Source organism: Deltaproteobacteria bacterium, assembly GCA_029860075.1.
Lineage (GTDB): Bacteria > Desulfobacterota > JADFVX01 > JADFVX01 > JADFVX01 > JAOUBX01.
In genome coordinates this window covers 1-47299 of sequence record JAOUBX010000030.1, presented here as the reverse complement: position 1 = coordinate 47299, position 47299 = coordinate 1, and the positions used below count along the sequence as shown (strand labels likewise).

Here is a 47299-nt window from a genome sequence, read left to right as displayed (position 1 = left end):
AACCGTCAATCTCAGATAGCGCCTCACTTACCTGATCATCCTGGGCCTTTGTTTCCTGGAGGCAGAGCACATCGGTATTCATACTGTCCAGCGATAATTTAAAATCCTTTTTCATGACGGCACGGATACCGTTAACATTCCATGAGACAATACGCACTTTTTAGCTCCTTGGTTATGATGGATATTTGACACTGATCAAAGATGATGCTTTATGATTCATACTGATACATGCAGGATTCAATAATCATAAAGTTAATGACTGCTTTTTTTATCAATCCTGTATGTCCTTGTAAAAAATGCTGTTTTTTTATATTCCATATTCTCTCTCAACCTTCGCTATGCGAATCTTAAAATCTGTATACCACTTTTCACGGCCCAGCCTTTGGGCTTCTTTATGATCAATATTTTCTTTCCATACTTTGATTGATTCAAGGTCAGACCAGTAGGAGACGGTAATTCCCAGTTCCTGACGGGTTGACTCGACGCCAAGAAATCCCCCTTGTTTCGCTGCCAATGCCAGCATTTTCTCTGCCATTTGTGTATAATTATGGTCTTCTTCCGAAAGGATTGACGTAAAGATAACGGCATAATAAGGAGGCAGTGGTGTTTTTGCAATCAGAGACATCAGTGTTTTTTTATTGTAAGAAGCTTTTTTATGGAGAAAAGCTGTTTTATTAAACTCTCAAATGACTTCACCCCTTCCGGTTTTTATGCAGAAACTCCGGGGGAAAAGCAGACCGGCTTATTTGCCGCTGATAAAAGAAAAGACGACCCTGAATTTCGTCATCCAGAAGGTATCGAAAACATCGTTCTCAAAACCGTGGCGGGTATGCCTTTCCCATGAGATCATGCTTGGCACGATCTCCCCGCCTATGTGAAGATTCTTTGTCTGGGCAAGGTTGAATCCCAGACCTGCGAAGAGTTCAAGCCCGCTTATACTGTCAGATGTAATTGTTTCACCGTCAGCCGCAGTAATGGCATTTTTGTAGGTCCAGTACATATCATTCATTGCCATGCCGAAAAGAAAATACTGACCCAGAAAAGTATGTCTCGGTGTCATGTAACGTTTATAGGAGAAACCATAGGTAAGCAAATTGATATTCCCGTCTAAAGAATCTGCCAGATAACTATCCAAGCTGGCAGCGGTTTGTCCGTAACCGACAAGAAACTCCAGTCTGTTAAATTCATCCAGGTAGCCTCCTACAGAGAGGTTGATATTATTGAGATCATTAAATTTTTTGCCGTTTATTGCTGCGCTGTCACCTGAAATGGAAAAAACGGCCCCCTCGCCATTTCCTGATGAATCAGCAGAAGAGTTACCTCCGGAATATGCATTTCTCTCCTTATCCTCCGGACTATCTGACAGAACAGCGCCAAGCAACAGCTCTGTTGCCAGCGCCAGAGGGGAATCGGAAGAAGAATCTTCCCTTTCCGGGGAAGCGGAATGATTCCTTTCGATTCCTTGATAATAGGTATTGGGTCTGTTGGTAACGGTGCGGCTTCCGGAATAATGATCGGAAGATTTATTCATGGCGTCACTTAATTTGGGCCTATGTTTCCTTGGCGATGAAAGGCAGCCGTTGAGAATACAAAGAAGAACTAAAATTAAAATCAAATTTACTGCATTTTTATTGGACATTATGGTTTTATTCTCCTTCTCTCAAACACTCAATAAAATTAAAAATAATAGCAGAAAACCTTTTGAAGGATTTTCAATGATAAGTTAAGATTTTTTTAGCCGCCCACATCACCTGTAATCTCGTCGGGGAGAAAATAAATAATTGTGTATCATCCAATACCATAAGCAAAAAAAAATTTCAACAAGTAAGTTGCAAAACTTTGCAACATGAGGGCGTCTTGTTGTGGCAGGTTTTTCCTGAACTTTCAGCGGGTCTGCGGCCTTTGGTTTTACGCATTACAGATAACCCTGAGTTCTCATTTCAAAAAAGCCCCCTTTTTTACAAATACTTTTTTAAGAGACCATAGAATTATGGTATGATTTGTTTTGAAATAAACAGGGACAACATGGAGGGACAGGAGTTATGAATAAGATTATTCTCATATTCAACGGCCGTATTGTCGATGAACTTACCTTCAAAGGCAAAGAGATGACTATAGGGAGAGGCGTCGGCAACGACCTGAGGATTGATAATCCGGCCGTCTCCAGCAAGCATGCCAGAATCGTCCGCGAAAAGGACTGTTTTGTTCTGGAGGACCTGGGGAGCAGCAACGGCACCCTTTTGAACGGAAAAAAGATAACACGTTCCATCGTAAACAGCACCGACAATATTATTGTCGGCAAACACCAGTTAAAGGTGGGCTGGGAGCATGGAACGGGTGGTTTTGATGAACCGGTGGATACCGGGTCCAGGGCTGTTATTGACTCTCTCGACAAGACCATGATGATCGATCAGAGTACGGCAAAAAAAGGCGGAGGGAGCACAAAGGGGGCAACAGGCGGTTTTGCGCTGATGGAAGGCGGTGTTGTAAAAGAGCAGATTGATATGAGGGAGAGAGTAACTACCATTGGAAAGTCGAGCGATGCCGGGATCAAAATTAAAGGCCTCCTTGCACCCAAAGTGGCAGCCCTCGTCAACAGGAGCGACAAGGGCTATGTCATTACATCGCCCGATTCAAAAAAACCTCCCCTCATCAACGGGAAGCCACTTGGTAAACCCTATATTTTGAAGAAGGGCGATCAGGTGGAGGTAGGCGGCCTGACGCTTCGCTTTTATCTCAGGAAGTGATGCAAGCGGCTGAGGCTGAAATAAGGAAAAAAGAAGATCATCCTGTAAAAGTCTGGTCAGGTAGCATTTTTCCACATTGCTATTCTGACTGAATTTCCTCAATAAGAGATTCCCCTTTTGAAAAATCGCCGCAGGTCCATTGCCACTGTTCTTTCAACCGGAGGCGGCCATGGGGGAGAACTTCCGGCACAGAGCGGCATTTTCCTGTCATAAGCTCACCGGATTGGTTCATGTGCTGATAGCGCATATGGAGCTCCCCTTTGTCATCTATCCGGGCAATGAGAGTCCCAAAGCGAATTGAGCCTCCTCTGTATGTTCCGCTCACCATGTCCCCCTCCTGGGTATAGTGAAAGACCGTTTCACCGTCCACTTCACCCTTTTCGCTGTTGCTTACGGCGCGGAACCTTTTATTGTGGTAATTTATTCTGTTCATATTTTCAATAATCAGTAAGCGGGGTATGCCGGCTTGGGCAGGCTCCCGGCGCCGATGAAGCAGAGGGAATGCGGAATCAGCTTATCCCCCCTGCCTTTATCAGAGCTGCGATTTCAACAGCTTACTCAATATTTGCCTCTTTAGCTCTTACCAACAGCCACAGCGGCGCCGAAATCATTATTATCCAGCCCATAAATTTTACAATCCCTGCAATAGCCTTCTCTTTATGCAGCAGGCCCAAATCGGCAAGGATATAGTTCCAGTCATGAACTCCACCCCCTGCAAGGGGAAGTGAAAGGTCCCTTGCGTCCGCCATGTATCGTGCAATATTGATAAAGTTTTCGCCCAGCCAGAAAAGGCAGAAGGCGAAGCCGGCCGTCTCCCTTTTCTTCCAAAAGCTCACCATCAATGCAACAGGAACAAGAAGCTGAAAGATGGTCCCTCCCCAGAAATGCATTGTCTGACCCAATGGCGTAAAGAAGATATGTCCCGCTTCATGAAAAGGGAGGTTCACATGATCGAGCAGCAAAAATCCGTCTCTATCTGTTATGGCATGGGCCATGAAGAGACCATAGGCGACGAGCCATGCTATCAATGTAATACCGCTAATTTCTTTCCAATTTTCTTCCATCAATTGATCCTTTATGAATATTGGGGCCCTTATGTGCTTAAATTTTATACTATCCTGTCCCTTTTTTTCGCATAACCTCGCTGAAAATAAGCTGATAGCAAAACAAGCCGTATTGTGAATAGCCAATTGTGCCACGGCCTGAGGGTATTGCATTTTTTCGGATTACATAAGTGCCTGCCAGTTTATCCCGCAAGGACTGCCTGTTATCATCGCCGCCAAGCCAGAAAATATCAAAGAGAAGGTGGAATGGACCGAAGGCGAGGAGAACAAAACGCCATGTCATTTTTAATAAAGACGGTTGTTCTCCTTTAAGATCAATTATTTTCAGTCCCGTTAATCGGTATCCGATTGTTCTGATGGGGCGTGGCTTTAATATGGCAAGGTAAATATAAGCTAATATGAGGCATAAGCTAAAAAATTCAGGTTCGAAATATATGAATACCTTTATTCCATAGTAATAGGCCAGGTCAAGGTCAGGAGGAATGAATAAGAGGGACCAAAGAGCGCCGGCAAGGATGAAGAGCAGGAGAAGAAAAGCCATGTCGATCGTAATCGCGCTAAAACGCCTTACAAGAGATCCATAATCCTTAATGTCGAAATATATGCCTTCTTCCCGACCCATAAAAAACCTGTTTTTGCAGCAATGTTTTTTCTCTGAAACTGATATTGCTTCCAGTTAAGCTTAATAATTTATTTGCTGATGAGCATCTCCTGGGCTTCCCTTTTTCTTTAGTGATTCAATGTTTTGCCCGTTATCTTTTAGCGCTTTTTTCTTGTCTGATTGTAGTGACTTATCCTGGAAGTTGCAATGTATTATGCATTCTTTCCCTATATTTGTTGTTGCATTATACAACCTGGTGTGCTTTATTTATGTAAAATAATTGTTAGGGAGGTTATGGAATGATTCTTTTTCGATACGCTACTGCCGTTTTGTTCGCCTTGTTATTTGCCGGATGTGTTGCAGACGGACCACAGGTGGCTGCCGATGTGCCGCCCAAAACAATTTATGTCAAGAAATTCGAATGTGAACAGCCTGCCATAGGCGAAGCGGCCAGAAATAAGTTTATTCAGCTCATATCGGATAAGACGAACGGAAAAGTAATCATGAAGGAAAAAGGGGCAGAACTGGTTATCGAAGGGGCCGTTACGATGAATAAGATGTATACCATAGGCATATCTTCCAGGGCAGTTTCCAATAACCGCTTTGTCGCTCTCGGCAGTTATTCGGAAGGCTACAACCCGAGGCGAAAGCGATTTTATTCGACGGACAATATTGCCAGACTTGCCGCCAACGACCTGATCAGCAATCTCTGGGAAAAGCGTATCCTTGGCAGATAGATTTGCCGGGGTTTTTTCAGGAAAGTTATTGAGCTCTTTCCTGCGGGGAAGCCTGAAGGATGGGTAAAATGAAAGATAATCCATCCTTTTATCCCCCCTACCACTCAATCCACCCCTTCTGCATGGGATAATAAAGCCCTTTTTTTATGGGGCGTTTTTCCCCGCCGGCGGTAAGAATTTTTTCGTAGGCTTCGAGTTGGGGCCGGTATCGCTCTTTTTCGTTTTTAAGGAATTTGTCTACGTCGCTGCCTTTGTGGTGGCTGATTTTGTAATCGATGATCCAGCGGACGCCTTTGTCGACGAAAGTTCTGTCAATGATGCGGTGGATGATGCGGTTGTCCATAAGGGCAGTCAGGGGGACTTCGGACCCTTCCCCGTTGTGAGAAGAGAGTATCCACCGGCCACGTTCATGGGAGAGCATTTTTTTCAGCGCCTTTATCCCTTCATCAGCCATTTTCCCTGCCTCTTTACGGTTGAGGCCCAGTTCCCGAAGGAGGGAAACCATCCTTTCCTTTTCACCTGCCGGCCTTTTTTCTCCCCATTGTTCAAGCCCGTCTTTTGTGATACGGCAGAGGTAACGGTGCATGACTGTGCCGAGGTGCTTGATGGCTTCACCGGCCCATTCGAATTCAGGCATTTCTTCTGCCTTAAATTGGGGTGTTTCCTCTATGAGCACATCGAGAGGGGGCGCCGCTTCGGGGAGCTTCCAGTCCGGGGGGAGCCTTCTTAGCATCATGGGAGGCGGACCCTGCTCCATGTCTTCCATAGGCCTTTCCGCTTTCGTAATGACCTTTTCCGGATCAATGATCTTTTCTACGGCAGAGAGAAAAGAGCGTTTTTCAGGCCGCAGACTATCACCATCAGCCCTGACGTGGCCCAGGAGGTATAGCCGCTTTTTTGCGCGCGTAACGGCTACGTAAAGAAGCCTCCTTTGTTCCAGCTCTTCCTTTTCCGACTGGATTTTTCCGAGATAGGCGTAAATGGTGCGGCTTTCCCCTTTTTCAATACCGTCAATGGGGGCAAGGAGGAGATCTTTTCCCCGCTCCATGCTTCTTAGAAGAATCTTTTCCTGGCTGCGGGGCGCTTTGCCGAAACCGGGGATGATGACATGATCGTATTCGAGGCCCTTGGCTTTGTGAATGGTCAGCATTTCCACGGGATTATCGCCCTTGCCGCTGTAGTTGGCATAAAGTGCTTTTATTCGTGACTCCAGTTTTTTGAGTGATTCTATCCTCCCCGCTTGCGCCATGCCGTCTACCATATCGAAAAAGGCCTCACTGTCGGCAATGCCGTTTTTATCGACGCAGGCCGGTCCACCGATAGCAATCCAGAGGCCTTCCAGAAGTTGTCGCGGGGGAATCCTTCCCCATAGGGGGAGAGCCGAATCGAGGGTCGATCTGAGTTTGAGCAGGCGCTCCCTGCCGTCATCAGTGAGGCCTGATAGCCTCCCTTCGTCATGCATGAGTTGCCATGTGCTGCTTCCACTGTCTCCCACACAGAGTGAATGCAGGTCCATAAGGGTGAGACCGCACCAGGGGGCGCGGAGGATGGCCAGCCAGGCAATACGGTCCATGGGATGCATGAGAGCCCGAAGCAGGGCAAAGAGGTCCTGGATGACGGGCCTGTCATAGAGCGGATCGATCTCCCGCGTCCTGAAATCGATCTTTTCCGCTTTAAAATTTTCCACAATTTTTGCCAGGTGGGAACGGGACCTTGCCAGTACGGCTATGGTTTCATGGCCGTTATTTTCCCTGATGCTTTTGATGATCTTCGAAACATGGACCGCTTCGAGGGCATCATCTCTTTCTTCAAAGATAGAGGCGCTAACGGCGTTGCCTGCTTTCGCTTCGACGACGGGATGAAAGGACTCGTAACAGATGGAGCCGAGAAAGTCATCTTCACTGCCCGGAAAGGCCGTGGAAAGGGTGCTGTTGACCCAATTGACGATATTTGCCTGGGAGCGGAAGTTACTTCTTAGTGTAAGCGCTTCCAGTTTTACTGTGCCCATGCCTTCGTTTTTGGCTTTCAAAAAAAGCCCCACTTCGGCCTCTCTGAAGAGGTAAATAGACTGCATGGGATCGCCCACGATAAACAGGGTCCTGCCGTCGCCCTGTTCCCAGCCACCTGTGAGCGCTTCCAACAGGGCAAGCTGAGTGCGGGACGTGTCCTGGTATTCATCGACGAGAATGTGCTGGATCTTTACGTCGAGAGCAAGCATGAGGTCTGTGGGATCTTCATCGGGGCCGAGTGATTGAAGGGCGGCGCTGGAAATGGTCTGGAAATCGACGGTTCCCTCTTCGGCAAATACCTTCATCAGTTCCCTATCAGCCAGCGGGAGAAGGTGCATGAGGTCATTGAGAATCGCCCATTCACTTTCGCTGTAGCGGCCCTTGGGCAGATCTGAAAGGGAGGCGAGCAATGCTCCGAGTTCTTCTTTGGTTTCAAGACGGGCCAAGAGGTCCTTAAAACCGTCCTTCATGGCAAGGTTCTCTTCCGATTTATGGGAAGGAAAGCCGATACGCAGGTTAACGCCACCCGGCTTTCGCCATTTGTTGTCTGCTGTTAGCAGCAATCCCCTTATGCCCCGCCAGAAGGCAAGTTCCTTTTCGAGGTCTTCCTCTGCCGCTTCAGCCATGGCAAGGCTTGTAATGTCATTTTCCTTGCCATTGGCAAGCAGGTTGTCAGCAGCAAAACTGCCGTAATGAATGGCTTCTTTCAGGATGTCTCCGGGAAAGGCTGATTTTACCCGGCAAAGATTGGTTTTAATGAGATTGGCGATGGATTGTTCAAGGTATTTTTTGAGGACATCCTCATCGATCATTGACTTTAGGCTCACATGACGCAGCCACTGGTCGCGCCTTGCCAGCATGGCAATGATTCTCTGTTCAAGGTTGGCAAAGGAGTTGTCCAGGTGTCTCAATGCCTCTGTGACGGCTTCACCGTCTTTCCCCTCCTTTTCAACCTTTACAATGGTTCGCCTTGCTGCTTCGCGGTAGAGTTCTTCCGCATTTTCCGTCATGGCCGGGTTTTTACCGAGGCCTGAAAGTATGGGCATCTGCCTCGTCAGTGAAGCGCAAAGGGAGTCAGTGGTCTGCACTTTGAGTCTGGCCGGTGTTTCGAGGAGATTCCAGCCCCTCTCTGCATCTCTTTTTAGGGCTGCCCCGGCAAGACGCCACGTTTCAAGTTCGTAAGGAGACGCAGGGGGCGGCTCTTTTTTAGCTTTATTTAGGGCATTCATGATGCGGCAGTGCATTTCGCCTGCCGCCTTGCGTGTAAAGGTAATGGCAATGATCTGCTCAGGGTAGTTTACGGCTGCAAGAAGTGTAAGAAAACGCCTGATGAGCAGCTCCGTCTTGCCTGAACCGGCCGGAGCCTGAACGATAAAGGAGCGCTTTGGATCGAGGGCCGCTTCCCTTTCTTTAAGGTCTGATAAGTTTTTCTTCATAGAACGCTAAAGATTAAAAATGTTGGCTTCTATATTAATGGAGTGCAGGCGGCGATACAAGTTTTGAATAGCCTTGTTTGGCAGATTTTGTTAAGGGGGAGGGCAGTGGGTTTATTTATTTGACTGACTTGGGGGCTTTTTCTGAAGGGTCCTGCCCCATTGAATGCTTTGACTTTCCTGATATTTTCCTTAATTGAGGTACCTCTATTTTCCCGATACGCATTTTTGTTGATATTAGCCTTTCTTTTACGTAGAGGAGAAAATTATGAAGAGAAAATTGGTCTTTCTGCTCTTTTCTGAGAAGGCGGTAAAACTCACAATTGGTACAAAATCTTAACTGATTTATATCTGAAGAAGGCTTGCAATAATTTTTTTGTGTTCCTTGAAGCGTTTGTGAGCAAAAGGTGCCTGTAATGTATGCACAGGCCCTGCCGCCGTTTTTCCCTCCCATGAAGTTGTGGGCTGCTTCAAAGGTGGAAGCAGGGCAGGGCCCTTCTCTGCCGACATTTTTTCCGCCTTTTTCTCTTCCACAGTTGTGAAATTCCCAGCAATTCAGCTTTGCCATCTTCGCCTCACCTTATTTGCCGGAATCCGGCTCCCTGTCCACTTAGTATATGATAAAAAAAAGCTAATTACTTGACCGATTTTACTAAAAATGAGGCATATATTGCTTTTTGATTGAGGGAACTTTCAAACCTTAAATTCAATCAGGCGGGTTGTCCCTTTGGTAAAAGCGGAGCCCCCCCCCCGCCCTTTTTGCAGTATATATTTCTCTTTACTAGAGGCAATAATATTTATTAAACTAAAAACTGCGCTCTTAAACCTTGGTATTTACAGGCTCTCATAATGAAAAAGAAACATTCCAAAGAGCAGGATTTTATATCAGCGCCGATCCATAAAGATTTTTATTTCAATAACTACCTTGAAATTCCTACAGTCATCAAAGAGTATCCTGAAGTAGAAGATATTCTTACCCGCTCCAGGTTTATTGCCTGTATTACCGTTCAGGTAGCCCAGCTTCATGCCATCGAATACCAGTATGGAAGCATGGTTTACAATGACCTGCTCGTCAGGGTGACGAATATCCTCAAAAAAATAAAGAAAAAGGAATTCCGTGGCAGGGACATATTTCTTGTTGATCTGCGGGATGTAGACACCTTTATTATTTTTCTTTCCCCTCCCCGTAAGGATGAAACCCGCCTTCTCGATCACCTGGAAGTGATTGCCGAAAAGACAAGAGTCAATATTGAAAATGAGATGTTTAATCTCTTTTTTCCCTACTGTAAAGAGTATACCCGGCCTGCCATCGGCTATGCCTTGGTTATCAATAATCCCATGATAAACAATATGCGCCTCATTATGCAGGTGCTCAATAACTCCATAAAGATGGGCGAGTTCATGTCCCTCAAACTCGATTACAGCAGCAACTACCATCTACAAAAGATTATTATCGAGGAGAGCATTAGAACGGTTTTTCAGCCCATCGTCGATATGCAGACCCTTGATGTTATTGGTTATGAGACCCTTTCCCGCGGCCCTGAAGGCAGTGAATTTGTAAGTCCCCTCATACTCTTTACCCTGGCTTCCAAATTCGGTCTCTCCTTTGAACTCGATTCCATCTGCCGTAAGCAGGCTTTTGAGGCCGTAAGGCACCTCAATACGGACAAAAAGATATTTGTCAATACGCTTACCATGACCATTCATGATCCTGAATTCCGCGGCGCCTACCTGGAGGAACTTTTCGAGGACATCAAGATCAAGCCGGAAAATGTTGTTTTTGAAATTAATGAAAAGCTGGCTATTGATAATTACGATTTGTTTAGAAATGCCTTGAAGGACTACCGCGATATCGGGATTGTTCATGCGAGCGACGACATTGGCAGCGGCTACGCTGATCTCGAGCGAATCCTGGAACTCAATCCCGGTTATATGAAGGTCGATATCTCCATGGTTCGAGACATTGACAAGAGTTTTATCAGGCAGCAGATGGTAAAGGCCATGGTTACCCTGGCTAAAAGTTTGGGTTCATTGATCATTGCCGAAGGGATAGAGACGAAGGCTGAGTATGAAAAGCTGAAAGAGCTTGAAGTCACCTACGGTCAGGGATATCTTTTCGGTAAACCTTCCCATAAACTGGAGCCGGTTAATAAGGATTTTCTCGATTAGCCCGCATTTCTCCTCAATTTTCTGCTGCGGCAGCCGGAAGTCACGCCCTGTCCGGCATTCACTCATTCGGCTTGCCCCGCAGCCTGTCGACCAAGCCTGCGCTGCTTTTGGCCGTGAAAACCGGGCATGACGTGTCTTTTGTCAGCTTTGCTGAGAATCCCGGCGAGAAATGCCGTTAGAAGGATTGAGATAATTGGCAGGACTTTGCTTTTTTCACCTTTTTTTCTGCCGAATGCCCTGCCGTTGATGTTAACAGGAATATGGATGTTATCATAATTGCCAGAGCCACTTTTTTCGAGATCTTCATTGCTACAACTCCCTTTAGAAATTAATTACAAAATAAAAAGCCGCCCGATTTACCAAGTATTAATTAACTGGGTAACTCTGGCGGCCCGGCTGACGTGAAAATTTACGGTTTTCTTAGTCCCGATGCTCTGCGTCCCAGGATTTCCCCTGGTTTGCTCTGAGCAGAGTTAATGCTCTTCTCATGTTTTTTAAAAGCAATATCTGTGCCTTGCAGGCTTTTCTCTTTAACGCTTTTGTAAGTACTCTCTTTTTCTGCTAATAATTTTACATATAAGTTTAGTTTTTTTTTCGTGAAAAGTAAAGACTTGAAAAAATGTATGAAAAAAATGCACTGTTTTGGCATTTTTTGCAGGGGCTCATATCCCTTTTAGCATTTATGGGCAGATGGTTTTACTTTTCTTTCTTGCCTGCTTTATATGCTTCTGCCAGGTACTCAACGGTATGCCGTACAGGGATGACATGGCCAAAGTGGTTGAGGGCATCTTCCATGTGCATGATACAGGCGGGACAACCCGTAACCAGTTCCTCTGCGCCGGAATCTTTTACCGACAGAACCTTGTCCCCGGCTATGGTCATGCTCATTTTGTAATCGTTAAGTGATACTTCTCCACCAAAACCGCAGCATTGGCATGGTTTTGACATTTCGGTGAATTTAAGGCCCGGAATTGAACGAAGGATTTCTCTCGGCTCATCCATTACGTCCTGTCCCCTGCCGAGATGGCAGGGGTCGTGCCAGGTAATGCTCTCATCTATTTTACCCAGGCCCTTTTTGTAATCGCTGTGATGGGCCAGGTAGTAGTGAATATCCATGACCTTTGCTGACAGGGCCTTTGCCTTTTCGTCATCGATCCATTTGGGGTAATCTTTCAGTGTGGCGCTGCAGGTGGCACAGCAGCTTAAAAGGGCATCGACTTTAAGAGAGGCAAAGGCTTCAATGTTTGCCTTTGCCAGTTGTTCCGCCGTTTCCCTGTCTCCTTTCGAGAGGAAGGGAATGCCGCAGCACTGTTCGTTATTTACAAGCGTTACCTCTATGTTGTTATGTTCAAGGACCTTGATCATGGCCTCACCAATATGCTGGTGAACCATATTGGTGGCGCATCCCACATAAAAAGCGACCCTTCCCGAAGGGTTTGTTAACTTTTTTGTCAGCTTTCTCCTCTTTCTTAGCGGTGTAGAGCCTATGGCAGGGAGTTTCCTCTTTTTTCCCAGCGATTTGAGAGGGGAAGGGAGGGGCAGAAAGTCGGGTAGAGGATCGTAGAACAGTTTTTTGACAAGTCCCGCCAGTCTGACTAATAATGGATGCCTTTGACTTTTTATAAAGACATTTTTTGAAAGCAGTTTTTCAAGAGGATTGCAGCCATTGGCTGCCGCAATCTCGGCCTTGGCAGCATAGATGATTTCATCGACTTTCACATCGCTGGCGCAAGATTTCGTACAGGCCTTGCAATCGAGACAGCTGTCGATGCTTTTTTCAAAGCCACCGGTAAAGCCGAGCCTTCCTTCGATGACAGCCTGCACAAGGGCCATTCTGCCTCTTGCCACCATCGATTCATCGCCGGAATAGGCATAAGTAGGGCACGATGCCTGGCAGCCACCGCACCTGACACAACGGTCCACTTCATCTTTGTATTTATCGAGGTATTTAAGGTCCATCATTATTACTGCTTTGAAAAACGATCAATGCCGGCCCATACACAGTCATGGCAATAAAAATATTGATTAATATGGGCCGGAGGTTTATTATATTTACTGTGTTCTTACAGAAAAACAGCCTGCCCTTTTGGCGAAACAACTAATTTAGACCCATATTATCACAGAAAATTCCATACAAATAAACTCAATAATCAGGGGCAGAATGGTTCTGCCCTGCTTAAGTTATGATATGAGTCATTTTGATTTTGAGGCAGGCAATGGCAAAGATTAACAAGGAGATGACAATTAATGACGTGATCAAGGCATTTCCTGCAACCCTTCCCGTTTTTAATGATTTTGGCATCGATTCCTGTTGCGGCGGGGCAAGAACGTTAGAGCAGGCGGCCAATGAAGGCGGCATCGATGTTGAGGTTTTTTTAAGTGCACTCAATGAAGCGGCAAATTGATTTTTTTTATTTCCTTAATTTAAAAGAAAGGGGCCCTCTCTGAAAACTTTACAGGACAGTCACGGCAGGGTAATAAGCTATATGCGCATATCTGTGACGGACAGATGTAATATGCGCTGTACTTACTGTGTGCCTGCCGGCGGTTTTGAATCCGTCCCTCATGAAGACATTCTTACCTACGAGGAGATCCTGAGAATTGTCCGCATTTCAAGTTCTCTTGGTGTGAACAAGTTCAGGATTACCGGCGGTGAGCCCCTGGTGAGAAGAGGGATTATAGGGCTTATCAAAGAGATTAACTCTATTGAAGGGGTGGAGACGACCTTTACGACCAATGGTCTTCTCCTGGGAGAAAAGGCGCAGGAACTTAAAGAGGCAGGTGTAAAGCGTTTGAATGTAAGTGTTGATTCGCTTAAAGCCGATCGTTTTGCCTATATTACAAAGACATCGGCCCTTGATGACGTTCTTGCGGGCATTGAGGTGGCTCATGAAATTGGTTTTCAGCCGATCAAGCTTAATTTTGTCGTCATTAAGGGCATAAATGATGATGAGCTTGTCGATTTTGTCGAACTGGCAAGATCAAGGCCCTATCATGTAAGGTTTATTGAATTTATGCCTGTCGGAAATAATGGCTGGGGCAGGGAGCGATATATTCCTTCAAAGAGAATTGAAGCGATGGTGGGAAAGGCCTTCAATCTTACCCCTGACAGCGCCGATGAAAAGGGCTCGCCTTCCCGTAATTACACCATAGACGGTTTTGAGGGAAAGGTCGGTTTCATCTCTCCCGTTTCGAGGCATTTTTGCGATTCCTGCAACAGGATTCGTCTTACCTCCGACGGGCATATCAAGTCCTGTCTTTTGAGGAAAGGTGAAGTCAATGTCATGTCTGCCATAAGAGAGGGTGTGTCCGATGATGAACTGGCAGAGCTTATTTCCACTTCTGTTGTGATGAAGCCATCGGGCCACCTGCTGAATGACGGTGGTTTTCCCGAGAAAGATTCCCACCTCCCCATGACCCGCATAGGCGGTTAACCCACTTCTTCCCACGGGCAGTTCCGCTGACCCACTTTCAAGCGCTTTATTGCATCGCTCTTCCTCCCGGTTGGCTAAGTCACTGTATGTAATGGTAAATTTTTTTACTGTTTACTCCACTTAAGCCGGCACCGACGCTGCAATTCGTCTCTTTTGGCCTTTTTAACCCTTCTTTAGTTCTTTCAGGACAGCCCCAAAGTTTTCTCCTGTTCCCTACAAACCCTTTCCCGGAAAGAAAAAAAGAGAAAAATTAACTTGACAACGCCCTTGCCCGCTAGTATATTTTGGCATAAGGTGGTGTAATGTGGGTTAAAGTGGGTTGATATGTTTAGAGGGCGTTTTGAAATAACCATAGATGATAAGGGCAGAATCAATATTCCTTCCCGTTTTCGTGATACTTTCAGGGAGAGGTATGATGATCGTCTTATTATCACAAATTTTGATAATTGCCTTGTTGCTTATCCTTACACTGAATGGGTGGAGCTGGAAAATAAGGCGAGCCGGCTTTCTATGGTTAAGAGGGAGGCCAAGGCCTTTTTGCGTTTTTTTATTTCGGGTGCCACCGAATGCGCCATGGACAAACAGGGGAGGATCCTTATACCCCCTGTTTTAAGAGAATATGCAGCCCTTGAAAAAGAAATTATTGTGGCCGGTATGCTTAACAAGATCGAGATCTGGAGCAGGGTGAGATGGGAGGAGGAATTAAAGATATCGCAAGATAACTTTGATGATATGGCTGAAGTGCTGTCTGAACTTGGTATTTAAAAGGAGGGGATATGATTAAGGTAAGCAATCTGGATAATATTTTTACACTCCATATCAGTGGTGATATCGATCATTTGGAAATGGTCAATATCAGGAATACTATTGCTGATCTGATCAAGGATGGTCACCTGAATGTTATTGTCAGTATGAATGAAGTTGAGCATATTAATTATCTGAGCATCGGTGTTCTCGTTGAAAGGCTCAAGCGCCTTCGAATCTGTGGCGGAGATCTCAAACTTGTCGGTATGAGCCGGTACATAAGAAATATTTTTACCGTTGTCGGCGCCGATGAATTTTTTGAAAGCTTTGAGTCTATGGAAGATGCCCTGTCCAGTTTTGCAGGAAGCGGGGAGTGCCATTCGGGCCTTCTGAGAGGGCGCTGATAGTTGTCCACCTATCACAAGGCGATCATGGTGGAAGAGGTGGTCGGGCTGCTTGCCTGCAAAGACGGAGGGACTTATGTCGATTGCACGACAGGCGGCGGAGGGCATATAAGAGCTATGCTGGCGGCCTCTTCCCCGGGCGGCAAAGTGATAGGCATTGACAGGGATAAGGAAGCCCTTGCTGAAGCTGAAAAGGTTCTTTCTAGTTATAAGGGAAGGTTCAAGCTCGTTCATAGTGATTTCAAGAGAATTGATGAGATCCTTGATGAGTCGGGTATTGACTCTGTCGACGGTGTGCTTGCCGACCTTGGTGTTTCTTCCCATCAGCTTGACAGTGCCGGTCGGGGTTTCTCTTTTTTAAGAGACGGCCCCCTCGATATGAGGATGGATCAGCATTCGGGAGAGAGCGCTTCCGAACTTTTAGAGAGGCTTTCTGCTGAAGAGCTTGAACATATTTTTAAGGTTTACGGTGAAGAAAGGTTTGCAAGGAAGATCGCAAGAGCGGTCAAGGCGGCTGGTGAGATCAGGACGACCCTTGCCCTGGCAGGGCTCGTTGAAGGGACTGTGCCGAGAAAGTTTCATCCCCGGAAAATCCATGTGGCGACAAAAACTTTCCAGGCCCTGAGGATTGCAGTTAATGAGGAACTTGCCGGGCTCGATGAGTTTATCTCTCTCGTCGTGAAGCGGCTGAAAAAAGGAGGGCGTATTGCAATCATATCTTTTCATTCTCTTGAAGACCGGATCGTCAAACAGGCATTTAAAAAGCTCTCAAAGGGCTGTATCTGTCCGCCTGACCTTCCCTATTGCCGTTGCGGCAAAAAAGAGGTGGCAAGGATTATTACCCGCAAGCCTGTTCTTCCCTCCGGGGAAGAATGTGACCTTAATCCGAGAGCAAGGTCAGCCAGGTTGAGAATTGCTGAAAAAGTATAGGTTTTGCTTTGGAAATACTTTGAAATGACATATAATTGAAAGGTTTTACTTTGTATCATGTTGCTGTAAAAAATGAGAACCTGGTAAGGCAACGAGCGTCAGTCAGGCATGTTGCCAATCATTCCGGGAAAAAGTATATGCTCTTCATTTTTGTCCTTCTCTTTTTTGTGTTTGCCATTCTCAGTGTGTGGTCCAGGGCCAGGGTTGTGAGCCTTGGTTATGAAATATCGAAAGAGAGCCGGTATCTTCAGGAAGTCATGGATCTTAATGAAAAGCTGAAGGCTGAAGTCGCTATGCTCAAATCGCCGGGAAGGCTCGAGCCCATTGCCCAGAAGAAGTTTGATCTCCTGCCTCCCAGAAACCACCAGATCGTGTTTTTAAAATGAGGCATGATGGCGCCAAACGGTTAAAAGCAAGAATTATTCTGGTCGCTCTCTTTTACTTGTCTCTCTTCGCAATGATGGTGCTGAGAGGTTACCAGCTCCAGATCTTCAGGGGTGAAGAGCTTGGCAGACGGGCCGAGAGGCAGCTTACGAGAAAAATTGAACTCCCTCCGGTTAGAGGAAAGATCTTTGACAGAAACGGAGAGGAACTTGCAACAAACAGGGAGGTTAACTCCGTCTATGCCCAGCCCCTCAAGATTACCGATGGTGATGCTCTTGCAGAGGCCCTGTCCGGTATATTGGGGGAAGAGAAAAAGTGGATTAAGGAAAAGATTAGCGCCAAGTCTCCTTTTGTCTGGATAAAGAGAAGCCTTCCCGTCGAAAGGGGGCGGCTTGTTGCTGACCTCCATATTGCCGGTGTAGGCATCGTCAGGGAAAAAAGGCGTTACTACCCTAATATGGAGCTGGCGGGGCACCTGATCGGTTTTGCCGGTATTGATTCGCAGGGACTGGAAGGGGTAGAACTCGAGTATAACGATTATATAAAGGGGACGGGCGGTTACTTTCTTGCTGAAAGAGATGCCCTTGGCAGGAATATTTTTCCTGCCGGCATGAATGTTAAAAAATCATCGAGCGGAAATAACGTCGTTCTTACCATAGACAGGACGATTCAACATATTACCGAGAGGGAGCTTGGTGATGCGGTAAAGGGATTTAATGCAAAGGCGGGAATGGCCCTCGTCATGGATCCTGCAACGGGAGAAGTGCTGGCTATGGCAGTTGAGCCGGCATTTAATCCCAACGATTTTGAAAAGTACGGACCCCGATTCTGGAGAAACAGAATTATAACGGATACCTTCGAGCCGGGGTCGACATTCAAGATATTTCTTGCCGCGGCGGCTATCGATAGCGGCAGGGCAATGTCAAAGGATATTTTCTATTGTGAGAACGGCAGGTTCCGCGTCTATGACAGGTATATCCATGACGGGAAAAGCTATGGCTGGCTGTCGCTGGAAAATATACTCAAGGTCTCCAGTAATATAGGGGCCTTCAAGATAGCTGAAAAGACAGGCAAGGAGGCTTTTTACCGTTATATTTCCGATTTTGGTTTCGGGGCGAAAACGGGGATCGGTCTTCCCGGTGAGGCATCGGGATATCTTAGATCGTCAGACAAGATATCACCCATCGGTTATGCGAATCTTGCTTTCGGACAGGGTATATCGGTAACAGCCCTTCAGCTTGTAAACGCTATTTCAGCAATAGCCAATGGCGGGCATCTGATGAAACCCTATGTGGTGAAGAGGGTCATTGACGGAAGCGGAAGAACGCTTTTTTCCAATTATCCCGTCATGACGAAAAGAGTTATTTCAAAGCCGGCTTCAAAAGAGGTTTCCGCCATGCTCAAACGTGTTACCTCCGGAGAAGGAACCGGTGTCAGGGCAGCGCTGCAGGGCTACCTGGTGGCGGGAAAGACGGGGACTTCCCAGAAGTATGATTTTAAGAATAAAAAATATTCAAGGGAGCGGCATATCAGTTCCTTTGTCGGCTTTATTCCTGCCGACGATCCGAAACTTTCTATCGTGGTTATCCTCGATGAACCGAAAAACGCCTACTATGGCGGCAGGGTGGCGGCCCCTGTATTCAGACGCATTGCGTCCCAGTCGCTTGCCTATCTGAATGTAAGCCCTTTAAGGGAAAAGGAAATGCCCGGTTCTTTTCTCTGGGTTAACAAGAAGGTAAGAAGGGATTCGGACAGGAAGGATGTTCCTTTTTTTACGGCCCATGGAGAAATGGAAAAAATGCCTGATCTTAAGGGAATGACGCTCAGGGAAATACTTGTTAATGTGGGGCGCCCTCCATCTGTGGTAGAGGGCAATGGTGTTGTCGTCGATCAGTTCCCCAGGGCCGGGCAGGCCTTTAATAAAAAAGAGGGGTACCGCGTAAAACTTGCAGATAAACCACTTTCGGGCAAGGCCTTGTTGCTATGAATCTGGGAGAGCTTATAAGCCGTTGTCAGGTTAAGGAAGTAAGAGGTGACACCTCTGTTGAGATCCGTGGTATCAGCGCTGATTCAAGGGAGATCGCCGAGGGCTATCTTTATGTGGCCCTTTGCGGAACTGCTGCTGATGGGCACCATTTTATAAAGAGCGCCGTTGAAAATGGTGCTAAAGGGATTGTTGTTGAAGACCTTTCATCTGTTCCTCAATACCTGGAAGACCGCATTGCTGTCGTTCACGTTGCTGACAGCAGAAAGGCGCTTGGTTTTATTTCTTCCTTCTTTTTCGGTGAGCCCTCGAAAAAGTTTAAGCTTGCAGGGATTACGGGGACAAACGGGAAAACGACAACCACTTACCTTCTCGAAGCTTTTGTAAGGGCCGAAGGCTTATCACCGGCTGTGATCGGCACGGTAAATTACAGGTATGCAGGAAAGGTGCTGGAGGCCCCCAATACAACGCCCGGCGCCGTTCAACTCCAGAAGATGATGGCTGAAATGGCGGAAGGGGGGACGACGCACTGCATTATGGAGGTTTCTTCTCATGCCCTTGACCAGGACCGTGTGGCAGCGTGTTGTTTTGATACGGTTGTTTTTACAAATCTGACCCTTGATCACCTTGATTATCACCATTCCATGGAGGAGTACGGGAAAAGCAAGGAGCGCCTTTTTCTTGAAGGGAATGAAGATAAAGTTGCCGTCATAAATATTGATGACGCCAGCGGCGCGCGATTATATGAAAAGATAAAGCGAACGGTCTCTTACGGATTTAGTGATGGAGACATAACGCCTGTTGAAATGTTGGAAAATGAAAATGGGATGAAAGGAACCGTTACCTCTCCCTTGGGGGAAATCAAGGTAGAGTCCCCTCTCATCGGCAGATACAATCTCTATAATATTATGGCCGCCGCAGGTGCAGCCATTACCCTCGGTATTTCTAAAGAAGCCATAGAAAAAGGGATAAGAGCATTTGAGAAAACACCGGGGCGGCTCGAAAGGGTTGAACTGCCTCACGGCTGTGAGGGGCTTAGGGTTTTTGTCGATTATGCCCACACACCGGATGCCCTGGACCGCGTTATCAAGGCCCTTAAAGGTACGACAAAGGGGCGCCTTATTACGCTTTTCGGTTGTGGAGGAGACAGGGACAGGGACAAAAGGCCTCTCATGGGAAAAATCTCTGCTGCCGAAAGTGATTATACTATCGTTACTTCAGATAATCCGAGAAGTGAAGATCCCTTTCGGATTATTGAGGATATTGAAAGGGGACTCAAGGAAGCAGGGATGATGGCAGGGGAAAAGTACGCCATTTTTGCAGACAGACGGGCGGCTATCAGAAAAGGGGCGCTTATGATGACAAAAGGGGATACCCTTCTTATTGCAGGTAAGGGACATGAAGATTACCAGATTCTGGGTGACGGAAAAATACATTTTGATGACAGGGAAGAGGCCCAAATGGCTTTTAAAGGTTTGGCAGAGACAAAAAGTGATGAGGACCCTGTAGAGAGGATTGCCTGATGACACCGTCATTTACAGCGAGCGAAATTGTTGAATCAACGGGTGGTGAACTGGTTCATGGCCAGAGAGATAGCCTTTTTTCAGGTGTTTCCATTGATTCGAGGAATATTGGAGAAGGTGAGCTTTTCTGGGCAATCAAGGGGGAGCATCATAACGGAAACGATTATGTCTATGATGCACTGGAGAAAGGCGCTGCCGGTGTCGTTTCCGATAAGGCCATCTTTGCCCCCGGCCTTCCGGGAGGCGTGGTCGGCATCAAGGTAGCTGCTTCCCTTGCTGCGCTTCAGCGCCTGGCTTCCCATAACAGGCAGAAAAACCCTGTGCCTCTCGTGGCTATAACGGGAAGTAACGGCAAGACGACGACCAAGGAGATTACCGCCTCCATCCTTAAAAAAAGGTTTGAAGTTCTGAAAAATGAAGGGAACCTCAATAATCTTATCGGTGTTCCCCTTACGCTTTTAAAGCTCCATTCAGACCACGAAGTTGCCGTCGTAGAAATGGGGATGAACAGGCGGGGTGAAATTCACGAGCTTACAACCATGGCCAGACCTGATATCGGTGTTATTACTAATATTGGTGAAGCTCACCTGGAGGGGCTTGGTCATGTGGAAAACATAAAAAGAGCCAAGGGTGAGCTTGTTGAGGCTATGGAGGGGGAACATAAAGTTATTCTCAATGCCGACGACCCTGCCGTTATGGAGCTTGCAAAGTTTGCCCGCGGTGAGGTGATTACCTTCGGTTTTGACGGCAAGGCCCATGTGAGGGCTGAGAAGGCTGAAGTCGAGTGGGGCAAAGGGACGCTTTTTATTCTTGAAGCGGGAGAAAAACGTATTCCCGTGCTGCTTCCCATTTACGGCATTCACCAGCTATATAATGCGCTGGCTGCCTCCACCGTTGCTTACGCGATGGGCTTTGAGCTGGAGGAGATGAGAGAAGGTCTTGAAGAGTATGAGTCCTACTCGGGAAGAATGGAAATTATATCAAAAGGGGGCATTACGATTATTAACGACAGTTATAATGCCAATCCGCCTTCGCTAAGGTCTGCCATTGAGACGATGATAAAACTTGCCGACGGGAGAAAAATAGCCGTTCTTGGAGATATGCTTGAATTGGGGGAAACTGCTCCTTTAATACATTCCCGTCTTGGCCGCTACGTACATGAAAAAGGAGTAGATATGCTGGTTACATTTGGGGCCCTTGCTGAAAAAATTGCAGAAGGCGCTGTAAATAGTGGTATGGACAGCAAAAATGTTCATGCTTTTGACGATAAAAGTGAACTGATCAGATACCTCAAAGATGAGTCAGGCCCCGGTGACTGGTTGCTCGTTAAGGGCTCCCGGGGGATGAAAATGGAGGAGATTACGGCGGCCCTTACGGAAGATATTGATGATAAAGGGAGGGATGACTGATGCTTTATCACCTTCTTTATCCGCTCCATGTTCATTATTCCTTTTTTAATGTTTTTCAGTACATTACTTTCAGGACCATTTACGCTACTATTACGGCCCTTATTATCAGTTTTATTGCCGGTCCCTGGTTTATTAAAAAGTTGACCTATCACCAGATCGGTGAAAAAGTGAGAAAGGACGGACCCGAGAGGCACAGTGAAAAGGAAGGGACGCCTACCATGGGAGGGTCGCTCATCATGGTTTCCCTGATCGTGCCGACCTTGCTCTGGGCAGATCTTGGCAATAAGTATATTTGGACGGCAATATTTACGACGGCCGGATTCGGCATTATCGGCTATGTAGATGACATGTACAAGGTAAAGGGAAGGATGAGTGAAGGGATTAAAGCCAGATACAAATTCGGTTTTCAGGTGATTATCTCCATTGCCGCTTCCTATATGCTTGTCAAATGGGGATTTTCAACGGAACTCTATTTTCCTTTCTTCAAGGAACTAAAAATCGATCTCGGCATCTTCTTTATCCCTTTTTGTGTCATTGTTATTACCGGCGCTTCAAATGCGGTAAACCTGACGGACGGTCTCGACGGTCTTGCCATTGGACCGGTAATTGTTTCGTCTATTACTTACCTTCTGGTGGCCTACTTTGCCGGTCACAAGATCATTGCAACCTACCTGCAGATTCCCTACATTGCAGGGAGCGGGGAACTGGCTATCTTTTGCGGGGCGATGGCCGGAGCAAGTCTCGGATTTTTATGGTACAACACTTACCCTGCACAGGTCTTTATGGGGGACGTGGGATCCCTGCCGCTTGGTGCGGCGCTCGGTATTCTTGCCGTCATTACGAAGCATGAGATTCTGCTGTCTATTGTGGGCGGCCTTTTTGTTATCGAGGCCCTTTCCGTTATTTTTCAGGTGGCTTCATACAAGACGAGAAAAAAGCGGATTTTTCTCATGGCTCCCATTCATCACCATTTTGAACTAAAAGGCTGGGCTGAACCGAAGATTATTGTAAGGTTCTGGATTATATCTATCATTCTTGCCCTTGTAGGGCTTAGTACCCTTAAGCTGAGGTAATGTTGGAGCTGAAAGATAAAAAATGTATTGTCATTGGCGGCGGAAAAAGCGGTATCTCTGCTGCCCGTTTTCTCCGGACCAAAGGCTCGGAGGTAACACTCAATGATGTGGCTTCCCTTGAGCGCCTTAAGGGGCTGGAAGGGGAAGGAATTACTCTCGAAGGGGGCGGGCACAGGGCCTCTCTTTTTGAAGGGGCGGAGCTGATCGTCCTTTCTCCCGGTGTGCCGGCCAATTTGGAACCGCTTTGTTCCATCCTTGCCGGAGCGGAAGAAAGGGGCGCTCAAATAATCAGTGAAGTTGAACTTGCTTCCCGTTTTATTTCCGCACCCATTATCGCCGTGGCAGGGACAAACGGCAAGAGCACGACGACGGCCTTTATCGGCGAACTGCTTGCCAATGGGGGAAAGAAGGTTTTTGTCGGAGGAAATATCGGGATTCCCCTGACGGACTATCTCCTTGAAGGAGATAAAGCGGATTATATTGTTCTCGAGGTAAGCAGCTTTCAACTGGAGAGGATTTCCACCTTCAGGCCATTTATATCGATTTTACTCAACATTACGGCTGACCATCTTGACAGGTACGCTTCCATGGCGGAGTACATTGAAGCGAAAAAAAGGCTCTTTATGAACCAGGGGCATTCTGATTATGCCATCGTCAATGCCGGTGATAAAATTGCCGCATCATTGTTGCCTGCAATAAAAGCTGAAATTCTCCCCCTGGGGCAATTTGCCGACAATGGGGGGGGAGCCGCAATTTCAGGAGATAAGATCGTTGCCGGTGCAGGGAATGAAAGGCAGGAGGTAAGTCTTGCCGAAGTGAAAAAAAGTGTCATTCAGCATATTGAGAACCTTCTGGCGGCCCTCGGTGTGGCCTTTATATGCCGTATTCCGGAAGCGGTATTTATTGATACCCTTAAGTCCTTTAAGGGCTTGCCCCACAGGATGGAGCCGGCAGGAAGGGTGGGCGGCATAAGCTTTTACGATGATTCGAAGGCAACCAATGTGGGCGCTGTCGTCAAAACGCTTGAAAGTATGGAAGGGAAGATTATTCTCATTGCCGGAGGGAAGGATAAAGGAGGAAGCTACGACCCCCTTAAAGCTGTGATAAAGGAAAAGGTTAAAACGCTGGTGCTGATAGGTGAGGCGGCGTTGAAAATGGAGGAAGTCCTTGGTGGTGAGGTGGAAACAATGCGGGCTGATTCTATGGAGGATGCCCTGGAGAAAGCCTGGGGAAGGGCTGTCTCGGGAGATGCCGTCATTTTGTCTCCTGCCTGCTCCAGTTTTGACATGTTCAGTGACTATGCTGAAAGGGGAAGGGTTTTTAAAAAGGCCGCTGCCAGGCTCTGTGAGCGGGAGGCGGGAAAAGAAAAAAGCAGGGAGGAGGCGCCTCTTGCCGGATAAACTTTGGTCGGATAACCTTTGGCCGGGCAGACTCTGGTCGGAAAGACTGATGGCGGGATTTACCATCTTTCTCGTTCTCACAGGTGTTGTCATGGTCTACAGCGCCAGCTCCATCATGGCGGACAAGCGCTTTCATGATAGTTTTTTCTTTCTAAAAAGGCATACCATTTATGCATTAATCGGGATCAGCGCCATGATTGCAGTAAGTAAAACAGATTACGGACAGATCAGGAAAATTGCCTATCCCTTCCTCTTTTTTACGATAGGATTGCTTGTTCTTCTTCTTATTCCCGGTGTTGGCAGCGAGGCCGGAGGGGCGACGAGATGGCTCCGGGCCGGCCCGCTTTCCATTCAGCCTTCGGAACTGGTTAAGCTTGCCCTTATTTTCTCATTTGCCTTGTCCTTTAGCAAAAAGAAAGATATGAGATGTTTTAAAAAAGGATTTGTTCCTTATATTGGAATACTGGCGCTCTGCATTGCGCTTATGCTTCTCCAGCCCGACTTCGGCACGGCCATGACCCTGGCAGGCATTGTTTTTATCATGCTCTTTGTGGCCGGTACGCGCCTTTCCTACCTGACGGCATCGGCCGGTATCATGGTTGCCGTGGCGTCAATGCTTATTGCCGGGGCCGAGTACAGGAAAAAGCGTATATTGTCTTTCCTGGATCCCTGGAGTGATCCTCAGGATACGGGTTTTCAGATCATACAGTCCTTTCTCGCCTTCGGATCAGGGGGGATGATGGGAAGAGGTCTGGGAGAAGGGAGGCAGAAGCTGTTTTACCTGCCTGAGCCCCATACCGACTTTGTTCTCCCTGTTATTGGTGAGGAGATGGGTTTTCTGGGTCTCTTTATTGTCATCCTTTTTTTTGCGGCCATCGTGGTTCTGGGAATAAGGGCGGCGCTAAAGGCATCTGATGATTTCGGCTGTCACCTTGCCATGGGGATAACCTCCATGATTGCCCTTCAGGCCGTTATCAATATGGGTGTCGTTATGGGACTTCTTCCGACGAAGGGACTTCCGCTTCCTTTTATAAGTTATGGGGGAACATCGCTTATTGTCAATATGATCGGTGTGGGGATTCTCATCAGTATTATTGCCAGGGGGGAGGGGTGAAGATGATTATTGCAGGAGGAGGGACAGGTGGCCATCTTTTCCCTGCCATAGCTGTAGCGGAAGAGATGAAGCGAAGGTCCTCTGAAAATGACATCCTTTTTGTTGGAACGGCAAGGGGGATTGAAGGAAAAGTGCTTCCCGAAGAAGGCTGGCCCCTTCGCTTTGTGGCGGCTGAAGGGGTAAAAGGAAGGGGGCTTGTCGCAAAGATGAGAGCGCTGTTAAAAACCTTTTACGGCACATTGCAGTCCCTGACCATTATCCGCTCCTTCAGACCGGCCATTATTCTCGGCGTTGGTGGTTATGCTTCGGCCCCGGTCATGCTGGCGGGACGCATTGCAGGGATCAGAACGGCTATCCATGAGCAGAACGCCATGCCGGGATTGACGAACAGGCTCCTTGGGAAAATGGCGGGTAAGATATTTTTATCCTATGCTGAATCGGAGCGTTTCTTTCCGGGAAGCAGAGTGGTCGTTACAGGTAATCCCGTAAGGAAAGCCGTCCTCGACGCCTTTAAGGAGGAAGGGAAGGTTCATGAAAAGGAAAGATTCACCCTCCTTGTTTTTGGCGGAAGCCGGGGGGCAAAAAGGATCAATGAAGCCCTGTCGAAAGCGGTTAAAGATAAGAAACTGGCCCATTTGAAAGGCTTAAGAATAATTCATCAGACAGGTCATGAGGACCTTGAAATGGTAAAAAAGGCCTATAACGAAGGGGAAATGGAGGCTCGCATCGAGCCCTTTATCAAGGATATGGGAAGGGCCTATAAAGAGGCCGATCTCGTTCTTTGCAGGGCCGGGGCTACAACGATAACGGAACTTCTTGCAGCAGGCAAGGCTTCCATCCTTGTCCCCTATCCCCATGCAGCTGATGATCACCAGCGGGTAAATGCCCAAGCCATCGTTAATAAAGGTGCCGCTATCATGGTTCCCGATTCGGACCTGACGGCTGAAAGGGTTGCTCATGAGGTAAATGCCCTCTTTAATATGAGGGAAAAGCTGGGGCATATGGGAAAAAAAGCAAAGGGGCTTGCCGGAGGCGATGCGGCCCAAAAAATCTGTGATGAGCTTTCCAGGCTTGTTGCCGCCTGACAGGGATAAATTCCCGGGGCATAAGGAGGCATAATTGTTCGGTAAAATACAGCATATTTATTTTGTGGGAATTGGTGGTATAGGAATGAGTGGTATTGCCGAGGTACTTATCAACCTCGGTTTCAGTGTAAGTGGTTCAGACCTTAGAGAGAGCGATACGACAAAAAGGCTGCACTCTTTCGGCGGCGCCATCTATTACGGCCATAGTGAAGAGAATCTGAAGGACGTTGATGTTGTTGTCACCTCTTCTGCCGTCAAGGCTGATAACCCCGAAGTAGTCGAGGCCCATAGAAGACTCATTCCCGTTATACCGCGTGCGGAAATGCTGGCCGAACTAATGCGCCTTAAAAAAGGTATTGCCGTTGCAGGGACCCATGGCAAGACGACGACTACCTCTATGCTTGCCACCGTACTTTCGGCGGCAGGTATCGATCCGACCGTTGTTATTGGCGGCAAGCTGGACAGTATCAAGAGTAACGCCAAGCTTGGCCAGGGCAATTATCTTGTTGCCGAGGCTGATGAAAGTGACGGTTCATTTCTTTATTTATCACCCATCGTATCTATCGTTACCAATATTGATCCCGAGCACCTCGATCATTATGGTGATGTCGATAAAATGCTTCAGTCCTTTCTTGATTTTATCAACAAGGTGCCATTTTACGGTCTTGCCGTGCTTTGCATGGACAACAAGAATATTCAACTCCTTTTATCGAGGATAAAGAAGCGGTTCATTACTTACGGCATTACACCGCAGGCCGATCTCCAGGCCTGTGACATAGCCTTTGAGGGCATGAGGGCCTCATTCGGCCTTAATTTCAAAGGAGACATGCTCGGAAGGATTGAAATAGGAATGCCGGGACTCCATAACGTTTATAATGCCATGGCAGCCATTGCTGTTGCCATGGAGATGGATATCCCTTTTGAAGCGGTCAAGAGCGGCATCGAGGGCTTCGGCGGTGTACAGCGCAGGTTCCAGGTCAAAGGTGAGGCAGAGGGAATTATGGTTGTTGACGACTACGGGCATCATCCTGAAGAGATAAGAGCCACCTTGTCTGCTGCCAAAGGAGGGTGGGAGAGAAGGGTCATTGTCGTTTTTCAGCCCCACAGGTATTCGAGAACGCGGGACCTCTTCAATGATTTTGTGACTGCCTTTAATGATGCCGATGCACTTATCCTGACGGAAATATATGCTGCCGGTGAGCAGCCTGTTGAAGGAATAACAGGGATGAAGCTTTTTGAAGAGATAGAAAGACATGGTCACCGGGATGTAAGTTTTGTGGCCGACAGGATGGACATTCCCGCGCTTCTTCATGAAAAAGCCCTTGAGGGCGATATGGTTATTACCATGGGGGCGGGAAATATCTGGGAAGCGGGTGAGCGTTTTCTCGATGAACTTGAGGGGAGTGATTCCATGAAAATAACGAACGGTACCGGCCTATAGAGCGTATTGCCCAAATGCTTGGTTGCAGGATAAAAGGAATGGTCGAAAGAGATGTGCCCATGAAAGAACATACCACTTTTAAGGTTGGAGGACCGGCAGATATTGTTGCCTATCCCCTGGACAGGGTGGACTTGAAGGAGACCTTTCTCACCGTGAAGCAAAGCGCTGCACCCTGCTTTGTGCTGGGGCTCGGTTCTAATCTCCTTGTGAAGGACGGGGGAATAAGAGGGGTTGTGATCAACCTATCAAAAGGATTGAGGGAAATAAACCTCCTCAGTGACAACAGGCTGCAGGCGGGGGCAGGGGCAACCCTGGCGGCTGCTGTGGCGCGAGCGGCCGGGGAGGGACTGGAAGGGATGGAATTTCTTTCAGGCATTCCCGGTACGGTGGGAGGCGCCGTAAGAATGAATGCAGGGGCTTTTGGAAAAGAGATGAAGGACGTCATCGAAAGCGTGACCTTGATGAACAGGGAGGGAGAGGAAATAAGTGTAATGAGAGAGGATCTCTCCTTTTCTTACCGCAATCTTGATTTTGAGGAAGGCCACGTTATTACAGGGTGCACCTTTGCCCTGACCAGGGGGGATGAAAGCGAGATCAGGGAAAGAATCAGGAAGTATGCCCTTCAGCGGGGGAGCAGGCAGCCTCTTGGCAAAGCGACGGCCGGTTCCGTCTTTAAGAATCCCGGCGGTGATTATGCGGGGCGGCTCATTGAAGCGGCCGGGCTCAAGGGCTTTAGGGCAGGCAATGCCAGGATATCGGAAAAGCATGCAAACTTTATTGAAAACTGTGGTGGCGCAAAGGCTGCTCACATCCTTGAACTGATAGCGATTGCAAAAAAGCGGGTCTATGATGATAGCGGCATTCTTCTGGAGACGGAAGTGAAGATTATTGGAGAGGATTAGTTTTACAGGAATTGATGGACATGAAAAGTAGAAAAAAAGGGAAAATAGCCGTTTTAATGGGTGGAAGCTCGTCAGAGAGGGAAATATCGCTCAAAAGCGGTTCTGCCGTTCTGGCCGCCCTTCAATCCGGCGGCTATGACGCCAGGGCTGTTGATATAAGCAATAGCCTTGATCAATTGAGGCCGGGCGTTTTTGAACGGGCATTTATCGCCCTTCACGGCAAGACCGGTGAAGACGGTTCTATACAGGGCCTGCTGGAAGTGATGAAAATCCCCTACACCGGTTCCGGTGTGCTTGCCAGCGCGACGACGATGGATAAGGCCTTTTCAAAGATGATCATGGACTCAAGAGGTATTCCAACGGCCCCTTTTCAGGTGTTTTCGGCGCCTCTTGATCTCCATGGGGAAATTCAGACCGGCATGGAATATCCTGTCATCGTCAAGCCTGTCGCTGAAGGTTCGACAATCGGCATTGTAAAGGTTGAAAAGGTGGAAGGTCTGAAGCCTGCCATGAAAGAGGCTTTCAGCTATGGGCCGAAGATTCTGGTCGAGAAATTTATCGAAGGGCGGGAAGTGACGGTCAGTGTTATGGACAGTGAGATTTACCCCATTGTCGAGGTCGTTCCCAAAAAAGGTTTTTACGATTTTGAGTCTAAATATACAAAGGGGATGACTGAATACAAGGTCCCTGCCGAACTTGATGACAGGGTTGCAAAGAAGATTAATCACATTGCCCGCCAGGTGTATGAACTTTTTGAATGCCGCGGCGCTGCCAGGGTCGATATCATCATCTCTGAAGAGGGCACACCCTATGTACTGGAGATTAATACCATACCGGGTATGACGCAGACTTCATTGCTTCCTATGGCTGCCGGAGAAGCGGGCCTGAGCTTTGTCGCCCTTGTCGAAAAGATGATAGAAGGGGCAGCCCTGGATGATAAAACTGTTGCAGATGATGTGAGTAACCTTGAAGTTAAGGATGAGTGCAGTTTTTAGTAAAGGACGGATCTCTATTAAAAAACGATGAAAGATTTTAGCGAAAAAAAGAAGCGAAAGGCTGCCAAGAAGGAAAGAAAGAAGAAGGCCCGTACTTTTAATATAAAGACTTTTCTTAAAAAGTGTGGTTCCGTGGCGCTTACCCTGGCAGTGATCATTGCCCTTTCGGCGGGGCTGCACTACAGTTGGCTCTTTCTCTCGACGGCGGATTACTTTGCCATTTCTGAGGTCTTTATCGAAGGGAATGACAAGATAAACCGTAACACGCTTTTAAGGGCGGCAGGCCTTAATAAAAAAAGAAATATTTTTACCTTTGATCTTGCAAATGCAGGCAAAAAGCTGGAAGCCCTGCCCTGGATGAAAGCGGTTAAACTGGAGAGGCAGTTTCCCCATTCCCTAAAAATCATTGTTTTAGAGAGGGCGCCTGTGGCAATGATCAACCTGGAGGGTTTTTACTACGTTGATAATGAAGGTTATATTTTTGCCGAGGCCGATTATAAATCAGGATGGGACTATCCCGTTATGAGAGGCATTAAAAAGGAGAGACTCCTTGAAGGGGATAAGAAATCCTTTGAGTCTATCAGCAGGGGCCTTGAATTTCTTTCCCTTCTGAAAGAGAGAAGAGGTACTGTTTCCCTGAAAAATCTCTCCGAGCTGGTTCTTGAGGAGGACGGCGGATTAACGGTCTACGCCGTTGGTGTGGGGATCCCCCTTCATCTCGGCGGAGAAGGCTTTGAAAGCAGGCTTGTGAGGGCGGAAAAAGTGCTGGCCGATTTGGGACGAAAAGGGATAAAGGCAAAGGAAATAGCCGCCGACTTCGATGACAGGGTATTTGTCAAGGTGGCTATTTAGTTTCCATCCAGAAACTATAATAAATGAAACTTTGTTTTCATCCGGAAAGGTACTTTACCCATCAGGGGGCGCTGAAATGAGGCCGGTTTATGGAGATTAAGTATTTTAGGAAGTTTTCAGGAAGGTCATAAATATGAAGTTATATTACTGTAAAACGACCAGAAGGAGGTGATTGGGATGGGAAAGCAGGAAAATCTCATTGTAGGGCTCGATATAGGGACAACCAAGATCTGCTGCATTGTGGGAGAGATTACGGCAGAGGGAATAGATATTATCGGCATAGGTTCTCATCCGTCAAAGGGCCTCAGAAAAGGTGTCGTCGTCAATATTGAAAGTACCGTTGCATCTATCAAAAAGGCCGTTGAAGAAGCTGAATTGATGGCTGGATGCGGTATCAGTTCGGTCTATGCAGGCATTGCAGGGGGGCATATAAAGGGACTCAACAGTCATGGTGTGATTGCCGTAAAAGACAGTGAGGTAAAAGAGACGGACGTAAAAAGGGTTATCGACGCGGCAAGGGCCGTTGCCATTCCGATGGACAGGGAGGTGCTCCACATCCTGCCCCAGGAATTTATTATCGATGACCAGGACGGAATCCGTCAGCCTATCGGCATGTCCGGTGTGAGGCTCGAAGCGAAGGTGCATATCGTAACAGGCGCCGCAACGTCGGCCCAAAACATTGTCAAATGCGCAAACCAGGGGGGACTCGATGTGAATGACATCATCCTGGAGCAACTCGCTTCGGCAGAAGCGGTGCTCAGCGCTGATGAAAAGGAACTGGGTGTTGCCATTGTCGATATTGGTGGCGGCACGTCGGATATCGCCATCTTTGTCGAAGGGAGTATCAGACATACGGCCGTTCTTTCTATCGGAGGCGATCATCTTACCAATGATATCGCTATCGGGCTAAGGACCCCCACCGATGAGGCCGAGAAAATCAAGAAGAAATATGGCTGCGCCCTGTCATCACTTGTCGGTAAGGATGAAACGATCAGTGTGCCCAGTATGGGGGGCAGAAAACCGAGAACCCTTTCACGGCAGTTGCTTGCCGATATCATTGAACCGAGGGTAGAAGAAATTTTTACCCTTGTTAGAAATGAAATTATCCGGTCCGGTTATGAAGATATTCTCGCGTCGGGGATTGTCATTACCGGCGGATCGGCATTAATGGAAGGAATGCCTGAACTGGGAGAGCAGATTTTTAACCTCCCTGTAAGGCGTGGCGACCCTGCCGGTATTGGTGGGCTTGTAGACGTCGTTAACAGTCCTATTTATGCAACCGGCGTGGGTCTGGTGCTCCATGGAAACAAGGAGCCGGGCAAGAGTCGTTTCAAGATGGGAGACGAAAATGTTTTTGCCAAGGTTACCAGAAGAATGAAAGACTGGTTTAACGAATATTTTTAAAGTCAATTGTCAGAGAGTATAGGTCAAACCTTAATAATAAGAGGAGGTGTCAAATGTTTGAGTTTATAGGAGGTAATGAAAGTATGGCCAAGATAAAGGTCATCGGAGTCGGTGGAGGTGGTGGAAATGCCATCAACACCATGATCAAGTCGAGTCTGGAAGGTGTTGATTTTATGGTTGCCAATACGGATGCGCAAGCATTGGCAGCCAGTGTAGCGCCCTTGAAGATCCAGCTTGGATCTGAACTCACCAAAGGACTTGGCGCAGGGGCAAACCCTGATGTCGGCAGGGATGCAACCATGGAAAACAAGGAGCAGCTCAAGGAAGTTTTTTCCGGTTCCGACATGGTTTTCATTACGGCCGGTATGGGTGGAGGAACCGGCACGGGCGCAGCGCCTGTTATTGCCGAGGTTGCAAAAGAGGTGGGAGCGCTTACCATTGGTGTCGTCACCAAGCCTTTCTCCTTTGAAGGCAGCCAGAGATCCAAACAGGCTGAAGCGGGAATCAGGGAACTGAAGAAGGTTGTCGATACGCTTATTACCATTCCCAACCAGAAGCTTCTCAGTATTTCCAGCAAGAGCACGTCCATGCTCGATGCCTTCAAGAGAGCTGATGACGTTTTGCTTTATGCCGTCAAAGGGGTTTCGGATCTCATCACAAACCATGGTTTCATTAACGTTGACTTTGCCGATGTTAAGACCATCATGTCTGAAAAGGGGATGGCCCTTATGGGTGCGGGCATTGCTACCGGCGAGAGCAGGGCGCTTGAAGCGGCACAGCTTGCCATTTCTTCTCCCCTGCTTGATGAAGTTGATATTAATGGCGCCAGAGGCGTGCTCGTTAACATTACGGCCGGTCCATCGCTCACTATGCATGAAATCGAAGAGGCAAACGTACTCATCCAGGAAAAGGCCCATGAAGAGGCGAGAATTATTTCCGGTGTGATAATTGATGAAAGTATGGGTGAAGACTTAAGAGTTATGGTTATTGCCACAGGGTTTGGTAAAGGTGAGATAAATGAAAGAGGTGGTGTTAGTGTGGTGAGGAATGAAAACAGGGACCTTCCCGCTTATTTAAGGAGAGACAAAAAGCCTGAAGGAATCGATGTAAGGCAAACCGGTACGGGATCCGTCTTCGGTGAAGTGAATGAAGATGAGTATGATATACCGACCTTTTTGAGAAAGCAGGCGGACTAAGATTATTTGATGCTCAATTTGACAGATAAATTATGATTGAGACGGGAGTTGCTTTCGGTCTGTTTTTTATCTGTTATGTTTAAGTGATTATATGACTATTTTAAAATATGAATGTCTCCTAATCTAGCAGCGAAGCGGAAAGACCGCCTGGCGAAGGAAATCGGTACGGTGCGTAAAGCATGGGGACTTGACACCTCCTCCATCGCCCTTGTCTACCCCAATACCTACTCCGTCGCAATGTCCAACCTCGGTTTTCAGTTGGTCTACCGGTTGCTCAATGAGAGAGACGATGTTCTTTGTGAAAGGGCCTTCCTCCCCGACAGGGAGGAGAGGCCCCAATTTGAGAGGTCCGGAAGGCGGCTGACATCACTGGAAAGTGACAGGCCCCTGACCGATTTTGATATTATTGCTTTTTCCGTTCCCTTTGAAAATGATTTCCCCCATATCCTTGAAATACTTTTTCGATCAAAAATTCCTCTTAAATCTGCTGACAGGGGGGAAGAAGATCCCCTCATCATTGCAGGTGGCGTAACATCCCATCTCAACCCGGAACCAGTGGCTGATTTTATCGACCTTTTTGCTGTTGGCGAGGGGGAGGTCATTATTGCACCCTTCATGGAAGCATTTAAAAAATCAAGAGAGCTTCCGCGCAGAAAACGCCTAAAGTCTCTCTCGCAAATAAAAAGCATCTATGTGCCTTCTTTGTATGACGTTGTTTACCATGATGATGGAAGGGTTTTAGCTTACAAGGCTTCAGCCGGTGTTCCTGAAAGGGTGAGCCGCGCATGGCTCGAAGAGGAAGCGCTTCAAGTCAGTCGCGGCGGTTCTTCTGTTCTTACGGAAGATACCGAATTTGGTGACATGTACCTTGTTGAAGTAGGGAGAGGCTGCGGGCGGGGCTGCCGTTTCTGTGCCGCCGGATTTATCAACCTGCCGCCGAGAGAGAGAAAAACGGATAGGCTTGCCTCTGAATTTGAAGAGGGAATAGCCGAAGGCAAGCGAATTGGCCTTATCAGTCCCTCTCTCGCCGATCACCCCGACATTGAGGGAATATGCCGGGCCATCCATGAATCGGGCGGCCGGAGTTCCCTTTCTGCCGTAAGGGCCGATGCCCTTGAAGAGGGATATCTCTCGCACATAAAAAAGGGAAAGCTCAAAACCGTTACCATTGCGCCTGAAGCAGGAACAGAGCGCATGAGAGAAGTTATTAACAAGGGCCTGTCCGATGCTGATATCCTAAATGCTGTGGCCCTTCTTGGCAAGGTAGGCATTCCTAATATCAGGTTTTACTTTATGATCGGTCTGCCCACTGAGGAAGCGGCAGATATTGACGGCATTATCGATATAACCATCCGATGCCGTAACCGGTTTATTGAAGAGAGCAAGGTCCATAAAAAGGTGGGAAATATTACGCTCAGCGTTAATTGCTTTGTGCCCAAGCCCTTTACTCCTTTCCAGTGGCGCCCCATGGAGGATGAAAAAATACTGAAAGAAAAACTCAGGCAAATAAAGAAGGCTTTAGGCAGAGAACCCAATATCAAAATGATCAGTGATTTGCCGAGGTGGGCCCATATCCAGGGATTGCTGAGCCGCGGTGACCGCAGACTTTCAGACCTTCTTCTGGAAGTTCATAAGAATGAAGGCAACTGGAAAAAGGCCATTCGCGATACAGGCATTGATCCTGCCTTTTATACGGCAAGGGCGCGTTGCAGGGAAGAGCTTTTTCCCTGGGATGTGCTTGATATAGGGCTCAAAAAGGATTATCTATGGAAGGAATATGAACGGGGGCTTGCAGGTAAGGTGACGCCGCCTTGTAACATTGGGGCTTGTGTCAGGTGTGGCGTTTGCTAGTGGTTTCGCGTAAAGGACGCAAAGAGTGAAAAAGCCCAAAGGAAAAATCTATTAATCCGTAACAGTTTAAGTCCCATTGCCATGTCGAAGGCATGTAAGGAATCTTAAAGATTTCTCCCTACACCCCAAGGGCACTTGTCACTTTGTTCGGGCGCGCTCGAAATGACAGATATGTGTAAAGAACGCCTAAGGTTATCTATTTTTTTCTATGTGTCTTTGGGAAACAATTTGCACTTGATTTTTCCCGAGAGAAAGCCTACAGAACCTTCATCGCAATCCAGCTCCCTGCAATAAACGTCCCCAGCGTACTCCCCAGATTGGCAAGCGCTACCACAAGAAGTATCCTGCTGACGGGATTTAGCCAGAAGCCTTTAAAAGATGACGTTGCTCTCGGCAGGTCTTCAAGGTCGGCAACGGTCGGTTTTTTGACTCCCGCCTGAACAAGTCCCGTTACCCAACCTGTGGCTACCATGGGGTTCAGGCTCGCCAGCGGGGCTGAAAGGAAAGCCGTGACGATGGCAATGGGGTGAGCAAAGGCAAGCGCTGCGCCAACGGCTGCAAGGACGCCGTTAACGAGTACCCAGATGTAGATGGAATCCATCGATTGTTCGGCCCCGCCCTGCATAGCTCCGACACCAATGAGAATGACGATAATCGCAGGGATTGCCCATTTAAGAATGGATGGAATGATCGATTTGGGAGGTATCTCCATGATCGGTTCCAGGGGGATATCTTCATTTATATAGGTTTTCATTCCCGATACATGGCCTGCGCCGACAATGGCAACAATCTTTTTGCCCGGTGCCTTACGTACCTTTTGAGCAAGATAGATGTCTCTTTCGTCAATAAGCCGTTTTTTAATTTCGGGAAACTCCTCGGCAAAGGTCTCCATAATATGTTCAAGCTGGTCCTGGTTTTTGATCTCTTCAATCATCTTTTCATCAATCTTTTCGTCAATGAAGAGGCTCATCATCATCTGGCCTATCATCTTTATCTTGTGCCAGAAAGTCAGATGGCCCCAAACGCGCTTGAGCGTTATTTCAATGTTACGGTCGGCCAGGATCAGTTCCTTGTGCAGCGAATCGGCCAGTTTGATGCCTTCAATCATCTCGGCACCGGGCTGAACGTCCATCTTTTCACCCATACGGCGATAAAAGGAGGCCATAATGAGTTGGGCAAGCAAGAAAAGTGATTTCTTCTCTTTTATGACCTTGAAGATGTTCATCTTCTTCCAGTTGTCCCTGTCTACAATCGCCCTGTGCCTCGCCTCACAAAGTTCGATACAGATAGTATCGGGATCAACCTCTTCGACGGTCTTTTGCACGTCTTTCACACTCTCCTTTGAGACGTGGGCCGTGCCGATGAGGTATATTTCCTTCTCCCCGAGCTGTAGCCTTGTTACGCTGGCGGGGAGAATATTTTCTGCTGCTCCTGTCATAGGTCCGTTCCTGCTAAATGTCATGAAAAATGAAAAATGTGGCGAGTTAATTAAGGATAAACTCGCCAACTTTTTATATTAGCATAATTCTTATTTTTGATGCACCAAGAAATAAAATATTCCACCTTTCTTTATGAGGAGAGGTAGTAAAAAAAGTGCCTAAAGTTGAAAGTGCCTAAAGTTTTTTTAACTTAAGCTCACTTTAGGCACTTCATAACCCCCTCTGCCACTCTTCCCTGAGCCCGGCTTCTTCAGGATGGGCAATGGCATAGGCAATCTGATCAAGGAGCGCGGTTTTGTCACGGCCAAGAATACCCTTCAATGAAAGATAGTTGGACGCATGATCACTTCTGAAAACAGTGCATTCAAGGGTGGTGGCCTCTATAAAAATCCTCATTTCCTCGAAAAGCCGGCGCTGACTCATATGAACGTAATCATTGCCGAAAGCCTGGACAAAGCGCTCCCTGCCATGAGGGAAACTGATGACGAGGGTAGAGGCGTATTCAGGTTGAGTGGCATTGAGTACCCCGGCAGAACCGAGAGCATGTTGTTCTGACAATTTGGCGCCGCCAAGACCGTTGATGATAATGACTGAACTTTTAATGTCTGCCGCTTTGGCCATGAGTAGCCCCTTGATTGTCGTCTCCGCTGTCTCTCCCTTTTTGATACGCTTGAGCACTTCATCGTCACCGGACTCAATTCCCACATAGAGCAGCTTAAGGCCTGCCTCGTGGAGTTCCTTCAATTGAGAGGCAGATTTTTTCAGCAGGTTTCGCGGCAGGGCATAGGAGGAAATGCGTTGAACCCCTGGAAAAGCGCCCCTGATTTTATCGAGTACCCTTAAAAGACTCTCCGTAGGCAGCATCATGGCGTCACCGTCGGCAAGAAAGACCCTTCTTGTGTGAGGCTCAATTTGGGCAACCTTCTCTATTTCATTAAAGATTGCTTTCTCATCCCGAATGGAGAATTCCTTTGACCGGTACATTTCGCAGAAGGCACACCGGTTCCATGAACAGCCGAGAGTCACCTGCAATATGAGGGACCTTGCTTCGCTGGGAGGTCTGAAAAGGGGGTAATTGTAGTTGATGGGTGTTGAGAACATTTTTGCTTTTTTGAATGGTTTATGCAGGCCACTCCTGATTTATTGCTTTATCCAAAAAGTTAGTGTAACATTTTTTTCTGTAAATTGAATTTAAAGGTTGAAAGCGGTGGATAAAATCAGGACTCCTGAAATAGTTCGGCAAAACGAATGACAGGAGGAAGAGAAATGATCCACCAGGAAAAAGGTACCATATTTAATGAGCTAATAGAAACAATATCGAAGAAAGGATTGGAAGGACTTGTGGAAACAGATTTTATGTGTTTTCTATATGAAGCCCGCTGATTTCAATTATTGTGCAGGAGAATAATATGAAAAAACGTTTAATTATATTATTGATTTTCCTTTGGAGTCCAGATGTCTATGCAGGATTAGGGTATAGCTACAGTTTGACCCTGAGTGAATATGACCGGGATACAGGCTACTATCTAAAATCAATAAAAACAACGGAGAAAGGCGGTTTTCTTGAAGGTGACAACACTAAAACCACGGATATTTACATTTATTTCCCTGCTGAAGAGAAAGGGGTATATGTATTCAACGGAAATAATAAAGACAAGATCGTTTCTGTTCTTTATGAAACGAACTTTGACGGGAAATGGAATGCCGTTATTTTTAACGATCAAGACAGCGCTTCCATAAAAAACAACGTTGGGGTCAAGAAGAGGGATTTGAAACAGAAAATTCTCATCGAAACCTATAATGAGGAAACTGAGACTTATTCACTGTGGCTTACAAGCAAAAGCGCGGAAAATACAAAAAAAATAAAACAAATATCAAAGTATAATGACTGGCATATAGACGTATTGAATTCAAAAATACGCATCGTTAAAGAGAACAAAAAGTCGATCACCATTGAAAATATAGAATGGTAATTGTACAATAGTAGGTTAACTTGCACCAACCCCTTTGCCCCTGAAAAAGTCCCTCCCATAATAACCCCTTAAACGTCAATTCTCATGACTACATCCACCCAAAAAAACACCTGAAATGTCATGGTATTCCACTAAAGGTCAGTATTGTCCAGTAGATGACAGTAATGTCCTGTAAAGCGCAGATGTTTCCTGTAGACAGGATGGAGTGGCCCTAATATTGTCTTGTTTAAAATAAAATTGACTGAAATGTCAATCAGGAAAACGCAGTTTACGCGCAGTTTTTCGGCATAGACTTCGGCATGACAAAGAATTGGGTCAATAGATGAAAGTTATGGTACGGAATGTTATTAAGATTATTTGGTATTGATCCTGAAAACCCTCAAAGCAAAAAATTGGGAGGAGAAAAATATGAAAAAAGGAAATTTACAAAAAAAGCTGGTAAACTATCGTTTTAACAAAGAAAAGCATAAAGACGTTTCTAAAACATTTATAAACAGATCCATAGGGATTTTGCTCACTATAATAACACTTGTATTCTCATGCTCTCCGGTGTTTGGGGCATCAGGAAGTATTTTTCTGACAGGCACACCAAGTTTTCCTGTGGGCGGCGAGACGGTTGCAACTTCAGTAACATTAAGTGGAACTGCTTTTGTAAGTTCTGATGATACGCCTACCGGTGAGACTGTGGGTATTCCGGAATGTGCGCCTTATTCCGGTAATGGGCTGGGCAGGAGATTTCCGGCATACGGGGCTGTTTATGCACAAGTCCGTTCATCTTTCAACGGTGGGCCTGAAAGTCTGGCTGCGCCGATAGACGAATTACTTACGAGCGTACCCTGGTCAGTTACAGTGAATACGGCAGGCCTCACTCCCGGGCAACTTAATGTAATGACCGTTGATGTAAGAGACATTTACAGTGTTCAGTGTTATAGTGATGTCTATGGATGGAATACAAATCCAATTCTGATAGACAGCGGTGTTAATATTGCATCAACAGGTTATAGTTTTAGATATTGTCCAACTCCGGAGGCCTGCCCCTGTGATGATGCTGATGGTGATGGTTACTTTCGGTTTGGAGCAATTGGTTGTATCTCCGGCAATGACTGTGAACCTAATAATGCTTACATTCATCCCGGAGCTACGGAACTATGTGACAACGTAAATAATGATTGTAATGTCGGAACCTCCGATGGCTCCGGTGAACTATGGTTTGGACTTAGCTGTGATGGGCCGGACAGTGATAATTGTCATGAAAGCCAACAAACCTGCATTGACGGGAACCGGATATGCCCTGATTCAGATAATAATCCTATAGATCCTCTAGTCTGCATAGATAATGAACTAAATGTTAGCCTTGCCGGTGACGGCATTGGTTCTGTTGATGTTTCCCCCTCTGGAGATTCCTGCGGTGCAGGATGTTACATATATGCAGACTCAACACCTGTGGTTCTGACAGCGACAACAAACGACCCTGATTATGCATTTGACTATTGGTCTGGCGCAGGTTGCGGTACGAATCCTGTTTGTGCTTTTACAGTCAGTTCTCCCTTGAATGTTATTGCTTATTTCAAGGCTATCGAAGATAGCCCGCATACTATCGCTGCCTATGATCATACGGCGTTAATAAGTGCTGACGGTATTTTACGGACCTGGGGGCGCAATCAATACGGACAGCTTGGCGATGGCGGCACGAGCAATAAGAACTTGCCCGAGCCGATAGGAAGTAATGCCTGGCAATCGATAGCTGCCGGAGATTATCATACTCTCGCTATTGACAGCAGCGGCAACTTATATGCCTGGGGTTATAATGCTTTCGGGCAGCTAGGAATCAATAGCACAACTGATCAATTAGAACCGGCGCTGGTTGAAAGCATTCATGATACCTGGAAAGATGTGGCGGCAGGCAGTTATCATTCTGTTGCGCTAAAGAGTGACGGGACTGTATGGACCTGGGGCTATAATTATTCCGGCCAGATTGGTAATGGGACCAGGTTTACACCCCGCCTGCAACCCGTCCAGGTAGGAATCGGTTACACCTGGAAAGCGGTAGCAGCCGGTGGCAATCATACGATTGCCATTAGGAATGACGACACTTTATGGACCTGGGGAAATAACCTGCACGGAGCGCTTGGTGATGGAACGTTTATACTCCGACTCACACCGGTTCAAGTCGGCGCCGATTCATGGAAAGCAGTATGGGGTGGTAACTATCATACCGTAGCGCTAAAGAACGACGGAACTTTATGGGCTTGGGGTCTTAACAATCATGGGCAGGTTGGTGACGGAAGTACGATAAACAGGAACACGCCTGTCCAGGTTGGAATGGACAATACATGGAAAATGGCATCTGCAGGTGCATCCCATACGATTGCGATTAAGAACAGCGGGACTTTGTGGGCCTGGGGTTATGGTACTTACGGCCAGTTGGGCCTTGGGACATGGGAAAACAACCGTCCAACACCTGTTCAGGTTGGAACTAATACAGCCTGGGCAGAAGTGGCAGCAGGCAGCTTCCATTCGATCGGCCTGCAGAGCGACGGCAGTTTATGGGCCTGGGGATATAACGGCTATGGTCAGCTTGGTGATGGTACGACAAATTTCAACTCATTATCTCCCATACTAATATTGCCTTAACATGGCAAGGTTGGAAGATTCCTTAAGCTGTGGCAATGAGACAGGGAAAAGCAGGATAATTTAGGGAATACAATTCTTAATCGTTTGCTTTCAAGTCTATAAGACCGCCTTTTGAGGCGGTCTTTTTTTTGATTTTTTCAGTTTGAATGTTTGCCTTGGAAGAGTTGTGATGCGTAACCGGCCTGCACTTGCCGTCAGCAGCCAAGGGAACCATCCTTCAGAATGAACTCATACCTCACTTCCCTGTCGTGTACTAGAGCCGGGAAAGACAACAAAATTAACAAGTTATGACGGCAGGTTGCCGCCGGGGCTTCATTTGCTGCCTTTCAAAGGTGAACCTTCAATCCCAAAAAAGTATAAGAGCAACATATGTCGCACATTTGGCAATATATGTCGTGACAAGTGGTTAGTGCTGTGGTATAAGCAATTTATTGGAAAATAATAATATTAAAGAGGAGGAAGGTATGAAAAAAGGAACATGGGTTTTTGCAGCGCTAATAATCGGAGTATTAGGTGCTTCACCTGGCTATGCCAAAGTAAGCTCTGATGAAGCAAGAAGAGTAATTGATTACTACTATACCGGAAAAGGCGGCGGCGCGGTTTTTCTTAAAGCGGCACTCTGTAAGGAAGTTATAAAGGAAGGCCCTGAGAAAAATAACTGCGGCACGCCCGTTGATGAAAGCAACTTTCCCATGAATGAAGAAATAACAGCATGGGCGTCTTTCCTGGTGCCACAGGGTGACAGTGACACTATTTATGTGGAATTCAAAAATATGGGAATGGTTTGGAAGGTTAGAGAGTTGAAAGTTAAAGGCTCTGTGAGATACAGAAGCTGGACTGCATATAAGCTTGACAGACCCGGCAAGTGGACCATCTCATTCAAACAGCTTGATGAAGGCAAGCAGCAAAGTGTGGTGCTTCAATCCTTCCAGGTGAATGTACAATAGTTTTTTTATCAGAAACATAAAAGCCTGACCTTTTCCCCCATCTCCGGGGAAGGTCGGGCCGTATTTTTAAACAGTGCATAACAGGAAGCGGATTATATGATCGGGGTTTGGAAGCTTTTTCTTTAACAGCAAAATATAGTTAAAAAATGGAGGGCAAATGATTCCACGTTTATTTAATATTTTTATGATTTCGGTAATTATATTGTTGTTGCCCTGGAGTTCTCCCCAGGCAGATGAATTGTCCGGTACTTACAGCGAACTCAAGATAGAGATTCCTGACATCGATCATATCAAAGACCCTATCGAAATAAAGTTTAGTGAAAATGTAATTCCTCCTGATGAATCGGGATTGGATATAGATGATATCAAGAGTGAAATAATCTCAAGCATTTACTTCATCCCTCCCCTGAAGGGTGAATTCCGATGGAAGGATTCAAAAAATCTTGCCTTTATCCCCACATCAAACCAGCTCGGCTGGGGAGCCGATATGGATATTCGCATCAGTCCCATCATTCCATTTTTCGGGTCAGAGTTTTCGTCAAAGTATTTTACCCGGTCTCTTAGTCTGCCCAGGTTCAGGGCAGGCGGTAAAGTCGTTAATTGGGATACCATTATGGGTGCTCCCAGGTTTATTACATCCCTTGGAGACGGGAAATATAAAAAATTCATTGGTAAGGGGCCTTATTATTTACTCTTTGATCAGCCGGCAGATATATTTTTTATTAAAGATTTTATCGAATTAAATAAAGCTGACTGGACAAAAATAGCTTATTCCATTAGTCGCCCAACGAATGTAGGGGAAAAGTTTGACCTTGATATTGAGGATGAATATGTTATTGCCATCACTATTGATGAAGATTTGAATCATAATGAAGAAATTATTTTAAGCATTCCCTCCTGGCGTGGCCACCCTGATAACACTGAACCTGAAATTGAAAGAAGAGGGCTTGTCTATAAATCCCTTTTTCAGCTGGATGAAGCTACCTGGGATGGGAAGCTCGCCTCAGGCAGGATGAGCCTGAAGTCAAAGGTTCATCTCAAATTTTCCTCATTTTTTGATTATCAGGATTTTCAAAGGGCATTCAAAATAGAGCCTGAACCTGTAAAACAAAATATCATTTATTACAGAGATGACTATGTAAGGATAGACCTGGAACTGCAGCCTGGTCAAAAATATGATATATCTCTACCCTATAGTTTTTCTGATTTTCTTGGAAATCCGCTGCGTGAAGCTGTCAATATTGCTTTTCAGGCGCAGGACCTGCCACCTGAATTTTCCGTTCCTGATAAACCGGTCACAATTGAACCTTCGCATATTTCCATCCCTTTTAAAGGTTTAAACCTGGAGACCGTTGAGGTGAAGATCTACAGCTTCTCTTCAGCAAACGCTTATATCAGGGCCCGGGAATTAAGACACAAACCTACCCGTGCATCGGCCTATGGTCTGACAGAGAGTGATCTGGCCTATAGTCAGGATTTGTCCGACTGGATCTTGAATGAAAATACTTCAGATAGCTTTAAGCTTGACAGACCGCTTACGGAAGGATTCAAGTGCTTTGAGTTTATTGGAAGAGGCAAGGGGAGCGAAAAAAAGGATATTGAGAGGACGGTTTTAGTCAACGTATCGGAAACAGGAATAACTGCCAAAGTTTCAAAGGACAAGATATTGGTGTGGCTCGCTTCCTTTTCCAGCGGAGAGGCTTTGCCCAATATACCCATTGAGCTTTTCGATTTGAGAGGAAATATTCTTGGAGAGGGGCAGACAGACAGTCATGGACTTTCCGTGATTACGCCTCAAAGTAACGACTTTCCCGTAAAGGGCGATGACTCTCTTTATCTCGTTGCAAAGGATAAGTCCATTATGGTTTTAAGGAATGATGAACTCTCATCCCCCTGGCAGTTTAATCTTCCCGGTATTGTTAACGACAATATACCTCTTCGAGGCTCTATTTTTACGGAAAGAGGGGTCTACCGGCCTGGAGATAAGGTTTATATAAAAACCTACACCTACTCTGGTGATGTGAAGAACATGAACATCGTTGTGAGAGATCCCAGATCTAAAGAGATTTTAAAGACTGAAATGGTTCGTGATGAATATGGCGCCTCCGACTTTGAAATTGAGATTCCCGAAGGGAGTGCCGTTGGTCGATATGACATTATCGTATCCAATGGCTCTTCATATATTTCCAGTTCCTTCAAGGTAGAAGAGTACCGTGTCCCTACCTTTGTCGTTTCTGTCGATGATCGAAACCGGAAGTGGACTCCCGGTGAGCCGGTTAATGTCGATATTGAATCAAGGTATTATCATGGCGGAACGATGGGAAACAGGGATTTTAACTGGAAAGTGACAAGAGTTCAGTCCCCTCTGCATTTAAGCAGCTTTCCCGGTTACGTTTTTCAGAGTGCGGAAGATGCGACCCTTACGGGAATTTTTCTTTCCCATGGAGGTCTCCTTAATGCCGAGGGAAAGCAGACGGTAAGCTTTACTCCGGCTCATCATGTGAGTGCCGGGAGAATGAAATATACTTTTGAGGCCGTCGTCACCGACACTGACAGGCAAGCTTATTCAAGCCGTCTCAGCAGGGTCGTTCATCCTGCGGGATTTTACGTGGGAGTAAAGCCGCCGGCAAGAGAGGTTGTTCGCTCCAATACAAAGGTGGTTATGCCCTTTGTGGTTGTCGATACTGCCGGGAAAGTAATGAGAGATACCGACGTTGATGTTCAGGTTGAATACATAGAGTATCACAGTACGGCACGGCAGTACCAATCTTCAAAAGTCCAGATGTTTAACCGAATGGTTGGAGATACTGTCTTGAGAGAATCCCTGACGTCAGGTGCCGGACCGGAGGAGTTCAGCTATACACCATCAAGAGCGGGAATCTATCGCTTTAATTTCGATGCCACAGATTCGAAGGGGAATAAGGTCAGAACATCGACCTATCTGACTGTATCCGGTGATGAGTCTACCGCGTGGCCCCGTTTTGACATTGAGAAAATAGATATTGTTAAAGACAAGGAAAGCTACGAGATCGGTGATACGGCCGTCCTTATACCCCAGACACCCTATAAAAAGGCTACCGCATTAGTAACCATAGAGGTCAATGGTGTCATTGAAACGCGGATCATTAATATAGACAATAATACGCCCGAGATAAAGATTCCCATACTTGCCGAATATGCTCCCAATGTATTTATTTCGACGATTATAGTCAGGGGGCGTGAGCATTTCATGAAAGATGCCTCGGGCTTTGAAACGGGCGCTCCCGGCTTTAAAGTGGGCTATGTAAAGCTCGATGTTGACCCGTCGAGGCAGCGCCTTAATGTGCTCGTCGATAAAAGGATTTCAAATGTCAGTCCCGGGGAAAAGGTAACCATTCCTATCCAGGTTAAGAATTATTCAAATGAGGGAACTCAGGCCCAATTGACGGCTATGGTTGTCGATGAAGCCGTACTGGATATGACCGCTTATCTGACGCCCAATCCTCTCGATACGGTCTATGCGCCGAGGGCTCTCGGAGTAAGAACAGGATCAAACTGGCTTGATCTTCCCCATTCGAGGCGGGAACGATTAGAAAAGATTTTCCCAGGCGGTGATGATGACGAAGTGGACCTCACCTCCCGAAGTGACCTGGAAGCCATATTGAGGAACCTCTTTAAAAGTACGGCTTACTGGAATCCTGATCTTAAAACCGATGCTTCCGGAAAGGCAGAGATTACATTCACCATGCCTGATAATTTAACCTCCTACAGGGTCATGGTTGTTGCTGCCGATAAAAAAATGCGATTCGGCTCATCGGACCATATGCTTGTCAATCAGCAAGCGCTGATGATTCAACCTGTTATACCGAGATTTATCTATCCCGAAGATGAGCTTCAGGTGGAAGCGATGGTCTTCAATAATACATCAAAGCGGGAAGAAATTACCTTGAAGGCAGAATTTGAAGGACTTAAGCTCATAAGTCAAAAAGATGTGTCGAAAGTAATTGTCGCTCCCGGAAAATCGGCCAATATTCCCTTTAGGGTTAAAGCAGGAATCAGCGGTACTGCCAAGGTACGATTTATCGCGTCCACAGCATCACATCGTGATGCCGGAGAGTACACCGTTCCAATCATCAGTCCCGGAACGAGTGTTTCTGAGGTAAAGAGTGTCAAGGTGCTCAATGACAACAAGGTCAGCCTTAAGCTTCCTGACTATTACATCAAGGGTACGGCGAAAAGCGAGCTTGTATTATCAGTCACGGAACTGACTGAACTGAAGGGCGCCGTCCAGTACTTAATGCGCTACCCCAACGGTTGTATCGAACAGACGACAAGTACGGCCTATCCCCTTGTCGTACTAAAAGAACTCCTTCCTGTTATTGGTGTAGAGGTTAACCAGGAGGATTTGAAAAAATTCTCTGAAGCAGGCGTCAAAAGAATCCTGTCTTTCCAGACATCAAAGGGTGGTCTTGCCTATTGGCCGGGAAGTGACAGTCCTCATGCTTTTGCCACGGCCTTTGGCCTGACGGCCCTTATTGCCGCAAAAGAAAGAGGTTATGACGTCCCCGACAGTGCCCTTGCCGGAATGGCAGACTATCTGGAGCAAGCGCTTCGTTCCGGTCAAATAACCGAAAGTATCCCTCATGGGAATATAGCTGACGGAGATACAAGAGCGCTCTTTGTGATGACCCTGGGACGTCTCGGCCGCCCTCAACCGCAATATATTAACGCTTTATGGGAGAATCGTTCCAAGTTGACAGGTTTCGGGTTTTCCTTTCTTGCCATAGCTGTAGGTGAAATGGAGGGAGGGGATCAGTCACTGCTTCAACCTATTTTGCAGGCAATTAAAGATAATGCAAAGAAAACGGCGAAGGAAGCCTACTTTGATTCGAAGGCAAAAGGGGGCTGGTCGATGGATTCCCCGCTGCGGACCCACGGTGCATCGCTGATTGCCTTTGGATCGTCAGATTCTGACCGGGAAATGACAGGAAAGTTAATGGAAGGCCTTCTTGCCAGGAGGAGAGGGCAGATGTGGGGGAATACGCAGGAAAATGTCTTTGGCATTATGGGAATTTCACAGGTAACGGGAAGCGGTTCCCATCGAAGAGGTTCCCTGGGAGATATCCCCCATGTGTCGATTCTCCTGAAAGATAAAAATATTTCGCTATCCACTATGGAAGCGCCTGATGAGCAGGTTCGCAGAATTACTTATTCAGACGCGGAGTTGGGATTAATGCCGGGTGATATGGTGACAGCGGAGGTAAAAGGAAATGTTCCCAATGCTTATCTCTCTTTAAGGCTAAATTATGAAATCCCGCTTGAAAAGACCGATCTCTCGGCCAAAGCAAAAGGTTTTACCCTTGTCAGAAAATATGAAACTCTCGATGGTAAGCCTGTCGATTTAAAGGCCATACCTTTGGGCAGCCTGGTCAAGGTTAGAGT

General features: G+C 46.8%; 39 protein-coding genes and 1 riboswitch. Of the genes, 27 read left to right on the top strand and 12 right to left on the bottom strand.

The annotated features are described in order from the left end of the window. From OEV42_10765 to OEV42_10755, 3 genes are all read right to left on the bottom strand, one after another. Nucleotides 1–157, bottom strand: a 157-nt coding sequence (locus OEV42_10765; GenBank protein MDH3974748.1) for an exodeoxyribonuclease III, incomplete at its 3' end; no start/stop codon positions are given. 150 nt (nt 158–307) lie between these two features. Continuing rightward, nucleotides 308–625: an antibiotic biosynthesis monooxygenase gene (locus OEV42_10760; GenBank protein MDH3974747.1), complete on the bottom strand. Its 318-nt coding sequence runs from the start codon at nt 623–625 to the stop codon at nt 308–310. Between the two features lie 117 nt (nt 626–742). Then, nucleotides 743–1531, bottom strand: coding sequence for a hypothetical protein (locus OEV42_10755; protein MDH3974746.1), 789 nt, complete (start codon nt 1529–1531; stop codon nt 743–745). 511 nt (nt 1532–2042) lie between these two features. Between OEV42_10755 and OEV42_10750 the strand changes: the two genes are divergently transcribed. Beyond that, complete coding sequence (locus OEV42_10750) at nt 2043–2747, top strand: FHA domain-containing protein (protein MDH3974745.1); 705 nt, start codon at nt 2043–2045, stop codon at nt 2745–2747. Nucleotides 2748–2826: 79 nt separating this feature from the next. On the opposite strand, the gene OEV42_10745 is transcribed toward OEV42_10750, so the two are convergent. From OEV42_10745 to OEV42_10735, 3 genes are all read right to left on the bottom strand, one after another. Continuing rightward, on the bottom strand, nt 2827–3180 hold the full coding sequence (locus OEV42_10745; protein ID MDH3974744.1) for a n-acetylglutamate synthase: 354 nt from the start codon (nt 3178–3180) through the stop codon (nt 2827–2829). A gap of 121 nt (nt 3181–3301) precedes the next feature. After that, nucleotides 3302–3811, bottom strand: coding sequence for a hypothetical protein (locus OEV42_10740; protein MDH3974743.1), 510 nt, complete (start codon nt 3809–3811; stop codon nt 3302–3304). Nucleotides 3812–3860: 49 nt separating this feature from the next. Next, nucleotides 3861–4433, bottom strand: coding sequence for an RDD family protein (locus OEV42_10735; GenBank protein MDH3974742.1), 573 nt, complete (start codon nt 4431–4433; stop codon nt 3861–3863). 278 nt (nt 4434–4711) lie between these two features. On the opposite strand from OEV42_10735, the gene OEV42_10730 reads away from it, so the two are divergent. Next, nucleotides 4712–5149 (top strand): hypothetical protein, encoded by a 438-nt coding sequence (locus OEV42_10730; protein MDH3974741.1) that lies wholly within the window; start codon nt 4712–4714, stop codon nt 5147–5149. A 97-nt stretch (nt 5150–5246) separates the two neighbouring features. On the opposite strand, the gene OEV42_10725 is transcribed toward OEV42_10730, so the two are convergent. Both OEV42_10725 and OEV42_10720 read right to left on the bottom strand, forming a co-directional pair. Further along, nucleotides 5247–8594, bottom strand: coding sequence for a UvrD-helicase domain-containing protein (locus OEV42_10725; protein ID MDH3974740.1), 3348 nt, complete (start codon nt 8592–8594; stop codon nt 5247–5249). 115 nt (nt 8595–8709) lie between these two features. Then, entirely contained in the window at nt 8710–9159 is a 450-nt protein-coding gene (locus OEV42_10720) for a hypothetical protein (GenBank protein ID MDH3974739.1), read from the bottom strand. Nucleotides 9160–9440: 281 nt separating this feature from the next. Here OEV42_10720 and OEV42_10715 point away from each other — a divergent pair, with 281 nt between their 5' ends. Beyond that, nucleotides 9441–10760, top strand: coding sequence for an EAL domain-containing protein (locus OEV42_10715; GenBank protein ID MDH3974738.1), 1320 nt, complete (start codon nt 9441–9443; stop codon nt 10758–10760). A gap of 175 nt (nt 10761–10935) precedes the next feature. On the opposite strand, the gene OEV42_10710 is transcribed toward OEV42_10715, so the two are convergent. Both OEV42_10710 and OEV42_10705 read right to left on the bottom strand, forming a co-directional pair. After that, a complete protein-coding gene (locus OEV42_10710) occupies nt 10936–11067 on the bottom strand; it encodes a hypothetical protein (protein MDH3974737.1) in 132 nt (43 codons plus the stop codon). Between the two features lie 76 nt (nt 11068–11143). Beyond that, nucleotides 11144–11233, bottom strand: a riboswitch (cyclic di-GMP riboswitch). A gap of 223 nt (nt 11234–11456) precedes the next feature. Next, nucleotides 11457–12722, bottom strand: a complete 1266-nt coding sequence (locus OEV42_10705) for a (Fe-S)-binding protein (protein MDH3974736.1) — start codon at nt 12720–12722, stop codon at nt 11457–11459. Nucleotides 12723–12976: 254 nt separating this feature from the next. Between OEV42_10705 and OEV42_10700 the strand changes: the two genes are divergently transcribed. The 20 genes from OEV42_10700 (at nt 12977) to OEV42_10605 (ending at nt 34885) form a co-directional block, all read left to right on the top strand. Continuing rightward, on the top strand, nt 12977–13165 hold the full coding sequence (locus OEV42_10700) for a DUF542 domain-containing protein (protein MDH3974735.1): 189 nt from the start codon (nt 12977–12979) through the stop codon (nt 13163–13165). Nucleotides 13166–13204: 39 nt separating this feature from the next. After that, a complete protein-coding gene (gene moaA, locus OEV42_10695) occupies nt 13205–14194 on the top strand; it encodes a GTP 3',8-cyclase MoaA (GenBank protein ID MDH3974734.1) in 990 nt (329 codons plus the stop codon). A 324-nt stretch (nt 14195–14518) separates the two neighbouring features. Further along, a complete protein-coding gene (mraZ, locus tag OEV42_10690; protein MDH3974733.1) occupies nt 14519–14959 on the top strand; it encodes a division/cell wall cluster transcriptional repressor MraZ in 441 nt (146 codons plus the stop codon). Between the two features lie 11 nt (nt 14960–14970). Further along, nucleotides 14971–15342, top strand: a complete 372-nt coding sequence (locus OEV42_10685; protein ID MDH3974732.1) for an STAS domain-containing protein — start codon at nt 14971–14973, stop codon at nt 15340–15342. A 3-nt stretch (nt 15343–15345) separates the two neighbouring features. After that, a complete protein-coding gene (gene rsmH / locus OEV42_10680) occupies nt 15346–16272 on the top strand; it encodes a 16S rRNA (cytosine(1402)-N(4))-methyltransferase RsmH (GenBank protein ID MDH3974731.1) in 927 nt (308 codons plus the stop codon). Nucleotides 16273–16307: 35 nt separating this feature from the next. Further along, nucleotides 16308–16658 carry a hypothetical protein gene (locus OEV42_10675; protein MDH3974730.1) on the top strand — a complete coding sequence of 117 codons (351 nt, stop codon included), beginning with the start codon at nt 16308–16310 and terminating at the stop codon, nt 16656–16658. After that, entirely contained in the window at nt 16655–18643 is a 1989-nt protein-coding gene (locus OEV42_10670) for a penicillin-binding transpeptidase domain-containing protein (protein ID MDH3974729.1), read from the top strand. Before OEV42_10675 ends, OEV42_10670 begins: the two co-directional genes overlap by 4 nt. Beyond that, nucleotides 18640–20163 carry a UDP-N-acetylmuramoyl-L-alanyl-D-glutamate--2,6-diaminopimelate ligase gene (locus OEV42_10665; GenBank protein ID MDH3974728.1) on the top strand — a complete coding sequence of 508 codons (1524 nt, stop codon included), beginning with the start codon at nt 18640–18642 and terminating at the stop codon, nt 20161–20163. Before OEV42_10670 ends, OEV42_10665 begins: the two co-directional genes overlap by 4 nt. After that, nucleotides 20163–21572, top strand: a complete 1410-nt coding sequence (locus tag OEV42_10660) for a UDP-N-acetylmuramoyl-tripeptide--D-alanyl-D-alanine ligase (GenBank protein MDH3974727.1) — start codon at nt 20163–20165, stop codon at nt 21570–21572. The genes OEV42_10665 and OEV42_10660 overlap by 1 nt, the downstream gene beginning before the upstream one ends. Then, nucleotides 21572–22645: a phospho-N-acetylmuramoyl-pentapeptide-transferase gene (gene mraY / locus OEV42_10655; GenBank protein MDH3974726.1), complete on the top strand. Its 1074-nt coding sequence runs from the start codon at nt 21572–21574 to the stop codon at nt 22643–22645. The genes OEV42_10660 and mraY overlap by 1 nt, the downstream gene beginning before the upstream one ends. Continuing rightward, nucleotides 22645–24045, top strand: coding sequence for a UDP-N-acetylmuramoyl-L-alanine--D-glutamate ligase (gene murD, locus OEV42_10650; GenBank protein ID MDH3974725.1), 1401 nt, complete (start codon nt 22645–22647; stop codon nt 24043–24045). The genes mraY and murD overlap by 1 nt, the downstream gene beginning before the upstream one ends. Next, nucleotides 24035–25159, top strand: a complete 1125-nt coding sequence (gene ftsW / locus OEV42_10645) for a putative lipid II flippase FtsW (GenBank protein MDH3974724.1) — start codon at nt 24035–24037, stop codon at nt 25157–25159. The genes murD and ftsW overlap by 11 nt, the downstream gene beginning before the upstream one ends. Nucleotides 25160–25161: 2 nt before the next feature. Beyond that, nucleotides 25162–26244, top strand: a complete 1083-nt coding sequence (gene murG / locus OEV42_10640) for an undecaprenyldiphospho-muramoylpentapeptide beta-N-acetylglucosaminyltransferase (protein ID MDH3974723.1) — start codon at nt 25162–25164, stop codon at nt 26242–26244. A gap of 34 nt (nt 26245–26278) precedes the next feature. Then, nucleotides 26279–27685, top strand: coding sequence for a UDP-N-acetylmuramate--L-alanine ligase (gene murC, locus OEV42_10635; GenBank protein MDH3974722.1), 1407 nt, complete (start codon nt 26279–26281; stop codon nt 27683–27685). Between the two features lie 38 nt (nt 27686–27723). Then, complete coding sequence (gene murB / locus OEV42_10630; protein ID MDH3974721.1) at nt 27724–28587, top strand: UDP-N-acetylmuramate dehydrogenase; 864 nt, start codon at nt 27724–27726, stop codon at nt 28585–28587. Between the two features lie 20 nt (nt 28588–28607). Beyond that, the gene (locus OEV42_10625; GenBank protein MDH3974720.1) at nt 28608–29582 is read left to right on the top strand and encodes a D-alanine--D-alanine ligase; all 975 of its coding nucleotides are present in this window, start codon (nt 28608–28610) and stop codon (nt 29580–29582) included. A 27-nt stretch (nt 29583–29609) separates the two neighbouring features. Next, nucleotides 29610–30434, top strand: a complete 825-nt coding sequence (locus OEV42_10620) for an FtsQ-type POTRA domain-containing protein (protein MDH3974719.1) — start codon at nt 29610–29612, stop codon at nt 30432–30434. A gap of 177 nt (nt 30435–30611) precedes the next feature. Next, the gene (gene ftsA, locus OEV42_10615; protein ID MDH3974718.1) at nt 30612–31838 is read left to right on the top strand and encodes a cell division protein FtsA; all 1227 of its coding nucleotides are present in this window, start codon (nt 30612–30614) and stop codon (nt 31836–31838) included. 53 nt (nt 31839–31891) lie between these two features. After that, on the top strand, nt 31892–33034 hold the full coding sequence (gene ftsZ / locus OEV42_10610; protein MDH3974717.1) for a cell division protein FtsZ: 1143 nt from the start codon (nt 31892–31894) through the stop codon (nt 33032–33034). A gap of 111 nt (nt 33035–33145) precedes the next feature. Next, a complete protein-coding gene (locus tag OEV42_10605; GenBank protein MDH3974716.1) occupies nt 33146–34885 on the top strand; it encodes a radical SAM protein in 1740 nt (579 codons plus the stop codon). A 256-nt stretch (nt 34886–35141) separates the two neighbouring features. Here OEV42_10605 and OEV42_10600 read toward each other — a convergent pair whose 3' ends face one another. Together OEV42_10600 and OEV42_10595 are read right to left on the bottom strand one after the other, a co-directional pair. Next, on the bottom strand, nt 35142–36323 hold the full coding sequence (locus OEV42_10600) for a TraB/GumN family protein (protein ID MDH3974715.1): 1182 nt from the start codon (nt 36321–36323) through the stop codon (nt 35142–35144). A 211-nt stretch (nt 36324–36534) separates the two neighbouring features. Then, entirely contained in the window at nt 36535–37425 is an 891-nt protein-coding gene (locus tag OEV42_10595) for a radical SAM protein (protein MDH3974714.1), read from the bottom strand. Between the two features lie 308 nt (nt 37426–37733). On the opposite strand from OEV42_10595, the gene OEV42_10590 reads away from it, so the two are divergent. The 4 genes from OEV42_10590 to OEV42_10575 form a co-directional block, all read left to right on the top strand. Beyond that, nucleotides 37734–38297, top strand: a complete 564-nt coding sequence (locus OEV42_10590; GenBank protein MDH3974713.1) for a hypothetical protein — start codon at nt 37734–37736, stop codon at nt 38295–38297. Between the two features lie 408 nt (nt 38298–38705). Then, on the top strand, nt 38706–40931 hold the full coding sequence (locus tag OEV42_10585) for a hypothetical protein (GenBank protein MDH3974712.1): 2226 nt from the start codon (nt 38706–38708) through the stop codon (nt 40929–40931). 464 nt (nt 40932–41395) lie between these two features. Beyond that, a complete protein-coding gene (locus tag OEV42_10580) occupies nt 41396–41878 on the top strand; it encodes a hypothetical protein (protein MDH3974711.1) in 483 nt (160 codons plus the stop codon). A gap of 184 nt (nt 41879–42062) precedes the next feature. Further along, on the top strand, nt 42063–47299 hold a 5237-nt coding region (locus OEV42_10575; GenBank protein MDH3974710.1), incomplete at its 3' end, for an MG2 domain-containing protein.

Excerpts from the sequence above, each read along its gene's own strand:
- OEV42_10760 (MDH3974747.1), bottom strand. The coding sequence starts at position 625 with ATGTCTCTGATTGCAAAAACACCACTGCCTCCTTATTATGCCGTTATC.
- OEV42_10755 (MDH3974746.1), bottom strand. The coding sequence starts at position 1,531 with ATGAATAAATCTTCCGATCATTATTCCGGAAGCCGCACCGTTACCAAC.
- OEV42_10750 (MDH3974745.1), top strand. The coding sequence starts at position 2,043 with ATGAATAAGATTATTCTCATATTCAACGGCCGTATTGTCGATGAACTT.
- OEV42_10745 (MDH3974744.1), bottom strand. The coding sequence starts at position 3,180 with ATGAACAGAATAAATTACCACAATAAAAGGTTCCGCGCCGTAAGCAAC.
- OEV42_10740 (MDH3974743.1), bottom strand. The coding sequence starts at position 3,811 with ATGGAAGAAAATTGGAAAGAAATTAGCGGTATTACATTGATAGCATGG.
- OEV42_10735 (MDH3974742.1), bottom strand. The coding sequence starts at position 4,433 with ATGGGTCGGGAAGAAGGCATATATTTCGACATTAAGGATTATGGATCT.
- OEV42_10730 (MDH3974741.1), top strand. The coding sequence starts at position 4,712 with ATGATTCTTTTTCGATACGCTACTGCCGTTTTGTTCGCCTTGTTATTT.
- OEV42_10725 (MDH3974740.1), bottom strand. The coding sequence starts at position 8,594 with ATGAAGAAAAACTTATCAGACCTTAAAGAAAGGGAAGCGGCCCTCGAT.
- OEV42_10720 (MDH3974739.1), bottom strand. The coding sequence starts at position 9,159 with ATGGCAAAGCTGAATTGCTGGGAATTTCACAACTGTGGAAGAGAAAAA.
- OEV42_10715 (MDH3974738.1), top strand. The coding sequence starts at position 9,441 with ATGAAAAAGAAACATTCCAAAGAGCAGGATTTTATATCAGCGCCGATC.
- OEV42_10710 (MDH3974737.1), bottom strand. The coding sequence starts at position 11,067 with ATGAAGATCTCGAAAAAAGTGGCTCTGGCAATTATGATAACATCCATA.
- OEV42_10705 (MDH3974736.1), bottom strand. The coding sequence starts at position 12,722 with ATGATGGACCTTAAATACCTCGATAAATACAAAGATGAAGTGGACCGT.
- OEV42_10700 (MDH3974735.1), top strand. The coding sequence starts at position 12,977 with ATGGCAAAGATTAACAAGGAGATGACAATTAATGACGTGATCAAGGCA.
- mraZ (MDH3974733.1), top strand. The coding sequence starts at position 14,519 with ATGTTTAGAGGGCGTTTTGAAATAACCATAGATGATAAGGGCAGAATC.
- OEV42_10685 (MDH3974732.1), top strand. The coding sequence starts at position 14,971 with ATGATTAAGGTAAGCAATCTGGATAATATTTTTACACTCCATATCAGT.
- OEV42_10670 (MDH3974729.1), top strand. The coding sequence starts at position 16,655 with ATGAGGCATGATGGCGCCAAACGGTTAAAAGCAAGAATTATTCTGGTC.
- OEV42_10665 (MDH3974728.1), top strand. The coding sequence starts at position 18,640 with ATGAATCTGGGAGAGCTTATAAGCCGTTGTCAGGTTAAGGAAGTAAGA.
- OEV42_10660 (MDH3974727.1), top strand. The coding sequence starts at position 20,163 with ATGACACCGTCATTTACAGCGAGCGAAATTGTTGAATCAACGGGTGGT.
- mraY (MDH3974726.1), top strand. The coding sequence starts at position 21,572 with ATGCTTTATCACCTTCTTTATCCGCTCCATGTTCATTATTCCTTTTTT.
- murD (MDH3974725.1), top strand. The coding sequence starts at position 22,645 with ATGTTGGAGCTGAAAGATAAAAAATGTATTGTCATTGGCGGCGGAAAA.
- murG (MDH3974723.1), top strand. The coding sequence starts at position 25,162 with ATGATTATTGCAGGAGGAGGGACAGGTGGCCATCTTTTCCCTGCCATA.
- murB (MDH3974721.1), top strand. The coding sequence starts at position 27,724 with ATGGTCGAAAGAGATGTGCCCATGAAAGAACATACCACTTTTAAGGTT.
- OEV42_10625 (MDH3974720.1), top strand. The coding sequence starts at position 28,608 with ATGAAAAGTAGAAAAAAAGGGAAAATAGCCGTTTTAATGGGTGGAAGC.
- OEV42_10620 (MDH3974719.1), top strand. The coding sequence starts at position 29,610 with ATGAAAGATTTTAGCGAAAAAAAGAAGCGAAAGGCTGCCAAGAAGGAA.
- ftsA (MDH3974718.1), top strand. The coding sequence starts at position 30,612 with ATGGGAAAGCAGGAAAATCTCATTGTAGGGCTCGATATAGGGACAACC.
- ftsZ (MDH3974717.1), top strand. The coding sequence starts at position 31,892 with ATGTTTGAGTTTATAGGAGGTAATGAAAGTATGGCCAAGATAAAGGTC.
- OEV42_10605 (MDH3974716.1), top strand. The coding sequence starts at position 33,146 with ATGTCTCCTAATCTAGCAGCGAAGCGGAAAGACCGCCTGGCGAAGGAA.
- OEV42_10600 (MDH3974715.1), bottom strand. The coding sequence starts at position 36,323 with ATGACAGGAGCAGCAGAAAATATTCTCCCCGCCAGCGTAACAAGGCTA.
- OEV42_10595 (MDH3974714.1), bottom strand. The coding sequence starts at position 37,425 with ATGTTCTCAACACCCATCAACTACAATTACCCCCTTTTCAGACCTCCC.
- OEV42_10590 (MDH3974713.1), top strand. The coding sequence starts at position 37,734 with ATGAAAAAACGTTTAATTATATTATTGATTTTCCTTTGGAGTCCAGAT.
- OEV42_10585 (MDH3974712.1), top strand. The coding sequence starts at position 38,706 with ATGAAAAAAGGAAATTTACAAAAAAAGCTGGTAAACTATCGTTTTAAC.
- OEV42_10580 (MDH3974711.1), top strand. The coding sequence starts at position 41,396 with ATGAAAAAAGGAACATGGGTTTTTGCAGCGCTAATAATCGGAGTATTA.